Consider the following 54,811-nt stretch of genomic DNA (forward strand, 5'->3'; position numbering starts at 1 on the left):
GTCCGGTCGACGAACTTCGCCCCGTCCGGCGTGGTGACCACGCAGACCTGCCAGCCGTCCTGCTGGGCGAGGTCGACCAGCCGGCCGACGTGACGAGCCAGCGGCGAACCGCAGGCGATGACGTAGAGCACCGGACGGTGCCCGTTGCTGGTGTGCGGACCGGTCATCCGACCGGCGCCGTGCTCATACTCCGACTCCCATGTGCTCAGCCAACTCCGCGATCGGCGAAGGCGGCGCACCCCGTGTGCGACGGAGCACGTCCGACATCACCTCGTGGGCGATGGGCCGGCAACGGATCTCGGAGGGCGCGAGCCGGTCGCCGCGGAGGAGCATGTCTCCCGCGTTCGCGACGTCGCCGATCTGGGCGAAGCCGCGGGCGATGTCCAACAGGTGGTGCGCGCGCCGCTCGGGCAGCAGCGCGTTGAACGCGGGCTCGGCGAGGCGGTGGTGGGTCTCCACCGCCCGGCCGCCGTCGCCCAGCTCGACGGCCGCGGCCGCCCGGTGCAGCTCCAGGTTGGTCGGGCCGAACGAGGTCCAGTAGTGGTTGTGGTCCCCGCCGAGCAGGGTGGCCGCCTCGGCGGCCCCGGTGAGCAGGTCGTCCACGGTCGCCGAGTCGCCGATCCGGGCAGCGGCCATCGCGCCCTGGAGCAGCAGCATGCCGTAGACGGAGAGGCGTTCCGGCCGGACGTCGTTCTCGCCGCCGGGGGCGAGCCGGTTGGCGATCCGCACGTTGAGTTCGAGCGCCGGGCGGGGGCGGCCCATCGCGACGAGGGCGTTGCAGACCCGGGTGGTGGCGATGCCGGCGAGCAGGGGGTCGTCGGCCCGCTGGGCGACCGCCATCGAGCGGTCGGCGGCCAGCCAGGACAGGTCGCACTCGCCGAGCTTGCGCAGCACCGAGGACGCGATCTGGTAGACCTGCCCGAGCAGGTGGGCGGCCTCCCGGGCCTGGTCGCCGCGGTAGCCGGCGTCGGCGGCCTGGGCGTCGCGCAGCAGCTTGGGCAGGGCGCGGGTGAGCATGCCGTAGCGGCCGTACTGGTAGGTGAGCCAGGCGTGGTTGACCGCCTTGCGCATGTCGGTCAGCGGCGGGGGGTAGGGCGCCGCGTCGAAGTAGGCGCTCATCGAGTCGTAGCGCTCCAACGCGGCCCGGATCTCCTCGACCTCGACCTGGTCGATGCAGTTGAGGGCGTCGCTGCGCCGCTCCGGGTCCTTGCCGAGGAGCAGTTGCACGTCGACCTGGAGGATGTCGGCGATCTCGTAGAGGACGGAGAACTTGTCCAGCCGCCGGACGCCGCGCTCCACCTTGTCCACCCAGCTCTTGGACTTGCCGAGCCGGTCGGCGAAGACCTGTTGGGACATCTTGCGCCGGCTCCGCCAGTACGCCACCCGCCGGCCTATGGGTAGCTCATCCATCTCCCCATCCCTCCCCCTGCCCGCGTCCGACTGATGTCCCCCGGTCGACCATCGCAACGGTCCGTCGGTTTCAGGTTTTCGCTGGTCGCACAGTCTGTACGTCGGCCGTACAGCCAGTTCTCCTAGTTTTCGTGCAAGTTGCATCAGCCGTTCGTCAGCTCAACGAGCGTGGGTTACGGCAGTGACGGTGTTCGACGTGTGGTGTGTGGACAGTTCGGGCGGGCGAGAGGGGATGACACACATGTGGGGGAATGTCGGACCGCGCGTCGCTCACCTGTCGCCGCTGGAACGGGTCCGGCTGCGCCGGGTCGCCGTCCGGTACGCCGCGCACGGCTGGGAGGTGACCCCCGGCGCCTGCCTGGCCAACAGCCGCTTCGTCTGCGGCCGGGCCGGCTGCCCCACGATCGGCTGCCATCCCGCACTGGAGAACTGGGAGCACGCGGCGAGCGCCGACCCGGCCCGGGTGGCCACCTGGTGGCGCAACCGCCCGCACGGGGTGCTGCTGCCCACCGGACGCGCGTTCGACGTGCTGGAGGTCGCCGCCCACCTGGGCCGGCGCGTGCTGGACACGATCGCCACCCACCCGGCCGGCTTCGGCGTACGCGGCCCGGTGCTGGTCACCCCCACCGGCCGCTGGATGTTCCTGGTCCGCCCCGGCGACCCGCTGCGCCCGGAGCTGGAGCACTGCTTCCACGTGGTCCGGCACGGTCCCGGCTCGTGGATCCCGGCCCCGCCGACCCGGCTGCCCGAGGGGACGGTGCGCTGGGCGGTCGCCCCCGAGCAGGCGCGCTGGCGGCTGCCCGACTCGTACCTGGTGCAGAACGCGCTGATCGAGGCGTTACGGGCCGCCGGGGTCACGCTCGCCTCCGAGCTGCTCCCCGGCCAGCTCCCCCTCCCCCGGCGCGGCTGCTGACCGACGGCCCCCGGACAGCGACCTCACCGGCGTCGCACTCGTTGTGCCTGCTGAGGGCGCACGCGCGCCAGAGCGGGGGTGGAGGATGTCCGGGGACGACGCGGCCCGCCACAGCGGCGGCACCGAGCCACCGCGGCACCGGCGCCGCCCGTACCGCTGGGGGTTCACCCGCCCGTGGGGCACCCGGCCCCGGGGCTCCCGCCCCCGCGGCTCCCGTCCGGCCACCACCCACCGCCCCCTCCGCTGAGCCCCGCCGCTGACGGTCAGTCCGTCACCGGCAGGGTGCGGGAGCCCAGCAGGCGGGCGTCGTCGGTCACCACCGCGTGCCGCCAGGGGTCGGGCAGCCGGTCCAGCCAGGCGATGCCGGGCTCGCCCATGGCGACGGCGGCGGTGGCGTAGGCGTCGGCGACCCCGAGGTCGGGGCCGACCACCGTGACCGAGCGCAGGCCGGCGGCCGGGGCGCCCCGGCGCGGGTCGATGACGTGGTGGCCGCGCTCGTAGACGCCGGAGGTGGCGACCGCCAGGTCGGTGCCGGTCAGCACCAGGCAGGTGGCGGCCGGGTCCCAGGGGTGCCGGACGCCGATCCGCCACGGCCCGCCGGCGGCCGCGTGGCCGCGTACCCGTACGTCACCGCCGGCGTTCAGGCAGTGGTTCGGGGCGCCGGCGGTCACCAGCCGGTCCGAGGCGACCTGCGCCGCCCAGCCCTTGACGTAGCCCGACGGGTCCAGCCGCCCGGTGGCGTACGCGTCGAAGAAGCCGTCGGTCCCGGTCCACAGGTCGGCGCAGCGCTCCAGCACCGCCCGCAGGTCGGCGGAGGCCTCGGCGAGCGGCAGCTCGCCCCGGTCCAGGCGGCACACCTCGCTGTCCGCCCGGTAGGTGCTGAACCGCGCGTCCACCTCGCGCAGCCAGGCGAAGGTCCGCTCGGCCAGCTCGTGCAGGGTGGCGGCGGGCAGGTCGTCGGCCAGGTCGAGGCTGATCGCCGTACCCATGATCTGCTCGACCCGGCGCAGGCCGGGCCGCGCCCCGGCCACCCTCACGCCTTGTCGATCGCGGCCTGCAGCGACCGCTTGTACGCCGTGCTGGTGTAGGTGGCCCCGGAGACGGTGCTCAGGTTGGCGCCCTGCTTGGCGACCACCTCGCCCGAGCTGCCGCTGTAGCGGGCCTGCACGTCGTCGCTGCGCAGCCCGGACTGCCCGTCCAGCGGCATTCCGAGGCCGGTGGCGTCGACGATGCGGCTGCCGCTCAGCGTGATCCGCACCTGGAGCGAGCCGTACTCGTAGGTGACCACCGGCCCGGTGACCGTGCGGGTGGTGGTCCGCGGGGCGGTGGTCCGCGGCGCGGCGGTGGTGGTTCGCGGGGCGGCCCGGGTGGTCCGACTGGCCGGGGCGCGGCTGGCACCGGCCCGAGGGCTCGGCTTCGCCGACGCGCTCGGGCGGGCGGAGGGGGTGCCGCCGCCCGGGGTCGGGCCGGGGGCCGGCGAGCCGGCGGGCACGACGGGGGCCTCGGCGACCGGCCGGTCCTGGGCGGCCTGGCCGGCGCCCGGGGCGCCCTTGAGCACCACCAGCGCGGTGGTGCCGGCGGCCAGGCCGGTGATCGCGAGGAACGCGCGACGCATGGGCGGGGCCTCTCTACAGCTCGAAGGTGGCGCGGTGGATCTGCCGGCGGGGCACCCCGGCTTGGCGCAGCGCCCCGACCGCCTCCTCGACCAGGCCGCCCGGGCCGCACAGGTAGACGTCGCGACGGGTCAGGTCGGGCAGCAGCCGGCGCAGCCCCTCCGGGCTCATCACCTGCCGGGGGCCGGGGTCGTCGCGGGAGCCGATCACGTACCAGACCGAGGTGTGCCGGGCCTGGGCGAGCCAGTCCAGCTCGTTGTGCAGCAGCACGTCGGCCGGGGTGCGGGCGCGGTAGATCAAGGCCGCCCCGGGCGGCAGCTCCTCCAGCATGGCCCGCAGCGGGGCGATGCCGCTGCCCCCGGCGATCAGCAGGGCCCGCTCCCGGGTCCGGTGCGCCGCCGTGAAGGTGCCGGACGGCCCCTCCGCCCAGACCCGGGTGCCCGGGGTGAGATCCCGCAGGTCGGCGGTGTGCCGGCCGACGACCTTCACGGTGAGCCGCAGCCAACGGCCGTTGCCCGCCGCGGAGAGCGAGAACGGGTGCGACTGCCACCAGCAGCCGGGGTTGAGGAAGCGCCAGCGGAAGTACTGCCCGCCGAGCAGGTCGATCTGGTTGAGCCGGTAGCCGGTCAGGTAGATCGAGATGGTGTCCGGGCTCTCCGCCACCACGTCGGCGACGCGCAGCCGGTGCCGCAGGTTGAAGCGCAACGGGGCGATCAGCCGGCCCCACACCAGCGCGGCCACCACCAGCAGGTAGGCGGCGATCCAGCCGGTGCGCACCGGGCCGGGCCCGTAGAGCTGGGCGCCGTTGCTGAACTGGTGCCCGTAGCCGAGCAGCAGGGCCAGGTAGCTGGTGAGGTGCAGGTGGTACCAGAGCTCGTAGGGCAGCTGCCGGCGGACGCCCCGGACCGCCGTGCAGCCGACCGCCACCATGATGCCGGCGGCCACGAAGGCGGAGACCATGTCCTCGTAGTGGGTCAGCAGGGCGCCGACCTGGCCGAGGATCGAGTTCTTCTCCAGCCGGGCGTAGCCGACCACCAGCAGGGCCAGGTGGGCCAGGACCGCCACCAGCAGGGTGGCCCCGACGTCCCGGTGCACCCGGGAGAGCCGCTCGCCGCCCAGCCAGCGCTCCAGCACACCGAGCCGGCTCATCATCAGCACCTGGACCAGCAGCAGGTAGCCGGCGACCAGGCCGGTGATCCGGCCGGCCGCGGTGAGTACGGCGGTGGTGCCGGCCAGCGAGCCCGGCGGGGTGGCGAGCCACCAGGGCAGCACGGCGGCGACCAGGCCGAGCCAGAACGCGGCGGCCAGCGCCCGCCGCCCGCCGGGCCCGCGGCGCGGCCGGCCCGGAGGTACGGGGGCAGCCGGACGGCCGCCGTACGGGGCGGATGCCCTCGTACGGCGGCCGGCGGCGTAAGTGTCCTGATAGGTCACGCGTACAGCTTCACGGGGGTGTACTTCTGCCGGGGGAAGACCTTGTCCACCTGCGCGGTCGTCAGCCCGAACCGGCCCTGCGCGACGGACCCGTAGACGTTGAACATGTTGTTGTACTCGGGTACGTCTCCGCTGTCGAGATCGTTCAACCCGTTCCACGTGCCGAGGAGCGAACCGGCGAGCTTGCGCCCGGACAGGATGGTGACCACGCCGCCGTGCCCGTGGTCGGTGCCGCCCTGGTTCGAGGCGACCCGCCGGCCGAACTCGCTGGACACCATGATCGTCACGTCGGCGGCCCGGTCACCGAGGTCGGTGAAGAACGCCGCCATGGAGCTCGCCAGCTCGTTGAGCCGCCGCCAGAGCTGGCCGCCCTCGCGGGTGCCCTGGTTCTCGTGGGTGTCGTAGCCGCCCATGCCGACCGTCGCCACCCGGACGTTCGCCCCGCCCTTGATGAGCTGGGCGAGCTGCTGGAAGGCGTAGCCGACGCCGTCGTACTTCACCCCGGCGGCGGCCTGGTACGGCTTCGCGGCGAGCTTCTGCGCGGTGGCCAGCGCCCCCATCCCCTCGATCACCGCCTCCTCCACCGGGTGGTTGATCCCGGTGAAGAGCCCGCGGATCGCCTTCTCGGTGGCGGCGCGGTACCGGTCGTCGCCGTTGAGCCGCAGCTCCCCGACGTTGTTGAGGGAGATGGCGCCGTTCACGCCGACCAGCGAGCGGGGCAGGGTGCTGCCGATGCCGACGCTGCGGAACGCGGTGCCCTTGCCGAGGGTGTCGACCAGGCTGTCCAGCCAGCCCCGGCCGCCGGTCTCGCCGGGCAGGCCGCCCAGGTTGCAGGCGTCAGCCGCCTGGAAGTGGCTGCGGGACAGCCGCGGGTCGGAGACCGCCGGCACGAAGCCGAGCTGGCCGGCCTTGAGCCACTGCTCCAGCGGGGCGAACGCGCTGGTCAGCTTGAAGCCGCGGCCGAGGGCCAGCGAGTCGTTGCCGAGCAGCAGGTCGGGGCGGGTCCTGTTGAGCACCGGGTCGTCGGCCGGGGCGACCAGGCTCAGCCCGTCCAGCCCGCCGTAGAGGAAGACGTGGATCAGGGTGCCGGTCTTCGTCGCCGCGAAGGACGCCGAGGTGGTGACGAACTGGGCGGTGGCCAGGGCGGTCGCGGTGGCCGCGGCGCCGGCGACGAAGGTACGCCGGGTGACGCCCCGGCCGTCCTGCTGGGCCTCCTCCAGCTCCTCCAGCCGGCGGTACCGGTCGGCCTCGGCGGCGTTCTCCGCCGCGACGATGTCCGCCTCCGCGCGCAGCAGCGCCTCGGCCGGGTTGTCGGCCAGCCGCCGCAGGTCGGGGCATTCGGGGTGCAGGGGGTACGGGTTCACGGTCATCTCCATCGAATGCCTCACCGGAGGTGGTGCTGGGGGGACGCGAGGATCGTCCGCGCGACCGCGGCGATGGCCCCGTTGAAGGTGGCGTCGACCTTGGCGCCGGCCGACACCCCGGCGACGCCGAGCACGAGGGCCTTCTCCTTGGCGCTCAGCTTCTGGTGCACGAGCCGCTGGGCCAGTGCGTCCACGTACGCCCCGGCGGTCGCCGGCGGCTTTGCCACCAGCTTCTCCGGCTTGACGAAGGTGAACTGCTTGCGCCAGCCGCCGATCAGGTCGCCGGCCTCGTTCCAGCCGTCGACCATGGTGCCGGCGGAGGTCCAGGCCACGTAGACGTCCGCGTAGCCGTCCGGGGTGGGCTTGCCCATCGGGTACTGGCCCAGCTCGCGCAGCTTGTCCTGGATCTGCCGCAGCCCCTGGGCGTACGGGGTGCGCCGCTTGTCGCCCTCGAAACCGGCGGACGCCTCCGGCCCGACGCCAAGCGACCGGTACGTGGCGACCAGGTACTCCATCGGCCGGCGGACCTTCTGGCCGACCGCGGCCCAGAACTCCGACGAGCTGAACAGGGTGGCCAGCACCGGCCGGATCTGACCCTTGTTGGTGGTGTAGGCCTTGGCCAGCCGGTCCACCAGCGACTTCGGCGGGGTGTCGGAGACGAACCGGGTGGCCAGGCTCCGGGCCACGTACTGCGCGGTCGACTGGTGCTGCGCGATGTAGGTGATGTACTGGTCGATCACCTTGTCGGCGGCCTTCGGGTCGGCCGAGTTGTTGGCGTGGCTGAACCCGAGGATCTTGACCTTGCCGAGGTAGTGCCGGTCGGCGTGGAAGACGTACTTGCCGTCGGCCACGCCCCGGCCGGTCTGCAGCAGGGCGGCCTGGCGGACGTCCTTCTCGGTGTAGCCACCGTCCACACCGACCGAGTAGAGCTCCAGGTTCTCCCGGGCCAGGTTCTCGTTGACCGCGTCCTTGCGCGAGTCGGTCTGGTTCAGGTAGATCAGCAGCGCCGGGTGCCTGTTGGCGGCGACCAGCATCTCCGGGTAGCTGCCCAGCGCGTGCTTGCGGATGACGTCCTGGTCGAAGGAGTTGCGGTAGATCTCGCCGCCGTCGAAGTCGGCCGCCACGTGGAGGAAGTCGTTCCAGAAGTCGACCATCACCTCGAAGAGCTGGCGGTCGGACCAGATCTGCCGCGCGATCGTGGCATCCACCGTCTCCCGCTCCGGCTGGGCCCCCCGCTCGTTGAGCTGGTCCCGCTGGTCGCGCAGCTGGGTCGGGGTCAGCTTGAGCGTGGGCAGCTCGGCCAGCTTCAGCTCGGCCTTGGTCGGCGCGATCTTCTCCGGCTGGAGCTGCTGGCGCAGCCAGTCGTCGATGCCGAGCCGCTTGATGTCGGCGAGCACCTTCGGCGTGGCGCCGAAGGTGGCCCGGCTGGCCAGGTGGCGGATCGGGTCCTTGGCGAGCACCGTCTTGACGGTCACCTGCGTGGCCGCCGCGGCCGCCGCCGGGCTGGCGAAGATCCGGCCACCGGACGGGGCGTTGCGCTTGAGCGCCGCGCCGGCCCGGGAGCCCATGTAGCTCTCGTTCTGCTCGGTGTAGGTGCGCACCGTGCTCGGCTGCTGACCGCCGGGACGGGCGGCGGTGCCGTCGGTGACCACCGTGCCGGTCGCGTCGCCGGCCACCGGGTCGTCGGAGAACAGGCCGCGGACCCGCGGGGACAGGGCCAGGGCGGCGCCACCGGCGACCACCGCGGCGCCGCCGAGCGCGGCGAGGGCACGACGCCGGCCGCGGCGCGGCTCGTCGTCGTCGTCCAGGTTGGGCAGTCCCGGGCCGGGCGGCGGGGCGTACCCGCCGGACGGCTGGGCATAGCCGCCGGACGGCTGCGCGTAGCCGCCGCCGGCGAAGCCGTCGGGCCCGACCCACTGTGGGCCAGGCCCCGGAGGCGCCGGGGTGGCGTAGCCGGCGGGCCCGGCGTAGGGCATGGCGTTGTCCAGGTCGCGGTACCCGTCCGGGTGGGGGTGCTGGAATCCGTCCCAGCCGCGGTCGTCGCGGGGTCGACGCGGTGGCACGTTCAGGTCGGCCATGTAGCTGTCCCGTTTTCTTCGAGCGCCGGCTCGCCTGCCACCCAGGGGTGGGCGGAGGGGCGGCGACGGTTGCCGGAGGAGTTGCTACGGGAAAGTAGCCAGGCGCTCCCAGCCGCTCAAGGCACGCCGATGGGGCCGGTGAGGGCACTTAAGACGGTGCTCAGGCCGGTCCTCCGGCGGCCGGTGGAACCCGTCCGGGCCGGCGGCCTCCGGAGCAGGGCCGAGCCGGACGGTGACCACCCGGACGTGACGTTTTCGACCGCCGCGACGCTGTTGGGGGCGTTCAATCACTGAGGGAAACTTAAGGCACGGATAAGCCCGTGCTGAGGTCTGCGACCGGTGCGTCCAGGCCCGTCCCGCTCGCCGAAACCAGCGGCAGCGGCGGCGCGTGACCCGCCTCCGTTGCGGGTATGCCGCCGAACCGCTGAAGCCGTGAGGGGAAGGCACCGCCATGCTCAGCAAAGAGGATCAGCGCAGGTTCGAACAGATCACCCGCCAACTGCGGGAGAGTGACCCGCAGTTCTTCGCCCGGCTCGACCACCGGGCCCGGGGCCGCCGAGGCCGGTACCTGATGCTGTTGACGATCGTGCTGTGGGCCTCGCTGCCGGCGATGACCGTGCTGGCCGGGCGGCTGGCCGGCGCGATCTGCGCCGTGGTGCTGCTCGCCAACGCCGGCCTCATGTGGCGGTTCCGCCGACGCTGGCTATGACCGCGGCGCCGGTGGCGGGTCGTCCGACCCCGCCGCCGCATCGCGGCGACCGAAATCCCGGGGCGCCGCTTCGCGACCAAACTCCCTGGGCGCCGCTTCGCGACCGAACTCCCGGTATGCCCGGCGGAGCCGCTCGACGAGGCCCGGGCCGCCGATCGCGGCCCCGGGCGGGCCGAGCTGGCGCAGCAACAGTTCCGGCCCGGTGGCCAGGGTGGGCGGCCGGTCCGGCAACGCCACCGGGGACAGCCAGAACCGGTCGAGCTCGTCGTCCGGCGGGACCGCCGGCAGACCGCCCAGCACCCGTCCCGCGCCGGCCACGGGCTGCGCCGCCGGCCGGGCGTCCGCGTCCGCCGGCACGGCCGGTACGTCCAGGGCCGCCGCCGGGCCGGCCGGTGCGCCGCCGGGGGTGGCGGCGCCGCGCAGCGTACGGAGCCGGTCGAGCAGCTCGCCCCGAGCCCGCCCGCGCCAATGCAGGAGCTGGAACGGGTCGGCGTCGAACGCCTCGGCGAGCAGGTAGAACGTGGCCGCGAGGTGCTTGCACGGCACCGCGAAGTCGGGGCAGCCGCAGTGCTGGCCCAGCTCGCCGACGGCGGCCGGGAAGAGCGGCGCGCCCGCCGCGGTGAACAGCTCCTCCAGCTCGGCCGGCAGGTCACCGGCGAGCAGCCGGGCGCTGAAGAACGCCTGCCCGGCCAGCTCCGCCTCGATCCGCTCCCACACCTCGTCCGGGTACGCGGCCAGCCCGATCCGCACCGGGTAGGGATCCGGCCGGGACCCCTGCACGGCGGCGGTGACCAGCCCGGGTGTGACGTCCAGCCGCAGCACCTGGCCCCGGCGCGCGTACGCCCGGCCCCGGGTGAGCCGGGTGCCGAGCGCGAAGGACTCCAGCACCTCCAGGAAGCGCCGGGACCACCACGAGCGCCCGATGGCGCCGCGGGTGCTGCGGGCCTTCAGCCCGCCCTCGACCCGCCGGGGCGGCCCGAACTCGGCGAACCGCGACCCTCCGTCCGGTGTGGTCACTCGACCACCGCCCCGGACTCCAGCGCGAACAGTTCGCGCAGGGTGTCGGTGGAGAGTTCGGTGACCCACTGCTCGCCGCTGCCCACCACCCGCTGGGCCAGGCTCCGCTTGTCGGCGATCATCGCGGCCACCTTCTCCTCGACCGTGCCGGCGCAGACGAACTTGCGGACCTGCACCCGGCGGCGCTGGCCGATGCGGAACGCGCGGTCGGTGGCCTGGTCCTCGACGGCCGGATTCCACCAGCGGTCCACGTGCACCACGTGGTTCGCCGCCGTGAGGGTGAGCCCGGTGCCGCCGGCCTTGAGCGAGAGCACGAAGAGCGGCGGGCCCTCCGGGGACTGGAAGCGGGTCACCAGGGCGTCCCGTTCGGCCTTGCCCACCCCGCCGTGCAGGAACAGCACCTCCCGGCCGGTACGCGCCGACAGGTGGCCGCGCAGCATGCCGCCGAACTCGGCGTACTGGGTGAAGAGCAGGGCCTTCTCGCCGGCCGCGAGCACCTCGTCGACGATCTCCTCCAGCCGTTCCAGCTTGCCGGAGCGGCCGGGCAGGGCGGAGCCGTCGTGCAGCAGCTGGGCCGGGTGGTTGCAGACCTGCTTGAGCCGGGTCATGGTGGCCAGCACCAGGCCGCGGCGTTCGATGCCGTCGCTGGACTCGATCTTCGCCATCATATCGTCGACCACCGCCCGGTAGAGCGCGGCCTGCTCAGCCGTGAGGTTGCAGAGCACCTCCATCTCCAGCTTCTCCGGCAGGTCGGTGATGATCGAGGAATCGGTCTTGAGCCGGCGCAGCACGAACGGCCCGGTGATCCGGCGCAGCCGCTCGGCCACCTCGGCGTCGCCGTGCCGTTCGATCGGCTCGGCGAACTTCTTCTTGAAGGTGGCGGCCGGTCCGAGCAGGCCCGGGTTGGCGAACTGCATGATGGACCAGAGGTCGGCGAGCCGGTTCTCCACCGGCGTGCCGGTGACCGCGACCCGGTGCCGCGCGGGCAGCGACCGCACCGCCTCGGCCTGCCGGGTGGAGGCGTTCTTGATCGCCTGCGCCTCGTCCACCACCACCCGGTGCCAGTCGATCCCGGCCAGCTCGTAGGCGTCCCGGGCGGCCACCCAGTAGGTGGTCAGCACCAGGTCCGCGGCGTGCACGGCGGCGGCGAACGCTTCGCCCCGGGCCCGTTCGGCACCGTGGTGCACGTGGACCCGCAGCTCCGGCGCGAACTTCGCCGCCTCACGCTGCCAGTTGCCGACCAGCGACATCGGACAGACCAGCAGCGTGGGCCCGGCCGCCGGCGGGTCCCCGGCGAGCAGCGCGAGCAGCTGCACGGTCTTGCCCAGCCCCATGTCGTCGGCGAGGATCCCGCCCAGCCCGAGGGACTGGAGGAAGGCCAGCCAGGCCAGCCCCCGCCGCTGGTACGGCCGCAGCGTCCCGGCGAACCCGGCCGGCGGGTCGGCCGGGGTGAGCCGCCGCTCCGCCTCCCCGGCCAGCAGCTCGCCCAGCGCGCCGTCGGCGGCCACCTCCAGCACCGGCAGCTCGCCGGGGCCCTCGGCCCCGGCCAGGCCCATCCGCAGCAGGTCGGCCACGGTCAGCTCGCCGGAGGAGCGGAGCAGCCGCAGCCCGGCTTCGAGCCGCTGCGGATCCAGCTCGACCCAGCGGCCGCGCAGCCGGACCAGCGGCGACTTCAGCTCGGCCAGCGAGGCCAGCTCCTCGGCGGTCACCGGCTGGTCGCCGAGGGCCACCTCCCAGCGGTAGTCGACCAGGGCGTCCAGCCCGAGCCCGCCGGAGGCCACGGCCACCGTGCCGGGCGCGGTCCGGCTGCGCGCCCGCAGCCGCGCCCCGAGCCGGGACGAGGAGCGCCGCCACCAGGAGGGCAGCAGCACCCCGAAGCCCGCCGCGTGCAGCACCGGCGCGCCCTCCCGCAGGAACCGGTGCGCGCCGTCGGCGTCCAGCTCCATGCCGTCCGGCGCGGCGGTGCGCAGCGCGGCGTCCAGCTCGGGCCAGAGCCGGCTGGCCCGGCCCAGCTCGGCCAGCAGGGTCTCCTGCGGGTCGACGCCGCGCGCGGCGAGCGCGGGCGCGGGCCGCTGCCAGATGTGCGCCGCGTCGACCACCAGCCCCGGCTCGTCGGTCGGGTGCAGGCCGAACTCGACCCGCCAGGCGCCGCCCTCGACCAGCTCGGCCACCGGATCGACGGGCGGCTCGACCAGGCGGAACGCCGCCCGCACCGGGCCGCCGGCGGCGTCACGCTGCCAGGCGTACAGCTCGGCCCGGAGGGTGTCCAGGGCGGCCGGCTCGGCGGCGAAGACCCGCTCCGGGCCGGTGAGGGCCGCAAGCCAGGCCGGCACCGGCCCGCCCGGGCGCATGCCCCGCGGCAGCCGGGTGTCGGCGAGAGCGGCCCGGGCGGCGGCGTCGACCAGCGCGTCCAGCGCCTCGGCCACCAGCTCCCCGGGCTCAGCGCCCGGCGCTGGCGGGGACGAACCGTCGGCTGCTGTGGGCGCATCCGTGGTCGCCCGAGCGACAACAGACGCACCCGGATCGCCGGCAGCCGGGTGCCATTCGCGGGCGGCGCGGGCGGCCGGGGGCAGGGCGAGGGCCAACGAGCGGGCCCAGGCGGCGTCCGTGCCGGTGAGCAGCGGGCGCCAGAGGGCCGACGCGGTCACCACGTCCGAGTCGTCGACCACACGCAGGCGCGCCGCCGGGCCCGGCGGGTCAGCCGGGTTGGCTGGTGCCGCCGGGTAAGCCGATGCCACCGGGCCTGCTTTTGCGGCCGTTCCAGACCTGGTCGAGACGGGGCCCGTGTCGGGATCGGCGAGTCCCGGCAGCACCCGGCCGCGGCTGACCAGGTCGGTGGCGAAGTCGGCCAGCTCGGCCAGGTGGCGCAGGCTCGCGCCGGGCACCGCCGCCCCCGCTGCCAGCGCCCGGAGCAGGGCGAACGCGGCGTCCGGGGCGTACGCCAGGGCGGGGACCCGCCAGCCGGCGCGGGTGACCGGCCCGCGGACCGGGTCCCCGACGGTGGTCCGGACCAGCTCGGGTGAGTCCAGCGGCGAGCCGGCCCGGGTGGGCAGGTCGAGCAGCACGGAGGCCGGCTCGCCCGCCGGGTCGCCGAGCGCGGCGGCGAGGGTGGCGTGGTCGGCGGCGAAGGGATGCGGCCGCTCGCGCGGGGCACGGCCCGGCCGGCGGGGCGCCCGGGCCGGCAGCGTGCTGTCCTCGGCCCAGACGGCGAGCCCGCGGCCGGACAGCCACAGCCCGTGGATGACCAGCACGCACTCCCCCTCAACGACGCCCGGGGCCAGGATAGGCGGCCGGCGCGGACTACTGTCGGCGCCATGGTCGATCTGCTCGTGATCGGCGGGTTGGGCGTGGACATCCGCGCCCAGGTGCCCGCCCTGCCCCTGCCGGCGGCCGACTCGCTGGCCGTGCCACCGATCGAGTTGCGTATCGGCAACACCGGGGCCGGGGTGGCACTGGCCGCGCACGCCCTCGGCCTGCGGGTGGCGCTGGTCGACGTGCTCGGGGCCGACCCGGCCGGCGACGTGGTCCGGGCGGCGCTGGCCCGCACCTCGGTACGCGCCGTGCTGGCCGACGCGCCGGCTGGCACCCGCCGCTCGGTGAACATGATCGACCCGGCCGGCCGGCGGATGTCGCTCTACGACCCGCGTCCCTGGTCCGGCCCGGCGCCGTTCGGCGAGGCGGAGCTGGCCGGGCTGGTGCGCGCGGCGGCGCACGTGCACGTCTCGATCATGGACTGGGCCCGGGACGTGCTGCCGACCGTGCGGGCCGCCCTCGGCACCGGGGTGTCCCTCTCCACCGACCTGCACGACTGGGACGGCGAGAACGACTACCACCGGCCCTTCGCCGACGCGGCCGACCTGGTCTTCGTCAGCGACGTCCGGCTGGGCGACCGGGCCGGGAAGGTGGCGGCCGGGCTGGCGCCGCGGACGGTGCTGGTGACCGGCGGGGCGGCCGGCGCCACCCTGCACGGCCCGGACACCCCGCCGGTCCACGTGCCCGCCACCACCCCACCGGCGGCCGTGGTCGACACCAACGGCGCGGGCGACGCGTTCGCCGCCGGCCTGATCGCCGCCCGGCTGCGCGGCGCCACCCCGCTCGGCGCGGCCCGGTACGCCGCCCGGGTGGCCGCCGCCGCCTGCACCCACGACGGCATGGAGTATCCGACCGGCCTGCTGCCCCGGGCCTGAGCCCGGATCAGATCGCCCCGGTCTCGCCGTCGGTCAGCTCGCGCAGGATGTCGGCGTGCCCGGCGTGCCGGGCAGTCTCCTCGATGAGGTGCACCAGCACCCAGCGCAGCGACACCTCGCCGAGCTGCGGGTGCGGCACCACGTGGTCGAGGTCGAACCGGGCGGCGACGGCCCGGGAGCGGGCGCAGGCGGCCCGGTAGGCGGCGGCCAGCCCGTCGACCGTCTCGCCCGGGTCGAGGGTGAAGCTGGCCTCGGCGTCGGCCTCGCTGGTGAGGTAGACGTCGCCCGGCCCGGGGGCGAACAGGCAGGGCAGCCAGTTCCGCTCCACCAGGGCCAGATGCTTGAGCAGGCCGGCGAGCGTGGTGCGGGAGGGCACCAGGCGGCGGGCCGCCTCGGCGTCGGAGAGGCCGCGCGCCTTGCGCAGCACCGTGGCGCGGTGGAAGTCGAGGAACGATTCGAGGATGGCCCGCTCGTCGCCCGTGCGGGCGAGGACCGGACCGAGGGTGGGGTCGATCGCCGGGTCCGCCATTCCCGGACCCTAGTCGCCCGGGCGGCCGGCCCGCTGCCCCGGCATCCCGCTGCGGGCCGGCGCTGCCCGGGGCAGGATGGGCGCATGGCATCCACGGTGCAGATCCCTATGGTGGGCGGCACGGCCGACGGCGAGACCGTCACCGTCGAGCTGGACAGCAACAATCGTCCGCCGCTGACCCACCACCACATCGGGCCGGAGGGACTGGCGCACGCGCAGATCTACGAGCTGGAGTCGGACGACCAGCGCGACCGTGGGTGGGTCTACACCTGGCGGGGACCGGCGGCCTGACGGCCGCTCAGGCCGCGGCCCGGCTCAGCGCCCGCGACCGGATGCTCTCCAGCACACCCCGGGTGACGTGGGAGGTCCCCCGGGCCTGCTCGCATACGGCGGCCACCCGCCGGGCGGTCTCGTCGGCCCGCCCCTCGCGCTCGTCCCACAACCGGTCCACCTCGGCCAGCAGCGGGCCCTCCACCTCACGCTCCACGCCGCGCAGCGCCGGCACCCCGAGCCGCTGGGCCAGGTCGAAGACCTTTCCCGCGTACGGCAGGGGCAGGAACGGCGTGCCCATCATGGCCGCGAAGATCAGGAAGTGCAGGCGCATGCCGACCGCCAGGTCGAAGTGCTTCATCAGGCCGAGCACCTGGCGGGGCGTGTAGTCGTTGTGCAGGATCCGGCCTCGCTCGGCGGCCACCATGTGCGACATCACGCCGTGCGAGTGCCGGATGTCGTCGCGTTCCATCGGCACGAAGAGCACGTACGCGTCGATCCGGTGCACCAGGAAGTCGCTGATCTGGGCGAGCAGCCGGTGGTAGCCGTCGACGTCGAGGCGTTCCGCCGCGCGGCCCGGTTCGCGGACGCTCAGCCCGACCAGCTGCTTGCCGGCCGGCACGCCCTCCTCGCGCAGCCAGCTCTCCGGGAACCCCTCCGGGGTGAGCAGGAACGCCGGGTCGGCGGTGACGGTGATCGGGTTCAGCAGCCCGGCCTCCTCCAGCACCATCCGGGACTCCTGGTCGCGCACGGTCACCTCGGTGGCCTGGCCCAGGGTCTCCCGCACCATCCCGGTGTCCACCCCCTCGCTGAGCGGGCCGACCCCGACCGCGTAGGTGAGCAGCGGCAGGCCGCGCTCCTGGGCGACCCGGACCACCCGCAGGTAGCGCCGGGCCTCCTTGTCGTAGAGGATCCCGCCGCCGCCTAGGACGAGCAGGTCGAGCTCGCCCAGGACCGCCGACGAGTCGACGCGGCTGACCCCCTCCCAGGGCACCGCCTCCACGTCCGGGTGGGCCAGCGCGGTGTGCGCCGGGTTCCGGGAGAAGACGATGATCCGGGCGTGCGGCTCCTGCTGACGCAGGTCGGCCAGGAGGCCGGTGAGGATGGCCTCGTCGCCCAGGTTGCGACCGCCGTACGAGCCGAGCACACCGATGGTCAGTCCGGCGCCATCCGTCATCGTCGCTCCTCCCCAGGTGCGTCCCGGCCAGCGTTCCCGCTGGCTGCGGCGACATACCTGGGCGGAGCGCGGGTCATCCGGTGACGCCGCCGACCAGACGGGAGACCAGGGCGGACACCACCTGATCGACGTCGAACCCGGCGTCGATCGAGGTGGTGAGCAGGTCGAGCAGGAGCCCGTCGACCGCGTAGTGCAGCAGGGCGACCTCGAACGCGCCGCCGGGCAGCCCGGCGGCGACGTGGAAGGCGACGTCGTCGGCGTACCCCCGGCGCAGCACGTCGCCGAGCGCGGCCCGCAGCTCGGGGCGGCGGGAGGCCTCCAGCCGCAGCTCGAACAGGGCGCGGGTGAGGTCGGGCTTGCGGGTGGTGCGCTCGACGATGTAGCGCAGGTAGTCGGTGACCAGCGCGAGGGAGGGCTCCCGCCGGCCGAGCTCGGCCAGCACCGCCGGGTCGGGCGCCATCCGGGCGAAGATCCGTTCGGCCAGCCCGGCGAGCAGCGCCGCCCGGGACGGGAAGTAGTTGGAGGCGGTGCCGGTGGGAACGCCCGCCTCGGCGTCCACCGCGCGGTGGGTCAGGCCGCGCGCGCCGGCGGCGGCGAGGACTCGCAACCCGGCGTCGGCGAGCAGGGTGCGGCGTTCCGGATTCCTGGCCATGCCCAGCACCCTAGCAATAACCACGACAGGTGTTGTACATTCTGCGCCGACCACGACAGCCGTCGTGGTTGATCCCGGACATCGGAGTCGGTTTGCGCAAGCTCGTGTACTACGTCGCCAGCACCCTCGACGGCTTCATCGCCGCCCCCGACGGGTCCTACGACTTCCTCCCGCTGGAGCCCGACGTGGCGGCCCACCTGGTCGCCGAGTGGCCCCAGACCCTCCCCACCTTCGCCCACGCCCAGTTCGGCATCGCCTCGCCGCCCACCGGCCGCTTCGACGCCCTGCTCATGGGCCGGGCCACCTACGACCCGGCGCTGAAGCTGGGCATGACCAGCCCCTACGCGCACCTCAAGCAGTACGTCTTCAGCCGCTCGCTGCCCCCGTCCGACGACCCGCAGGTGGAGATCGTCGACACCGACCCGGTGGCCTTCGTCCGCGAGCTGAAGGGACAGCCCGGCGGCGACATCTGGCTCTGCGGCGGCGGGCAGCTCGCCGGCCAGCTCATCGACGAGGTCGACGAGCTGGTGGTCAAGCTCAACCCGGTCGTGATCGGCAGCGGCGTCCCGCTGGTCGCCCGAGGCTTCACGCCGAGCCGATTCACCCTGGTCGACACCCGGCCGTTCGACAGCGGCGTGGTAATGCTGCGCTACACCGCCGGGGCGCGGTAATCGGTTGCCCCGGTGGGGCGGCGTCGCGCACGGTGGGGCGGTGACCAGCCTGACGAAGCGCCGGATCCGCTGGGCCGACCTGCCCGGGCCCGTCCGCGCCGCGGTCGAGGAGATCCTCGGCGACCGGGTGGTGACGGCGGAGTCGCAGCACGGCGGCTTCTCCCCCGGCACCGCCGACCGGGTCCGCACCGCCCGTGGCGGGCGGGCCTTCGTCAAGGCGGTCAGCCCGGCGCAGAACGACCGCAGCCCCACCCTGCACCGGGCGGAGGCGCGGATCGCCGCCGCGCTGCCACCGGCCGCGCCGGCGCCCCGGCTGCTCGGCAGCCATGACGACGGCGACTGGATCGCGCTGGTCTTCACCGACGTGGAGGGCCGGCACCCGGTCACCCCGTGGGACACCGGCGAGCTGACCGCCGTGCTGTCCACCCTGGAGGCGATGGCCGGGCTGCTCACCCCGGCCCCCGCCACGGTCGCCGCCACCGCGACGGAGCAACTCGGACACGACTTCGGCGGCTGGCGGCGGATCGCCGCTGACCCGCCCGCCGACCTCGACCCGTGGGCGCGGGCCCGGCTGCCCGAACTGTGCGCGGCCGCCGACCGAGGGCTGGCCGCGCTGGCCGGCGAGACGCTCTGCCACCTCGACGTCCGGGCCGACAACCTGCTGATCGGCCCGGACGGCACGGTCACCGTGGTCGACTGGCCGTGGGCCTGTCGCGGACCGGCCTGGCTGGACAGCCTGCTCGTTTTGGTCAACGTGCAGGTGCACGGCGGCCACGACCCGGAGGCGCTGCTGGCCGCCCTGCCGCTCGCCGCCGGGCTGGCTCCGGCCGACCTCACCGGGGTGCTGGCCGGGTTCACCGGCTTCTTCCTGGACGGCGCCCGCCAGCCGCCCCCGCCCGGCATCCCCACCGTCCGGGCGTTCCAGCGGTTGCAGGGCGACGCGCTGCTGCCCTGGCTCGCCCGCCGGCTCGGCTGACGGTTCGCCTCAACCATCCGCCGGGTGGGTCGCGTTCGTAGAGGCGAGGGGGTGGGCATGTCGGAGACGTTCCACGAGTTCGTGGTGCAGCGGTCGCCCGCGCTGTCGCGGACCGCGTACCTGCTGACCGGGGACCACCAGCACGCCGAGGACCTGTTGCAGAGCGCGCTGGCCCGGACGTACCGGCACTGGCGGCGGATCCGCGACGGGGACCCGGAGGCGTACGTGCGCCGGGTCATGTACCACCAGCAGGTCTCGTGGTGGCGCCGGCGGCGGGTGGCGGAACGGCTGGAGCCGACGCCGGTCGAGCGGGGCGGCGGCGACCACACCGAGAACACCGCGCTGCGGCTCAGCGTGGTGGCCGCGCTGCGCCGGCTCACCGCCCGGCAGCGGGCCGTGGTGGTGCTCCGCTACTACGAGGACCTGACCGAGGCGCAGGTGGCCGAGGTGCTCGGCTGCTCGGTGGGCACGGTGAAGCGGCACGGGCACGACGCCGTGCGCCGGCTCCGCGACCTCGTCCCCGACCTCATGGAGCCGACGCCGGAGAGGAGCGGGCGATGAGCATACGGCTGCGGGAGGCGCTGCGGGAGGCGGCGGCCGAGGTGCCCGCGTACCCGGTGCACGACCGCGCGGTGCGGACCGCGCGGCGCGCCCGGCGGCGGATGGCGGCGGCGGTCGCGGCGGTCGCGGTGCTGCTGGCGCTGGTGCCGCTGACGGTGAGCGGCGGCGGGCGGCCCGGGATCGCGCCGGCCGGCGCGGACGGCCCGGCGCTGCCCGACCGGATCGGGCTGCCGGGGTTCGGCACGCTGCGCGCCACCGACCGGCCCCGGCTCGGCCCGGCGTCGGTCGTGTTCAGCGGGCAGGCGCGCGGCCTCACCGGACTGATCGACGAGGACGGCACCGTCGGCATCGTCGCCGCCGACGCGGACCGCTACCGGACCTGGAAGGTCGGCCACGAGGCGCCGGCCGGTGAGCAGGTGCTGCTCTCCCCCGACGGGCGGGGGATCGCCGTGCCGGCCGGTTCCAGTGAGCATCCAGGGATCGACCTGGTCGACCTGGTGGATGGCGCGGTACGGCGGCTGCCCAGCCCGAGGGAGGGCAGCACGCTGACCGAGCCGGCCGGCTGGACGCCGGACGGGACGGCGCTGGTGGTTCGGGACACCACACCGGCCAACCCGGAGGGCAGCGCCCACGTCAACACGCTCAGCCTGGTCCGGCTGGACACCGGCCGGGCGGTGCGGCTGCTCGAGACCGAGCAACTGCCGATCTTCGGCACCCCGGTCGCGTTCACCGCGGACGGGTCCCGGCTGGCCTTCCAGGTCGGCGACAAGGTGCTCGTGTCCAGCGCGGACGGGCAGCAGGTCTCCTCGTTCCCGCTGCCGGCGGAGAGCGGGCTGGCCGGCAAGGGGGCCTGGCTGCCGGACGGCACGTTGGCCCTGGTCAGCCACGACCCGGGCAGCGACCGGTGGCGGCTGCGCCGGGTGGACACCGCCGGGAAGGACCTCGGCGCGCCGGCGCTGCCCGCCGTCGCGGGCGTCACCACGATCCGGTTGCTCGGCTGGCAGGCGGACGGGACCGCGGTGGTGGTGGCGTACCGGCCGGAGCCGAACTCCCCGACCTCCTTCGAGGGGGCGCTGCCGATGGACCAGCGGACCGCGTACGGGAACGTGCGGACGGTCCGGGTGCTGGGCCTGGCCCCGGGGGCCGCCGCGCCGACCACCCTGCTCACCGCCCCGGATCAGGTGCTCGCCATCGACGTGGCGGACACGGTGGTGCGCGCCGGGCGGGTCCGCGCGGCCGATCCACCGGCGGGCCCGGGCGGCCGGGTCTGGTGGGCGGCCGGGGCGGCGGCGCTGGTGCTCGGCGGCCTGCTGGCCCGGCGGCTGCTCCGGCGGAGACGCGCGGCCCGGGCGGGCGGGGTCAGCCGGGGGCGCGCACCTCGTGGGTGAGGAAGGGCAGCACCGCCGCCGGCAGGGCGGGTGAGCCGACGATGTCGTAGTGGGTCAGCCCGGGCAGCACGGCCAACCGCGACGCGGGCCGGTCGGTGCCGTCCCAGCCGGCGTCCCGGTGGCCGCCGCCGAGCAGCCCGAAGAACTCGGCCGCGTGGTGCACCGGGATCGAGTCGGCGTCGGCGAAGACCAGCAGCACCGGCATCGGCAGGCCGGCCACCTCGGCCGACCAGTCGTAGTCGCGGCGAAGCAGCTCACCGGTCCTGGCCCAGAGCGCCGGCCAGTCCTGCGGGCGGGGCGCGACCCGCTCGTAGCGCTCGTGCGGCGGGGTGCCGCGCATCTGCTCGGCGACCCGCTCGTCCTGGGCGGCCATCGCGGCGAGCACCTCCGGGTACCAGCCCTGCCGCCGGCACGGCGTGGAGACCAGCACCAGGCGGCGGACCAGGGCGGGGTGCTGGATCGCGGCGCGCAGGGCCACCCCGCCGCCGAGCGAGTAGCCCAGCACGTCGGCCGCCGGCAGGTCGAGGTGGCGCAGCAGCGCGGCGACGTCGTCGGCCATCGACTCGTAGCGCAGCGGCCGGTCCACGTGGGCGGTACGGCCATGGCCCTGGAGGTCGACCGCGACGACCTGCCGGCGCGCGGCGAGTGCGGGCAGGACGGGCGCGAACATCTCCGTCGAGCCGTAGCCGCCGTGCAGCAGGACCAACGGGCGGCCGGCCCCGTGGATCTCGTACCAGAGCCGCACCCCGTTGACGTCCGCGTAGCTCACACCCGTTCAACGACGGCCGGCCCGGCGGCGGGTCGCCCCACCGCCGGGCCGGTCGGTTCGTTACTCGGCGACGACGTACCGGTGCAGCTGCCCCTCGTCACTGTCGACGGTGCCGTCCCGGCGGAGGCCGGCCTTCTCCAGCACCCGCACGGACGGCACGTTGGCCGGGTCGACCGTGGCGTACACCCGGATCACCTCCGGGAGGGTGAGGGCGTGGGCCACCAGGGCGCGGACCGCCTCGGTGATGTAGCCCCGGCACCGCCGGGACGGAACGATGCCGTAGCCGAACTCGACCGCACCGTCGGTCGGCGGCCACTTCAGCCCGATGCCGCCCACGGTGAGGCCGGTCTCCCGCTCGATGATGAGCCGGTGGCCGTGTGGCCGCTCGGGGTGACCGGCGATGATCCCGGCGATCACCCGTTCGCCGTCGGCCGGATAGTCCGCCGCCCAGTGCGGGCGCCGCTCGCCGGCGACGACGGCGGCGGCCTCATCGGCCGGCCAGGGGCGCAACACGAGACGGTCGGTGGTCAGGTCGAAAGAAGACAACGCGATTCTCCAAGGTCGTGGAGTGACCCGGGTCGCGGTCGGTCAGCGCGCGCGACCCGGAAGAGGGCATAGCAGGGCAAACTCATGGCGATCCATGGCCTCATCCCCCTGCGCTCACGACGGTCGCGTGTCCGCGCGTCGGCACTCTAACCCATGATCCGGATACGCCGCGCCCCCGTTGCCTCGGGCCAACGGGCAACGGGGGCGCAGCGGAGGACCGGTCAGCTGACGCCGGTGACGGCCTTGACCAGGTTGATGCCGAAGTAGATCACGAACGCGACGGCCACCGCCCACATCAGCGGGTGGATCTGCCGGGCCTTGCCCTGGGCCACCCGGATCGCCACCCAGCTCACGAAGCCGGCGCCGATGCCGTTGGTGATCGAGTAGGTGAACGGCATGAGGGTCATGGTCAGGAACGCCGGGACGGCGACGCCCACGTCGGTGAAGTCGATGTCCTTGACCTGGCGGATCATCAGCGCGCCGACCACCACCAGCGCCGGGCCGGCGGCCTCGCTCGGCACCAGCGACACCAGCGGGGTGAGCAGCAGCGCACCCAGGAAGAGCACGCCGGTGACCACGCTGGTCAGGCCGGTCCGCCCGCCGTCCGCGATGCCGGAGGAGGACTCGACGTACGTGGTGGCCGAGGAGGCGCTGCCGGCGCCGCCCGCGACCGCGGCGACGCCGTCCACGAAGAGCACCTTGCCCAGTCGCGGCATGTCGGTGCCGTCCTCGGTGGCCAGGTTGGCCTGCCTGGCCAGGCCGACGGTGGTGCCCATGACGTCGAAGAAGTCGGCCAGCACCAGGGTGAAGACCAGCAGCAGCGCGGTCATCACGCCGACGTGCGCGAACGCGCCGAACGACACGTTGCCGACCAGGTGCAGGTCGGGCGTCTGGAACAGCGGGTCCGGCAGGGTCGGCACGTTCAGCCGCCACCCGTCCGGGTTGGGCTTGCCGTCGACGAGAGCCGCGCCGGGCTTGGCGAACACGTTGACGATCACCGCGACGACCGTGGTGGCCACGATGCCGATCAGGACGCCGGCCTTCACCTTGCGGGCCACCAGGATGCCGGTGACCAGCAGGCCGACCAGGAAGACGACCGTGGGCCAGCCGTGCAGCGTGCCGTTGCTGCCCGAGCCGAGCTGCAGCGGCACGCCGGTGCCGGCCCGGACCAGACCGCCGTCGACGAAGCCGATCAGCGCGATGAACAGGCCGATGCCGGCCGCGATGGCCGCCTTCAGCTCGGCCGGGATGGCCCGGAAGACGGCCTTCCGGAAGCCGGTCAGCACCAGCACGGTGATGATCAGACCCTCGATGACGACCAGGCCCATGGCCTCGGCCCAGCTCATCTGGGAGGCGACCGCGTACGCGACGAACGCGTTCAGGCCCAGGCCGGTGGCCACGGCGAACGGCACCCGGCCGACGATGCCCATCATGATCGTCATGACCGCGGCGACCAGGGCGGTGACCCCGGCGACCGCCGGGATGCCCAGCGTCTTGCCGTCGGCGTCCGGCGCGGTGCCGATGATCAGCGGGTTGAGCACGACGATGTAGGCCATCGTCGCGAAGGTGGTGAGCCCGGCGAGCACTTCGCGACGGACCGTCGAGCCCCGGCGGGTGATCTCGAAGAAGCGGTCGAGGCGACTCTGCGCGGCGGGTTCCGCCGCCTCGACCGGGGCGGCAGGATCCTGCGTAGACACGCTCATGGCGCGGTCTTACTCCGTTCCGGGTTGGCCCAGCCGGTCGCGCCGGCCGGGCAGTGGGGGTGCAGCCGTCCCGTTTCGGTTGGCCCGGAGAACGTCGGGACGGCTGGGCTCCACGGGTCCCGTGAAGCACTACGAAGCCGCACCCCGGTCAGGGGAAGCGACTTCGCGAAGCCCACCTTAACCGCCGGGTAACGGCAGATGACCTGCCCCTGCGCGGGGAGCCGGCGCGGTGGTGGGCAAGGTCACGCCCGGGCCCGGTGCCGGGCGATCCATTCGGCGTTGAGCGCGTCGGCCTGCCGCGCGTGCCGGGGCCGGACCGGCACCCCGGCGGAGGGCAGCCCGAGCGCGTCGAGGACGCCCCGGGTCACCCCGTCCGGGTCGGCCGCCAGGTCCTCGTAGCGCAGCCGGTGCGGGGTGATCCCGTACCGGGCGAACCACGCGTCCCATGCCCCCTGGTGCTCCGCGATGGTGCGCAGCAGCTCGTCGATGCCGTCCGGGTCGTAGCGGGGCTCATCGGTGGGCGGGCCGGACGCGTCGACGGCGTCCGGGGCGGTGTCGGTCCACCGGCCGGTCTGCTCGGCGCGCAGCCAGGAGACCGCCTGCGCCAGCACGTCGTCGCGGCGCAGGTGCAGGAAGGCCATCCGGCCGAACGCCCGGCGCAGCAGGGCGTCGTCCGCGCCGGCCAGCTCCGGGTGCTCGGCGGCCAGCCCCTCGACCATCCGGTCCAGGGTGCCCCACATCAGCTTCGCCCCGAACACACCGTTGCCGGTCCGGCAGGCGGCCACGGCCGCCCGGACGTAGTCGCCGTAGCGCCACTCCCCCGCGGGCAGGCCCCAGCGGCGGGCCCAGAGCGGCTCGTCCGGCACCCGGAAGTACGCCTCCGGCCGGCCGGCCACCCCAGTCGAGGCCAGCAGGCCGCAGAGCAGCGAACTGCCGGTACGCGGGGTGGCACAGACGAAGTAGGCGTCAACGCCGGTCACCCGCCAAGCCAATCGGGACGGCCGGGTGCGGGCAACCCGATATCGGCCGCGGAGCTCAGCGACGTTGGAGCACCATCCGGCGGGCCAGCTCGTGCAGCTCGTCGCGCGCCGCCTGTTCCCGGCCGGTCGGGTCGGTCAACCGGAAGCCGTGCAGCCGGACGGCGTCGGCGTCCACGTCGTCCGGACGGCGGTGGCCCTCCAGGATGAAGCCGAAGAACGCACGCAGCGCCGCCTCACCCAGTTCGAGGGGGTGGAACGGGAGCCCGTCCCAGCCCGGCACCGGATGCTCCCCGGCCCAGTACGGCAGCTCGAATGCGAACGGCTCACCGATGTTCTCCCAGACGCCTTTCGGCCCCAGATTCAGCGACCGGACCAGGACCCCGTCCTCCCACACCGCGAATCCCAGCCAGTCGCTGACCGAGTGCATGCCGTGCAGCACGATCCGCCGGCCGGCGCCCGCCTCGACCAGGTGCGCGGGCAGCGCGGACGGCGGGTCGAAGGCCAGCCGCCGGTCGCAGAGCAGGTCCACCCCGGGCAGCGCGAGGGCGTAGGTCAGGTCGTCCGGTGGGTAGACGGCGTCCCACAGGCACTCGTCGGCGGCGGCCTCGACGAGGTGCCCCGGGTGCACCCGCCGGACCAACGCCTCGGCGGCGGCCCGATCCCCGCCGGTGCCGCCGCGCAACGCCGTCGGGATGTCCCTGTCGCAGAACGCCAGCATTGCCGTCTTCGCGCCCACGTCCGCGCCCCCATTCCGTGAGTGTTGCCGCACCCTACAAGATCTTCCGGTCAGCCGGGGTCGGCGTCGCGGGGGCGGGGGCGGGCCCGCAGGTGGGCGCGTTCGCCCTGGGCGCCGAAGAGGCTGAGGAACTCGACCGCCTCACCGTCGGCGGGGCCGAACCAGTGCGGCACCCGGGTGTCGAACTCGGCCGCCTCGCCGGGCGCGAGCACCAGGTCGTGCTCGCCGAGGACCAGCCGCAGCCGCCCGTTGAGCACGTAGACCCACTCGTACCCCTCGTGGGTCTGCGGGTCGGGCTCGGCGGGCCGGGCGCCGGCCGGGATGACCAGCTTGTACGCCTGGATGCCGCCGGCCCGGCGGGTGAGCGGCAGCATGGTCATGCCGTGCCGGTTGACCGGCCGCAGGTGGATGCGCGGGTCGCCGGTGGGCGGGGCGCCGACCAGTTCGTCGAGCGTCACGCCGTGCGCCCGGGCCAGCGGCAGCAGCAGTTCCAGGGTGGCGCGGCGGCTGCCGGACTCCAGCCGGGACAGGGTGCTCACCGAGATGCCGGTGGCGGCCGACAGGTCGGCCAGGGTGGTCTCGCGCTCGCGGCGCAGCGCGCGCAGCCGGGGGCCGACCGCGTCGAGCGCCCGGTCGAGGTCGTCGTCCATCCCCCTAGTTTGCCAGATCGGCAACGAAGTTTGCGGGTGCGGCCATCATCGCCGCATGGTTGCCGCGGGAGGTGGTCAGAATGACCGAGCTGCGGGAAGACGGCTACGAGGTGGTGGTGATCGGCGGCGGCGCCGCCGGGCTGAGCGGGGCGCTGATGCTGGCCCGGGCGCGCCGGTCGGTCCTGGTGATCGACGGGGGCAACCCGCGCAACGCCCCGGCCGAGGGGGTGCACGGGCTGCTGGCCCGCGACGGCATGCCCCCGGCCGAGCTGCTGGCGCGCGGCCGGGACGAGGTCCGCCGGTACGGCGGGCACCTGCTGGCCGGCGAGGTCGGCACGGTGGTCCGCGACGGGGAGGGCTTCGCGGTGGCGCTGGCCGACGGCCGCCGGGTCCGGGCCGGCCGGCTGCTGGTGGCCAGCGGCCTGGTCGACGAGCTGCCGGAGCTGCCCGGGCTGCGCGACCGGTGGGGTCGCGACGTGGTGCACTGCCCGTACTGCCATGGGTGGGAGGTGCGCGACCGGCCGATCGGGGTGCTGGCCACCGGGCCGATGTCGGTGCACCAGGCACTGCTGTTCCGGCAGTGGAGCGACGACGTGGTCTTCCTCCGCCATACCGCGCCGCCGCTCACCGGCGAGCAGGCGGAGCAGCTGGCGGCCCGGGGCGTCACCGTCGTCGAGGGCGAGGTCGCGTCGGTGGAGGTCGTCGAGGACCGGCTGGTCGGGGTACGCCTGCGCGACGGCCGGCTGGTCGCGCGCGAGGTGCTGGCCGTCGCCTCCCGGATGGTGGCGCGGGCCGGGTTCCTGGCGGCGCTCGGGTTGCCGGCGGTGGCGCACCCGGCCGGGGTCGGCGAGCACGTCCCCGCCGACCCGATGGGGCGTACCGAGGTGCCCGGAGTCTGGGTCGCGGGCAATGTCACCGACCCGGCCGCCCAGGTCGGCGCGGCAGCGGCGGCGGGCGCCGTGGCGGCGGCCGCCATCAACGGCGACCTGATCGCCGAGGAGACCCGCCGGGCGGTCGAGGCGCGGCGGCGGGACGCGTTCTCGGCGGAGTCCGAGGCGCGGGTGGCCGAACTGGTGGCGGGCGACCGCCGCCACGGTCTCTGAGCCGGGGCACGGAGTTCGACCGCGACGCGCGACCGGTGGGTGACCCCGGTCGCGCGTCGCGCCCCAATGACCACGCGGAGGGGTGGCATTCACGAATAAGACTTACCCGGACATTATTCCCCTTTAGGTTACTGCGGAGGGGCGTAGTGGAGACCGGGGGGCGACGTGGACGGGTATCGGCCGATCGAGGATCACGGGCTGATCGGTGATCTCCAGACCGCCGCCCTGGTGACCTGCGACGGAACGATCGACTGGTTCTGCGCGCCGCGCTTCGACTCCCCCAGCATTTTCGCCAGCATCCTGGACCAGGAGCGCGGCGGTTTCTTCCGCATCGCCCCGGACCAGACGACCTACGTGACCAAGCAGCTCTACCTGCCCGGCACTCCGATCCTGATCACGCGGTTCATCAGCGCCGACGGGGTCGCCGAGGTCCAGGACTTCATGCCGGTCACCGGCGAGAAGGCCACCGACGTGCACCGCCTGGTGCGCATGGTCACGATGGTCCGGGGCAGCATGCGGTTCCGGCTGGAGTGCCGGCCCCGGTTCGACTACGCGCGCGAGCGGCCCCGCCTGGAGCGGCACCCCAACGGGTACGTCTTCCGCGGCTCGTCCGCGACGATCACCTTCAACCCGGTCCAGCCGGTACGCCGGCTGATCGCCGAGGAGGACATCCACCTGGAGGAAGGGGACCTGATCGGGTTCGGCACCCTCAACCAGGGCGACGTCGGTGGGGTGGTGCTGGAGACCAACTCCGGCCTGGAACCCCGGGTCGTGCCGCTCGAAGAGGTGCAGGGGATGTTCGAGTGGACCCGCGACTACTGGCGACGGTGGGTCGAGCGCTCCCGGTACACCGGACGGTGGCGCGAGATGGTCGAGCGGTCCGCCATCACCTTGAAGCTGATGACCTACGCGCCGACCGGCGCCATGATCGCCGCCCCGACGGCCGCGCTGCCCGAACTGGTCGGCGGCACCCGCAACTGGGACTACCGCTACACCTGGGTCCGGGACACCTCCTTCTCGGTGCACGCGCTGCTCGGCCTCGGTTTCACCGAGGAGGTCAGCCGGTACATGGACTGGCTCGACGAACGGATCCGCGAGGCGGGCGACCACCAGGCCCCGCTGAAGATCATGTACCGGGTCGACGGCTCGTCGGACCTGCACGAGGAGGTGCTCGACCACCTGGAGGGCTACCGCGGCTCAAGCCCCGTCCGGATCGGCAACGGCGCAGCCGACCAGCTCCAGCTCGACATCCACGGCGAGGCGCTGTACGCCATGCACCTCGCCGACGAGCAGGGCATCCGGGTTTCCCACCAGGTGTGGAAGAGCACCGTCCGGCTCGTCGACTGGCTGTGCCACAACTGGGACCAGCCCGACGCCGGCATCTGGGAGAGCCGCCACCACCCCCGGGACTACACCTTCGGCCGGGTGATGTCCTGGGTGGCCCTGGACCGGGCCATCCGGCTCGCCGCCCGGACCGGGCGGCCCGGGGACATCAGCTGCTGGACCGCCCAGCGGAACATGATCTACGACCAGGTCATGGCGCGCGGCTACCACCGGGGCCGCGGGTCCTTCGTCCAGGCGTACGGCGAGAACGTCCTGGACGCCGCGCTGCTCGCCATGCCGGCCGTCGGCTTCGTGACGCCGTCGGATCCGATGTGGTGCCGCACCCTGGAGGCCATCGAACGGGAGCTGGTCTCCGACAGCCTGGTCCACCGGTACGACCCGGTCCACTCCCCCGACGGGCTCCCCGGCCACGAGGGCACCTTCAACATGTGCACCTTCTGGTACGTCGAGGCGCTGGCCCGCTCCGGCCGCCTCGACGACGCCCGGCTCACCTTCGAGAAGATGTTCACCTTCAGCAACCACCTCGGCCTCTACGCCGAGGAGATCGCGGCGACGGGTGAGCAGATCGGCAACTACCCGCAGGCGTTCAGCCACCTCTCGCTGATCAACACGGCCCTGGCCCTCGACAAGCTGCTGGAGATCGAGGCCGAGGGCCGGCGGAGACAATGACTCCTCCGTCACCCGGGCCCAGGGTTAGCCGACGGCAGGAGGGGTAGCCAGTCGCGCTGCGTGTGCAGCCCGGCTGAACCGGCCTTCCTTGCCGACGACCCCTTGCCGAAAGGAACGACGGTGCCCCACGAGTATCGAAAGAACCCGGAGGCAGTTTCCCGGTTGTCGCCCGAGCAGTACCGGGTCACCCAGGAGGGTGGGACCGAGCCCGCCTTCGACAACCCCTACTGGAACAGCAAGGAGCCGGGCATCTACGTCGATGTCGTGTCCGGCGAACCACTGTTCGCCTCCGTCGACAAGTACGACAGCGGCACCGGCTGGCCCTCCTTCACCAAGCCGATCGAGCGGAAGAACGTGGTCGAGGTGCGGGACTCCACCCTCGGCATGGTCCGCACCGAGGTCCGGTCGGCGCACGGCGACAGCCACCTGGGGCACGTCTTCGACGACGGACCGGTGGCGACCGGCGGCCTGCGCTACTGCCTGAACTCCGCCGCGCTCCGGTTCATCCCGTTCGACGACCTGGAACGGGAAGGGTACGGCGAGTACCGCGCACTGTTCGAGCACCCGGACGGGGGGCGAAGCGAATGAGCGACACGACTGAGAAGGCGATCCTGGCCGGCGGCTGCTTCTGGGGCATGCAGGACCTCATCCGGAAACGCCCCGGCGTGGTCAGCACCAGGGTCGGATACACCGGCGGGGACGTGCCGAACGCGACGTACCGGAACCACGAGGGCCACGCCGAGGCGATCGAGATCGTCTACGACCCCGCCAAGCTCTCGTACCGGGACCTCCTCGAGTTCTTCTTCCAGGTCCACGACCCCACCACGAAGAACCGTCAGGGCGGCGATGTCGGGACGAGCTACCGGTCCGCCATCTTCTATGAGAACGACCAGCAGCGGCAGGTCGCCGAGGACACGATCGCCGACGTCGACGCCTCGGGCCTCTGGCCAGGCAAGGTCGTCACCGAGGTCACGCAGGCCGGCCCCTTCTGGGAGGCCGAGCCGGAACACCAGGACTACCTGGAGAAGCATCCCGGCGGTTACACCTGCCACTTCGTCCGGCCCGACTGGAAGCTTCCCCGGCGCGGCGAGAAGGGCTGACCGCACGCCTGCTGACGCCGATCCCGACGAAAAGGAGGCCCACGTGGCCGTCAAGACCCAGACGCTCGCACGCGCCACCGACATCCGGCCGTTCACGGTGGAGATCCCCGAGGCGGACCTCAAGGCGCTGCGCGAGCGCATCGCGGCCACCCGATGGCCCGAGAAGCAGACGGTCAACGACCAGTCGCAGGGCGTGCCGCTCGAGACGAGCCAGGCGCTCGCCCAGTACTGGCAGAAGGAGTACGACTGGCGCAAGGTCGAGGCGAGGTTGAACTCCCTGCCGAACTTCATCACCGAGATCGACGGGCTGGACATCCACTTCATCCACGTCCGGTCCAAGCACGAGGACGCGCTGCCGCTCATCGTCACGCACGGCTGGCCCGGCTCCATCATCGAGCAGCTGAAGATCATCGGGCCGCTGACCGATCCCACGGCACACGGCGGGTCCGCGTCGGACGCCTTCCACCTGGTGATCCCGTCGATGCCCGGCTACGGCTTCTCCGGCAAGCCGACCGAACCCGGCTGGGGGCCGGAGCACGTCGCGACCGCCTGGACCGAGCTGATGAAGCGCCTCGGCTACACCCGGTTCGTCGCCCAGGGCGGCGACTGGGGCGCACTGATCACCAACCTCATGGGTGTGCAGGCGCCGCCGGAACTGGCCGGCATCCACACCAACATGCCGAGCGCGGTTCCGCCCGAGATCGACGCGCTGACCCAGTCGGACATCACCGGAGCGAACAAGGCTCTCGACAAGCTCCCGGCCAACCTCTCCGACGAGGAGAGGCGGGCGTGCGAGCAGCTGGACTTCTTCTGGAAGCACTCCGCCTACGCCCTGATCATGGCCACCCGCCCCGAGACGCTGATCGGCTTCTCCGACTCGCCCATCGCGCTGGCCAGCTTCATGTGCGACCACGACGCGGCCAGCCTGGAACTGGTCTGCCGGGCCTTCGCCGGGAACCCCGGCGGCATCACCCGCGACGACATCCTCGACAACATCACGCTCTTCTGGCTGACCAACACGGGAGTCTCCGCCGCCCGCATCTACTGGGAGAACAAGCTCTCCTTCTTCTCCGCCAAGAACGTCACCGTGCCGGCGGCGGTCAGCGTCTTCCCCGACGAGCTCTACGAGACCCCGCGGAGTTGGGCCGAGCAGGCCTATCCCAACCTCATCCACTACAACAAGCTCGACCGGGGCGGGCACTTCGCGGCCTGGGAGCAGCCGCAACTGCTGTGCGACGAGCTTCGCACCGCCTTCCGGTCGCTGCGCTAGATGGCCGTCTCCGAGCGGCTGCGCCTGCCCGCGCTCGACGGGGCGACCGAGTGGCTCAACTCCGGGCCGCTCGGTCGCGCCGAGCTGCGCGGCCGCCCCGTCCTGGTGAACTTCTGGACGCTCACGTGTATCAACTGGCTGCGCCAGGAGCCGTACGTCCGGGCCTGGGCGCGGGCCTACCGGGACGACGGGTTGGTCGTCATCGGTGTGCACACGCCGGAGTTCTCGTTCGAGCACGACATCGACGGGGTGCGCCAGGCGGTCGGGACGCGCGACATCGACTACCCGGTCGCGGTCGACAACGACTACGAGGTCTGGAACGCCTTCGACAACCACTACTGGCCGGCGCTCTACTTCGTCGACGCGGACGGCGTCATCCGCGACGAGCACTTCGGCGAGCGACGCTACGAGAAGTCGGAACGCGTCATCCAGCGGCTGCTCGGTGTCGAACGCGACCTCGTCCCGGTGGACGGGCTCGGTGTGGAGGCCGACGCCGACTGGGACCACCTGCGTACGCCCGAGACGTATCTCGGCTACGGGCAGTCCGAGCACTTCGCGTCACCGGACGCCGCCACGTACGACGCGCCCGGCGCCTACGAACTCCCCGAGAACCTGCCCGCCGACCACTGGGCGCTCGCCGGCGAGTGGACGATCGGCGCGGAGAAGATCGTGCTCGACCGGGCCGGTGGCACCCTCGCCTTCCGGTTCCTGGCGCGCGACGCGCATCTCGTGCTGTCGCCCGGAGGGCGGGAGCCGATCCCCTTCCGCCTGCTCCTCGACGGGGCGCCGCCGGGCCCGTCACACGGCGTCGACGTCGACGAGGACGGCAACGGCCTGCTCCGGGAGGGCCGTCTGTACCAGCTCGTCCGCCAGCGGGACACGGTCCGCGAACGGACCCTGAAGATCACGTTCCTCGAGCCGGGCGCCGAGGCGTACGTGTTCACCTTCGGGTAGCCGAGGTGCGCGCCTGACCGGCCGGCCCGCCGGGCGCGCACGTCCCCCGGCTCAGCAGCAGCTCGACGCGGCCCCGCTGGTGACCGGCTCCCGATCGGTCGCCGGCGTGCAGCAGGCGGCGCCGGTGGCCTTCTCCAGCTGAGCGGAGTCGGCCTTGACGGTGTAGACCTCCCAGGGCTCGTTGCCGGGGCCGCGTACCCAGACCTTGTCCTGGAGGGCGTAGCAGCACTCGGTGTTGTTCTCCTCGAGCGTGATGAGGCCGGCGTCGGTGAGGCGGCGGGTGGCGGCCGCGACCTCGTCGGTGCTGAACACCTCGACGCCCAGGTGGTCCAGGACGGTGGGCTGGTCGGGCTCGCCTTCGAGCAGCACGAGCTTCAGCGGAGGGTTCTCGACGGCGAAGTTGGCGTAGCCGGGGCGGCGCTTGGCCGGCTCGACGCCGAACAGCTTCGAGTAGAAGGCCACCGAGCCTTCGAGGTCGGACACGCGCAGGGCGAGCTGGACGCGGGACATGATCATTCCTCCTGACGGATTCAGCGGACGTGGTAGGTGAGAGCGGCGGTGCGGCTGCGCTCGTAGCGGGCGTCAGCGCGGCAAGCGGCGGTGCAGACCTGGCCGCGGGGCTCGCAGAACGTGACGGCGTGGCCATGGGCGCTGCGGCGCTGACGGAAGAGCTTGATCATCACTTCGGTCCTTGCCTAGATGTTTTTCGAAGCAGCACCTACGTTGCACCCTGTTTTGAAATCTGTCAAGCTAGAGTTATGTCGAAACAAGAGCTGCCGGTCGTGGACCTCAACGCGGTCGCCTGCTGCTCGCCGATCGCCGTCCGCCCCATGGACGCCGAGCAGGCGGGCGTGGTCGCGCCGATGTTCAAGGCCCTGGGCGACCCGGTCCGGCTGCGGCTGATGTCGATGATCGCGTCGGTGCCGGAGATCTGCGTCTGCGACCTGACCCCGGCGTTCGACCTGTCCGGGCCGACCATCTCCCACCACCTCAAGGTGCTGCGCGAGGCCGGCCTGGTCGACTCCGACCGTCGGGGCACCTGGGTCTGGTACCGGGTGAAGCCGGAGGCGTTCCGGCAGCTCGGCGCGCTGCTGGAGATCTCCGCCGCCCCGGCCACCGGTAGCGCCGCGTGAGCCTCGCCCTGCCTCGGCGGGCGTCGGCGGAGTTCGCCGGCACCGCCCTGCTGGTCGCCGCCGTGGTCGGCTCCGGGATCGCCGCCGCCCGGCTCTCCCCCGGCGACGTCGGGCTCCAGCTCCTGGAGAACGCGATCGCCACCGCCCTGGCCCTCGGGGCGCTGATCCTGACGTTCGGCCCGGTGTCCGGCGCGCACTTCAATCCGGTCGTCTCCGCCGTCGACTGGTGGCTCGGCCGCCGCGCCGGCACCGGCCTGACCGGCCGCGACCTCGCCGCCTACACGCTCGCCCAGGTCGCCGGCGCCATCGCCGGAGCGGTCCTGGCCGACCTGATGTTCGGGCTGCCCGCCGTGACCTGGTCCGGCACGGACCGCACGGGGAGTCACCTGTGGCTCGCCGAGGTCGTCGCCACCGCCGGCCTGATCGTCCTGGTCTTCGCCCTCGCCCGCTCCGGCCGCACCGCCGCCGCCCCGGCCGCCGTGGGCGCCTACATCGGCGCGGCGTACTGGTTCACCTCGTCGACGTCCTTCGCCAATCCCGCCGTCACCATCGGCCGGGCCTTCACCGACACCTTCGCCGGCATCGCCCCCGCCTCGGTGCCCGGCTTCGTCGCCGCCCAGCTCGTCGGCGGCCTGGTCGCCGTCGCCGCCCTCGCCGTCTGGTATCCCGGCGCCGCCGACTCCGCCGACGCCGTGGTCGTGCCGCACCTCGCCGAGGAGAACCGATGACGGGACCAGCCAGCATCCGGACCATCCGCCGCACCCCCACCATCAACTGACAGGAAGATCCGCGATGAGCGACAAGCCGACCGTCCTGTTCGTCTGCGTCCACAACGCCGGCCGCTCCCAGATGGCCGCCGGCTGGCTGCGCCACCTCGCCGGCGACACCGTCGAGGTCCGCTCCGCCGGCAGCGAACCCGCCGACCAGATCAACCCCGTCGCCGTCGAAGCCATGCGAGAGGTCGGCATCGACATGACGGGGCAGACCCCGGCCCGGCTCACCTGGGACACCGCCGAAACCAGCGACGTCATCATCACCATGGGCTGCGGCGACGCCTGCCCCGTCTTCCCCGGCAAGCGCTACGAGGACTGGAAGCTCACCGACCCCGCCGGGCAACCCCTCGACGTCGTACGCCAGGTCCGGGACGACATCCGCGCCCGGGTCGAGCACCTCGTCGACCAGCTCCGCCCACACCTCTGAGCAGCTCCACCGCACCCGGAGCTTGCATCCGACACCTAGGTACAGGCTTACCGTCCTTGATATGAGCGACGAACACATCACGACCGACAGCGCCTGGGTGCCGGATGCCTGCACCTTGCCGACAGCGGAACGACCGCTGCGCCTCGCCGAATTCGATCAATTCTTTCGCGACGCGGTGCGGGGCGTCGATCGGTTGTCGCCGCACCACCTGCGGTTGCACCTTGCCGGTGCTGCGCAGGTTGAGGAGACGGCGCGGGACCTGACGGCCCGTGAGTCGTCCTGCTGCTCGTTCTTCGCTTTCGACCTTTCCCGGTCAGGGCCGGATGCGCTGACGTTGGAGGTGCGGGTACCGGCGGCACACGTCGACGTGCTCGACGGCCTCGCCGAGCGCGCCGCGTCAGCTCGGGACCAGCGATGACCGCAGCAGAGCTGCGCAGCGGCCAGCTCGCCGACGCGGCCGGCGTGAACCTGCAGACCCTGCGCTACTACGAGCGACGCGGCCTGCTCGCCGCTCCGCAGCGGTCCCCGGGCGGGCACCGGCTCTACCCGGCCGAGTCGGTCACCCTGCTGCGAGTGATCAAGACCGCGCAACGCCTCGGTTTCACCCTCAACGAGGTCGCCGACCTGCTCGACACCGGCCGACACCGGCACGGCAGCCGAACAGACACCGGCCTACCGGCACGGGTCAGAGAGAAGCTGGTCGAGGTGGAACAGAAGCTGGCCGACCTGACCGTCATCCGCGACACCCTGCGCACCGCCATCTCCGCCGGCCTCGTCGCCTGCGCCGGCAGTTCCTGCTGCCCCCTGCCGTTCGCCGAACTCGCCGAGGGGAACGACCGTCTCGGGCAGCGCTGACCGGCGGCGCCGCCTGCTCCTGCGGCCAGCGGCCTGGACGTTCTGATCAGGAGGTGGGCGGCGCCCACCAGTCGATCCGCAGATCGTCAATGCGGCCGCTGCGGAACGTGTCGGTGTCGACGGCCCGCGGGCTGGGTGCTCTGGCCGGCCACGAATCGTGCCATCCCCTCACACGGCCCCATCGGGTACGACTCCTGTTGGACCTGCAGGTGCATCCGCCAACGCTCCAGCGCCATGACCGTGGGGTATGGATTCGAGTGTTCAAGCTTCCACGTGGTCGGCCGAGACCGTCCGCGGGGCCGAGATCGCTATCGTGCGACGGTGACCGCTGACTCCGGGCGCCCCTTGCTCTTCCTCGACGTGGATGGACCACTCATTCTAATTGGTGGGGAGCCGCCGAACGACTCCGAAGGGCGTGCAACCAGGGCCGAAGCCACCGGCCACCCTGAGGAGGCGGCCAACCCCCTGCTGTCCAGGCTCGATCCGATGCACGGTGAGCGGCTCAGCACGCTCGGGTGCGAGCTGGTCTGGGCCACCACGTGGATGGCCGATGCCAACGAAGAAGTGGCGCCCAGAATCGGCCTGCCGGAACTACCGGTTGTCGACTGGCCGGAGGGCGACGAGGAGCAGCCGATCCGTCGGCTGCACTGGAAGACCACGACCCTGGTCGCGTGGGCGGCCGGGCGACCCTTCGTGTGGGTCGACGACGAGATCAGCGACGCTGACCGGGCCTGGGTAGCCGCCAACCACCCCGGACACGCACTTCTCCACCGCGTTGACCCACGCGTAGGACTTTCCGACCCGGACTTCGCCGCCATCGGGCGCTGGCTTGCCACGCACGCCCTGCCCGACCAAATCGCGTGAGCAGCTCTCGTAAGACCAGACGCTGTGACGGACCGGCGTCCCTGCCCGGAGGAGGATCTCTACGTGGTTGGCGAGGCATCTCGGTTGATCATGCGTGCCTGATCGGTCACGGCTTCCAGGAGGGTGGTCAGGGCTGGAGCCGGCGGGGTGTCTCGCGTGACCACGACCAGGCGGCGCCGGAGGGCGGCTTCGGCAACGTCGCGGACCGCGAGAGCGGGATCGTCGTCCGGCAGGGTCAAGGCCGGCATCAGCGCGACGGCCGCCGCGACGCGGACGAGCTCCAGTTGTACGTCGGCGTCGCTGGAGCGGTGCCGTAGGTCGGGCTCGTAGCCGCCGAGGGACCGGCAGGTTCCGACCACCATGGCGTGATGGCCGGTGCCCTCGTCGGAGGCCGCCCAGACGTCGGATCGCAGCATGGCGATCGCAACCGGTCCTCCCGTCTCCGCCAGCGGATGTGCTGCCGGCAGCACCACCTTCAGCGGTTCCTCGTGCAGGACGGCGAAGCGAAGCCCTGCGGGCCGGGGCCGGGGGTGGCCGTCGTACTCGTCGCCGATCACCAGGTCGACCGCGCCCAGCCGCAGGCCTGGTAGTGCCTGTTCGAGTTCGAGTTCGAAGATCTCCACGCGTACCTGTGGGTGGTCGGCCATCAGGCGGGCCACGGCGGGCACCAGCAGGCGGCGAGCCGCCGATTGAAGGCCGCCGGCTCGCACGGTGCCCCGGATGTCGCCGCTCAGGGCCGCCAGGTCCGCTTCTGCCGCCTCGGCCGCCGACAGCAGCACGCGCGCGTGCTGGGCCAGTAGTCGCCCGGCGTCGGTGAGCCGCACGCCGCGTCCGGCCTTCTCGAACAACCGGGTACCGGCCTCCCGCTCCAGGAGGGCCAACTGCTGGGAAACCGTCGACGGGCTGTAGCCCAGAGCGGCGGCGACCGCTCCCAGGGTGCCCCGCTCCTCGAACTCCCGGAGGAAGCGGAGGCGGCGAAGATCCCAGGCGACCATACGGAAATCCTAATGAGTCATCTCCACCAATCATCGCTGGACCTGATGAGTCAGGTGATCGATGCTCGACGCATGGGTCCGGCACTGTGTCTTGTCTCCGCGGCGTGCTTCGGCGCAATGGCGATCTTCGGCAAGCTCGCCTACGACGCGGGTGTCTCACCGGCGGCTCTGCTGCTGGTGCGCTTCAGCCTGGCGGCCGCGCTGCTGGGGACGGTCCTGCTCCTGCGGCCGGGCCTACGACGAGCGGAACCGGGTCCACAGCGAGGCGCACCGGCCGGGCTCGGCCGGGTACTGGCCATCGCCATCGCTTTGGGCGCCGTCGGGTACGCGGCTCAGGCGAGCCTGTTCTTCTCGGCCCTGCAACTGATGGACGCCTCGCTGTTGTCCCTGATCCTCTACACCTACCCGGTCCTGGTCACCGTGGCGGCGGTGCTGCTGGGCTGGGACCGGCTGACACCAGGGCGATCCGCCGCGCTGCTGGCCGCGTCGGGCGGGACGCTGCTGGTCCTGCTCGGTGCCGGCGGGCTGAGCTTCCACCCGCTCGGGGCGCTGCTGGCCTTCGGCTCCGCGATCACCTACACCGTCTACATCCTCGTCGCCGACACCGTCGTGCACCGGCTGCCGCCCGTGGTGCTGTCCGCGCTGGTGATGACCGGGGCCGCGGGAACCCTCGGCGCACGCGCCGTGTTCACCGGCGGGGTCGACCTCGGCTTCCGGTCGTCGGGATGGTTCTGGCTGGCCTGCATCGCCTTGGTCTCCACCGTCCTGGCGATGCTCGCCTTCTTCGCCGGCCTGAAACGGACCGGCCCGTCGACCGCCGCCATCATGTCGACCTTCGAACCGGTGGTCACCACCGCACTGGCCGCACTCGCCCTCGGCGAAACCCTGACCCCGGCGCAACTCGTCGGTGGAGTCCTGGTGCTGTCCTCCGTCGCCGTCCTCCAGGTCCGACCGGCCAGGACCGGAAAGCAGGACCAAGGCCGACGGCCCGCCCACCCCGACCGCACCGCGCACGAGGCGCTGGCCCCGGCACGCGACGGACTCGGCGAACCGACGGCAGTGGCGCCGTAGACCGAGGCGTTGGCACGCCGCGGCCGCACACCGCCGCCTGACACTGCTCAACGGGTCGGCCCGCGTACAGACTGGTCCGTCATGATGCGGTGAGCTGCGTAGACACTCGGCGTCGGTGGGTCTTCGCTGGTCGTCACCGGTCCGCGTCTAGCGGCCTGGTGGGCGGCTTGGAGCTGGTCCTCGTCGAGCGGCCGAATCCGGAGGCCGCCAGCAGAGCAGGGCGCCCTCGCTGAAACGCCAGCGAATGCGAGGAATCAGCCATAATCTGCGGCGTGAGGCTGGTGCATGAGGCGTGGAACATCGCTGCGCCACTGGTCGGCCTCGCGGTGGTGATCGGCCTAGCAGTTGATGCTCGCAGGCGTCGGCTGGCGCGAGCCGCTGTGGAAGCATCGGCTTGGCCAGAGGTGCCCAGGGACACAGTGGCGGTCGAGATGCCTCAATTGGGCAAGGGAGTAACGGCCGCAACAGTTGCCCGGATCATGAAGCGCGTGGGCGACCAGGTGCAGGTTGGTGACGTGGCGGCGGAAGTATCGACCGACAAGGTCGATACAGAAATCCCGGCGACCGCCGCTGGCACGGTAGCGGCTGTTTACGTTCGCGAGGGTGATGAGGTTCCGGTCGGATATCCGCTGCTCGCCGTGTGTCCGTCAGCGGTGGCCGAGCAGCAGACCGAGTCCTGAAGCGGTACACCCTCGCGAGGTGGTCCTCGTCGACCAGTAGGGAGCCGGCCGCCCGCCGCCTTGGCCCCTCGCTTGTAAGTACTGGGCGTTTCGTCTGGTGGAGTCCGTCCGCATTCGCGACCTCGGGCGGTTGTCCATGCCGACCCGCTGGCGGCTGTCCTCGTCCCGGCCCGTTGCTGTCGCCGCAGCTGCCGACAACTACCCGTACGCTCCGTCGCCCGCCGTACCGGAACGCCTGATAACCGCTGTAACCGTGGCGGTCTAATGGGGCAGGATCATCGGTCGTGACACTCGTCCTGCCGCCGCGCCTGACGGCCTCGGCTCAGAGCTTGCGCGACGCGGCTCACCGACGCGGTCTACGCAGCGTCCAGCTCCCCACGTTCGAAGTACCCGCCGGGATGCGTGCTGATCACCTTCATGCGGGACCTAGCTTCGCCGATGTCGTCGCCCCGCTGCTCGGGATCGCGCCCCTGGAAGCTGAACCTGGCTGGCTGACCGGGCTTCCCCGTGAACTCACCCGCCGAGAGATCACCCTGGTCCCCATCGGGGAAGCCTACGAACTCCGGCGACCAGCGTTCATCAAGTCGCCCAACGACAAGACCATCCCGGCGATGATCTACACCGATGGATCCCGCCTGCCAGGCCCGGATGCTGTCGACCGCCAGGCTCCAGTGCTCGTCAGCGACATCGTCGACTTCACCGCCGAGTACCGGCTACACCTGCTCGACGGTGCGGTCTACGCAGGCAGCCAGTACGCCGACCATGGCCGATTGCACCTCGGCCCTCCGTCGGTCGACGCGCTAGCCTTCGGCACCGACCTCCTCGCCGGATATGGGCACACGCTGCCCTCCGCCATCGTCGTAGACGTAGGACTGGTCGACGGCTACTGGGCCGTGATCGAGGCAAATGCCGCGTGGGCCAGTGGCGCCTACGTAGCGGACCCAGACCTGGTCCTCGATGTCGTCCTCCGAGCGACCAGCCCAACGGCTTCGGTCAGCACCCGCGACCGACCATTCATCCGGCGGCCTCAGCGACCCGAACTAGCCCCTCAGACCACTTCGGTGTGAAGACGGACATGGGGTGCCAGCGGCTGTCGTTTGTCGCCGTCGCCTGTCCGCTCCTGCAAGACCTTGCCTCCCCAACCACGTCGAATTGTCGGCGGCTGTCATCGCGTTCGCGACCTTTCTGCTGCTTCCTCCTCGTCGCGGCGATGTCATGCACGATCAGCGACGCCCTCGTGCCGAGGTTGCGCCATGTACATCGATGAAAGCAAGCAGACCCCGATGAGAACGTTGGCCAGGTCTTCCGGGATCCAGCCCAGGAGGAAGGCGAAGGTAAAGACCAGGACAGCGGCCGGTTCGACTCTCACTGTCCAGCCCTGTTGCTAATGAGAGTTGCCGGGTCGGTTGCGGCAGACTCGGATCCGGTAGCCGCTGGCGGGTGAGCACTCGCGGTTGCAGGACGCGTTGGCAGTCCTAGTGACAGATCGTGCCCCTGCTGGTGGTCGGGAGACGAGACCGCTGATGGGATGTCGTGCCCGCCCGGTTGGCGTGAGCACTTGTTCATTAGCTCGCGGAATTTCTCCCGGACGCTGCCAGGCAGTTCGCTCGACTGTGGAACTGGCGGGAGGGATGGCGTGCTGTTCGTAGGAGACGACTGGGCTGAGGACCATCATGACGTGGAGGTGCAGGACGAGGCGGGCCGGAGGTTGGGCAGGGCCAGGCTTGAGGAGGGGATCGCCGGGATCGCCCGCCTGCACGGGCTGATCGGAGAGCATCTGGGCGAGGACGATGAGCCGACCCAGGTGGTGATCGGCATAGAAACGGACCGGGGTCCATGGGTGCAGGCGCTGATTGCCGCCGGCTACCAGATCTATGCGATCAACCCGCTGCAGGCGGCCCGCTATCGGGATCGGCACGGGGTGTCGGGGGCCAAGAGCGACGCCGGTGACGCCCACGCCTTGGCCGACATGGTGCGCACCGACCGGCATCAACTGCGCCCGGTCGCCGGCGACACCGCCACGGCAGACGCGGTCAAGGTGGTGACCCGGGCACATCAGACGCTGATCTGGGAACGCACCCGCCACACGTTGCGGCTGCGGCAGACGCTGCGGGAGTTCTTCCCCGCCGCGCTGGCCGCCTTCGACGACCTGGCCGCCGCAGACACCTTGGACCTGCTGGGCAAGGCCCCGCACCCCGCCACGGCGGCTCGGCTGACAACCGCGCAGATCACCGCCGCGCTCAAACGCGCCCGCCGCCGCGATGTGCCTGCCAAGGCTGAGAAGCTGCAGGCCGTGCTACGGGCTAAGCAGCTGGGCCAGCCGCCGGTGGTCACCGCGGCTTACGCCGCCACCGTCCGCGCCCAGGTGGCGATCCTGACCACCCTGCAGACACAGATCAAGGCGATGGAGGAGCAGGTCGAAGCGCATTTTGGGCAGCACCCGGACGCTGAGATCTACCTCAGCCAACCCGGCCTGGGCCGAATCCTCGGCGCCCGGGTGCTAGCCGAATTCGGCGACGACCCCACCCGCTACGCCGACGCCAAAGCCCGCCGCAACTACGCCGGCACCAGCCCCATCACCCGCCAATCCGGGAAGAAGAAGATCGTCCTGGCCCGTTACGTGCACAACGACCGGCTCATCGACGCCCTCGGCCGGCAAGCCTTCGCCGCCCTCATCGCCTCGGCTGGCGCCCGCGCCTACTACGACCAGCAACGCCACCGCGGCATCAGCCACCACGCCGCCCTACGCCAACTCGGCAACCGCCTCGTCGGCATCCTCCACGGCTGCCTCAAAACCGGCACCCTCTACGACGAGACCACCGCCTGGCAACACCGCGAACAGCACGACCAGAAGACCGCTGCTTGACTCCAAAGCTCATGGGATGTCTGTCACCGTTGCTGCGGCCAGTAACAGGGCTGACTGCCGGCTTGTCTCAGTTCAGGCCGGACTACCGAAAGACTCCGTCTCCATCGCGGACGAGACCCCGTTGAGGAACCGCTGTCCTGCGTATGTGGCGAGCACGTGAATCACTTGGTCTTGTGATGCGCGGAGCGAGTCCAGCGGCAGCAGGATGATGGAGGGCCGGCCGTCGACCTTGTTCTGATACTCAGCCACCGTGCCCAAATCGGCGTCCGCCGACGGTACCAACAGCAGCCGCGCCGGGCCGGTACTGTCCAAGTTCCCCTGGTACGGCTCAAGTATCAAAGCGTCAACCGACGCCCACGGTACGGACCGGTCGATGCCTGCCACGCGCAGCCGCAGTCCCGACTCATCCAGCGCAATTGGCGCGGGACGGAAGGTACTGGCAAGACCGGCAAGAGCGCCCAGCACCATGATCAGGCCGACAACAAGCAGAGCTCCCGAGCCTAACGGCACGACTAGGACTCTCAGCTGCCATCCGTTTTGGGCAGCCCCGATGGTGACGAGGCCACCCACGAGGAAGAAGGCCATCCAGAAGAGGTGGGGACGACGGCGGCGAAGCTCCATCGAGACTCCAGAGATCAGGGCAGATACTCCTTGGCCACGGCCGTAGAGCAAGATCACGGTGAAGCTAGCAGTTGCGTTCTTGGATGACAACGGCTCAGGCACATGCGTGCGCCGCCCTACGGCGGGGCCGTCCGCAGACCGGAACCGCCACGAGCAACAGACAGGGAGCACTCGCCATGAACGGGGCCGTCAAGGAGGTACTGCTCTACCGGACGCCGCAGCGGTGGCGCATTTCCGTCCTGGAGACACCCGAAGCCATCGGCTGCGGCGACCTACCGGACACGCCACCCGACGCGCCCATCGAGGTCGCGCAACAGGACCTCATCGACCACCTCCGCCGGCACTGGAACTTCAGCGGCCAGCTGACCTGGCGGGAACAAAGACCGAACTGGTGGGTCGCGACACCCACCACCAACTGAGCCCGAAAATCGTCTGGCCGGACTTGACGCCCAACATCCGATACCAATCCGTCACGGATCAACTGGAGCCCGCCAAGCCCGGCACTGGGCATGCGAGGCCGACCACCGGTCTCACAGCGGAAGGAGATCCTCGGCGAGGGCGTCCGTGATCTGCAGCGCGTCGCTCGAACCGGTCAGGTATGGGAACCCTCCGCGGGGGAAGACCCAGTTGAGGTACTGCACGAACGGCATCGTCGTCTCCGCGACGAACAGCCCGTCGGCATGAGCATCAGGCACCACCATGCCGTACGGACCACCGCCGCTGACGTTGTCCTTGTGGTACCAGTCCGGCGCCAGGTCCAGCTGGAACGGCCCGGGATCGGGATCGTCTGCACTCCGATCGCGCCACTGCTCCCATGCATACTCATAGTGGAAACGCATAGACGAGCGAGAATAGTGCGAGCCCTCGACCTGGATCACCAGCGGATCAGCCGACGCAGACAGCGGCCAGTCCGGGTGTGTACCGACGAGCCAGACATCCCCGACATTACGTACCCACGACAGCAGCGTGAGTGGCACCGGACCGAACCGCTCCTCCAGCCAGGCGGCATACTCGACGGCCGCAGGAGTCGGCGGGATATGCGGTATCCGCGGAGTCTGCTCATCGTCGTTGGCGTGGAACCGATACCCGTCACGAATCAACCGCTCCACGATCACCTCGACGTTATGCCGCGCGCGTCGAGCCATCTCGTCGCAGACGAGCTGCACCTCCTCCAGCGCATCAGGCTCCCGGACCGCATCGCCGAGCTGCGCCAGCTCATCCCACACCTGCCCGCGCTCGCCGGCGCGGTAGCGAACCAGCCAGTCCCCAGCCATGGGCACGATCTTCTCGCATCCCGGCTCCGGACCACGCCCCAGATCGCACCGCCCGCCCAGGCCGCACCACAGCCAGACCTGATCGTCGCCATCGGAGCTACTGGCGCGCCGGAGGCAACCGCGGACCGCCCCGACCACTGAGCAGGGGTGCTTAGCGACCGACAGCACTACCGTCACCGTCACCTAGCAGCCCCTGATCTGGTCGAGGCATGGATCCACGACGAGGACGCGGACGTCGCCAACATCGCAGACGACCTCGCCCGAGAGCCACAAGCTGCCTGTTACGCGTTGGCGCGGATCCTCGACGGCGCCTTGCACCTGTGGGCCCAAGCCGCAAACGTCGAGCGCGAGCGGCATTCGCCTCGCTCCGAGCCAAGGTCGAAGGGCGACCTAGCGGCCGCCCCACACGACGGCTGGTGAAAATCACGATCCAGCTACTTGCGAAAAATAGGAGCGCCAACCTCGCCGGCAGCCGGCTGTAGGGTCTCAGGATCTGCGTGAGGGATCGGTATCAGAACCTGCGTGACACTCCGCCGAGTGCTGGTCGAGATCAGCGTGACGGAACAGCGGTATGGGCTGATCGGCGGTGCAAGCAGTCGACCCACGGCTCAACCGGACGGCGTGACTGAGGACCACACCCCGAACCACTGCTCGGCGCCGTACTTTTCGAACCGCTCCACCTCGGTGAACCCCAGCTTCGTCGCAAGGCGCATCGACCTGTCATTGGCGGTCTGGGTGCAGAGCACCACCGGCTCGCCGGGAAGCGTGCCGGCGAACCAGGCGAGGGCCGCCGCGCATGCCTCGGCGGCGTACCCGCATCCCCATGCCTCCGGCAGGAACAGGTAGCCGAGGTCGACCTTCCCCGACTCCGGACGGACTCGAGCCGGAGGACCTACTTTGCGCCGCTCGAGCGTGACCATGCCGATCATCGCGCCGTCGAGGTCGACCACAAAGAGGCCAGGACGCCGCAACGGCACCTCAGCCGTCTCGCGCTCGAGTTCGTGACGGGGCCGAGCGCCACCGAGATAGGTGCCCACCTCTGGCGAGGCGAACAAGTCGACGAACGCCGCACGGTCCCGGGCCTCGGACTCACGGAGCACGAGCCGCTCGATTCTGATCGGGGCAGGCGGCCAAGCGACGGGTCCCAGGTCTGCCATGCGCGCAGACTAACCGCCTCCTGAGCAGCTTCCCGCCGGACGTGTCACCCGCGTGCCCGAGGCTGACGCATACCGGGTCGTGACCGCGATGGGGTGGAAAACCCCCAGGCGGAGTCGGATGGTTTCCGGCTTCCGACCGCTGACGGCGCTGCCTAGCGTCGATTGTGTGATCGAACTACGTGAGCTGACCAAACGTTATGGCGGCCGGGTCGCCGTCGACGGGCTGAGCGTCCGGGTCCAGCCGGGGGTGGTGACCGGCTTCCTCGGCCCCAACGGATCCGGCAAGTCGACGACGATGCGGATGATCCTCGGCCTGGACACCCCGGACCATGGCCAGGCACTGATCGGCGGCGTCCGGTACCCGGACCTGAACTGGCCGTTGAAGACGGTCGGAGCGCTCCTCGATGCGGGGGCGTTCCATCCCGGCCGCAGCGCCCGTGCGCACCTGGCCGCACTGGCCGCGAGCAACGACATCCCCGGTTCCCGGGTCGAGCAGGTGCTGCGCATCGTCGGTCTGTCCGACGCGGCAACGAGGCGTGCCGGTACGTACTCGCTCGGCATGCGCCAGCGGCTCGGCGTCGCTGTGGCTCTGCTCGGCGACCCGGGCGTCCTCCTGCTCGACGAGCCGGTCAACGGACTGGATCCGGAGGGCATCCGCTGGATCCGGGACCTGCTGCGCGGACTCGCCGCCGAAGGCCGGACGGTGTTCGTGTCCAGCCACCTCATCGCCGAGATGGCGCTGACCGCGGACCGGCTGGTGGTGATCGGCCGTGGCCGGCTGCTGGCCGAGACGACCGTCGCCGAACTCGCCGCCGGTTACGACAACCTGGAGGACGCGTTCTTCCGGCTCACCTCGCAGGCCACCGACTATCGCAGTATGGGAGCGTCATGAACGGCTACGGATTCCGGCACGCGGCCCGGATGGAGCGGATCAAGCTGCGCAGCGTCCGGTCGACGTGGTGGCTGGGGATCGCGGCGGTGGTCTCGATGGCCGGGGCCGGGGCCGGGGTGGGACTCGGCTACCGATCGCACACCCCGGTCGCCACCGCCGCCCAGATCCTGAACAACAGCCTCGGCGGCGCCATTCTGGCCCAGCTGCTCCTCGGAGCGCTCGGCGTCCTGATGGTGACCGGCGAATACGGCACCGCGATGATCCGCTCGACGTTGGCCGCCGTCCCGCGGCGTCGGACCGTCCTGGCCGCGAAGGTCGCCGTGTGCGGCGGCACAGCTCTCACCGTCGGCCTGGTCGCGAGCTTCGCCGGCTATCTGAGCGGGCAGCTCGCGATCCGCGGCACCCCCATCCCGGCCGCCTCCCTCGGGGACCCGGCGATCCTGCGCGCGGTCCTGCTGACCGGCGTATATCTGGGCGCCATCGCGCTGATCGGGGTCGGCATCGGGACGATCGTGCGGCACTCGGGCGCCGCGATCGGCACCCTGTTCGGTCTGATGTTCGTCCCGATGATCGTGGCCGGCCTGTTCGGCGAGAGCGGAATCGCCGTCGGCCGCTTCGTCCCGCTGCTCATGCTGCTCAACTCGATCGCGGTGACCTCGCCCGTACCCGGGCTGTTCGCAGGCTGGATCAGCGTGCTGCTGATGTGCGGATACGCGGCGGTGGCGATTCTGTGCGGCGCAGTGCTGCTCCGCTATCGCGACGCGTGACCGGCGACAATGGGCTGATGACCGCGCTGCGCGCTCCGTTCACCACACTGGCCCTGCGCCGGGCGGTGTTCTGCCTCGCCGGCGTGGTCAGTGCGGCCGCGATCCTGAGCGCACCGGCGATCCCGCTGGCCCTGGGAGCCCTCGTCCTCTGGGCGACCGGAGCCATGTCCCAGGAGCCCGCACCTACCGTCGCGCCGCTGTTCCTGGTCCTGCTTCCGCTCACCGTCGCGCTCCTGGTCGTGCTGGCCGCCCCGATCGGGCGCGCGATGGGAGCCGTGCACCGCTCACTCGCCGACCGTCTGCTCGACGTGCACGTGGACGCCGCGCCGCCCCGGCTCTCGAGGCGGATCAGCGCCGTGGTCTCCGACGCATCAGGCTGGCGCGCCGTCGGGTACGGCCTGCTCAAGGTGCCACTGGCCATCCCCGAGGGCTACGGCGCGTTCTGCTACGTGTTCGGCCTGGTCAACCTCAGCTACCCGGTGTGGTGGCCGCTGTTCCGCAACCACCCGGCCGGAACGAGCCTCGGACCGGTGTGGGCGCTGACGCCGTTCGGCGCCATCGGTGCGCGGACGTTCGCCGGAGCGTTCCTCATCGCCGCGGCCGGCCTCGCCATGCTGCTGGTCGCACCGTGGTTGATGCGAGCCGGTACGGCACTGGACGTTGCCGCGATGCGACGGCTGCTCGGTCCGCGTCGGCTCGCCGAGCGGGTACGCGAACTGCAGGTCACCCGGGCCCAGGCGATCGACGACGCGGCCGCGATGATGCGCAGGCTGGAACGGGACCTGCACGACGGCGCGCAGATCCGGCTGGCCACGCTGGCCATGAACCTCGGCATGGCGACCGAGAAGCTCGGTGCCGACGGTCCGCCACCCGACCTCGCACAGGCCCGCGAACTGGTCGCGCTCGCCCACCGCGGAGCGAAGGACGCCCTCGCCGACCTGCGCGACCTGGTGCGCGGGATCCACCCGCCGGTCCTCGACAACGGTCTCGGCGACGCGCTGGCGACGCTCGCGACGAGCAGCGCCATCCCGGTCGGGGTGCACGTCGAGCTGCCCGACCGCCCGGCGCCCGCGATCGAGACCATCGCCTACTTCTGCGCCTCCGAGCTGCTCGCGAACGCGGCCAAACACAGCCGGGCGACGCGTATCGGGCTCAGCGTCGTCCGATCCGGCGAGCGCCTGACGTTGACCGCCGAGGACGACGGCATCGGCGGGGCGAACCCGGACGGCCCCGGCCTGTCCGGCCTGGCCCGCCGCATCGCCGTCGTGGACGGCCGAATGCGCGTACACAGTCCGACCGGCGGTCCGACCCGGGTCGAGGTCGAGCTGCCCACACACGTGTGAACGGAGGCGACGACATGCGGGTGGTGATCGCGGAGGATGCCGCGATGATGCGCGAAGGGCTGGTCCGGCTGCTCACCGACCGCGGATTCGAGGTGTGCGCAGCGGTAGCCGACGCGGATGCGTTGCGGTCCGCGATTGCCGCCGTCGTACCGGATGTAGCCATCATCGACATCCGGATGCCACCTACGCACACCGACGAGGGACTGCGCGCCGCGATCGACATCCGACGCGACCATCCCGACGTCGGTGTGCTGGTGTTCTCCCAGTACGTGGAGACCCGGTACGCGACCCGCCTGCTCGCCGATCGGCCGACCGGCGTCGGATATCTGCTCAAGGACCGCGTCGCCGACGTCGCCGATTTTGTGGACGCGCTGACCCGGGTGGCATCCGGTGGCACCGCACTGGATCCGGAGGTGGTCGGCCACCTGATGCGGGCCGGGCGGGACACGGCCGGCGTGGCGTCGCTGACCCCCCGGGAGCGTGAGGTGCTTTCGCTGATGGCCGAGGGACGATCCAACGCCGGGATCGCGGCGGCTCTTGTCATCACCCCTGGAGTCGTGGAGAAGCACGTGGCGAACATCTTCGCGAAACTCGGTCTGCCGTCCTCGGACAGCGACAACCGCCGGGTCCTGGCCGTCCTCCGCCACGTCAGCGGCTAACAGCCTTCGATCATGCCGCCCTGCCTTGACGTGTATGTATGGGTCCCCGGCTGCGAGCCGGATGTGTTCAGGGCCTTTGTCGACCGGTACGTCGCCGTCGATGATCCCGGCGACGAGCGGCTGCACCCGTTTCTGCGGACCTACGTCACGGGATCGCCCCACAGTGGGGATGCCGAAGCCCTCCGGGGCCTCAGCCGAAGTGCAAACGCTGGCAGCGGCTTCTCGCTCTACGTCCGAGCTCGCGACCACTACCAGGCCATCATCACGGTCACCAGTGAAGGCGCCACCGTGCTGGGCCTCAGCCTGGACGACCTCGACAACTCCGCCCAGACGCTGGAGCAGGCGGCCGAACTCATCGGCCGTCTCCGGCAGGAGTTCTCGTCCCCTGCCGGTGTCGCGGGTATCGAACTCCCGCCAGCTCAATCCCGAGAGGAGTGGAACGACGACGGCCTGGTGCAACTCCGCATCGGAGATCTGCCCGAGGACGTGGGGTAGGCAGTGCGAAAGACCCCCGTCGGGGGGATGCGGATTCAAACGCTCGGCTGCTGTCAGCCCCTAGCCGCCAGCATCGACAAGCAGGTGCCGGCGGCCGTCGTTTGATGTTCCGGATCGATCCGCATGCGCCATCGCAGGTCACTCACACATGGATGCCACGATGATGATCTACGCACACAATGGGATCTTGCTGTTCAGGTGCGCTGTGCCCCGAGCCCGAGATGCTGCTGTCACCGGCTGCACTCGCTGGTCCCCAATTGCCGGGGTGGCCAACTAAGATCCGGTAACCACACCGGGAGGGGTCAGATGGAGACCTGGCGTGTCGTGGCGGCTGTCGTCATCGGCCCGGCTGTGAGCCTCGTAGGCGTCGCCCTGGCCACCAACTTTCACGGGGTGACGGAGTCGCACGTGCGGCGATCGATGTCCACCGCGAGCGTGCTACGGCGGGCCCCGCCATGGCGCTGGCTACCCGACGTCCCGCACGAGGCGCGTCTAGCGCGCTTCATCCTGCTGGAACGGGTGATGGGCGTAGCTTTCGCAGTCGCCGGCGTCATGATCTTAGTAACTGTCGGCTACAGCGCCTTGACCGGTCAGCCGATGCATAGGGTGAAGTAGGCAGCTCCGTCTCAGCCGCCGACCCGTCCTCCCGGGGTGCGGGCCGCCGCCCGGCCCGCCACGTCAAGCGGGCCTTGACGGCTCATACGGGCGCTGCCGGAGCAGCCTGAGTCGCTCTCGTGTCACGGACCGCGCCCCCGGCGGACACCGCCACGGGTGGCGCAGTTGGCCCAACCTCGCCCGGCACGGACCCGGCTCCCGGGGCCGGAGCCGGCTACCGGCTCGCCGGCTGTCGTACTCCGCTTGATCCGTGACGGGTTGGCGTCACATGATGCGTGACACTCGGCCGAGTGCTGGTGGAGGCGACCGCGGTTTCCTGCTGGAAGCGGAGGAGCGACATGGATTTCGCACTACCGGACAATCGGGTTCTGGGTTGGGCGGAGTACGGCGATTCGGCCGGGGTGCCCGTGGTGTACCTGCATGGCACGCCAGGTTCTCGGCTCAGCCGCCCGGACGACGCGGCGTTGGTGGGCGTTCGCCTGATGACGGTGGACCGGCCTGGATACGGTCGGTCGACACCTGTCCGGCGGCCAACGCTGCTCGGCGTCGCCGATGCGGTCGGTGCGCTGATGGCATCTCTGGGAATCGAGCGTTTCGGAGTGGTCGGATTCTCCGGTGGCGCACCGTACGCTGTGGCCTGTGGTGCCCGGTTCCCGCATCGCCTTACCGGCGTCGTCGCCGCCGGTTTCACCGGCCCGTACCGGGAGTTGCGGACGGTACGGGGCTGGCAGCGGCTTCAAGCGTGGACGGTTTGCAACATCCCGGGACTCGGCCGCCCCTACGTGACTCGCGCTGCCGCCTGGTACGCGGAAGACCCCCTCAAACAGCACCGAGAACTGCTTGCGACTGGCCAGGACACCTGGATGCAGCCAAGTGAGGAGTCCAACCTCGAAGGCGCCCGCCAAGGCGCCGCCGGCCTGGTCAGCGACTGGCTGGCCACAGACATTCGTCCGTGGGGATTCCACCTTCGAGACGTACCCTGCCGCGTCCTCATTTGGGCTGGTCGACACGACCCCGGCAGAGCTGTTGCCGACGCGCCACTAATCGCCGGACGGATGCCCGACGCTAAGGTCCGCATCGGTGAGAACGCCGCTCACACACCGTCTCCTGCCCACTGGCGGGAGATGCTGACGTGGGTCAAGGGTGGCTAGGACCCGGCAGGCAGGGCGTGCGATAGGGCCGGCACCCCGCCAAGCGATGAACGAACTCGCGTCCGGCTACACCGAATCAGGAGCCTGACACCAGCGAGATCGTCGAGCCGGAGCTGTCACGGATCAAGTGGAGCTAGACACGCCGGCTGCCGGCCGGTGTCCTATCACGGGACATGCTTGACACTCACGTCCCACCTGATGGCCGACATGATCCTCAGAGGACGCCGCGGGCGCCTTCACGGTCCGCGACACGGGCGCGCATCGCGGCATGGCCGAACCGTCGGCGATAGGCCGTCACGCCCGTAGCGATCGGATCGCGGCAGATTTGGGCGTCTGGGCGTCCCCTATGGCTGGAGCGAGCTTGTCCTATCCCTCTGCTCTACTCCCGTCATGCATGTCGTCGTCACAGGCGCACTCGTTGAAAACGGCGCGGTCCTGCTAGTACACCGCAGGCCGACCAAACGGGCATACCCAGATGTCTGGGATCTGCCCGGGGGGCAAGTCGAAGCGGGTGAGTCGGAACTACAAGCCCTCGCGCGTGAGATGCACGAGGAGCTCGGTGTTCACATTGTGGCGGAGTCCGTATCACGGTTGGGCGTCTTGCATGCCGGCAGTGGTGAGGACGCCGTGCACGTGGGCGTCTGGCAAATTGGAGACTGGGTTGGCTCTCCGACCAACCGCGCGCCCGACGAGCATGACGACATCGCATGGGTCGGGATCAGCGAGCTGGGCGGCCTTCCCCTCGTGCATGGCGTCCTGGCGGCAATGGTTCGTTCTCTGCCTGAGTTCGAGTGCGCCCGCAGGCACTCAGATGTCACCGACCGTAACCAGGACGACCGAGGAACCAAGGCCGACTGTCGTGGATGTGCTGGGACGGATTCGTCAAGCATCAGGTGGGATTAGACACGCCGGCAGCCGGCCGGCTCGTACGCCTGTTCGACCAGATTGTTGCCGGTGGAGGCGGAATGGCCGAACAGTCGGAGGCCCTGCGGGAGCTGGGTGAGGCGTTCGATCCGAGCAACTGATGTCAGGCTTGGATGTCAGGCACTCCGCCCGCCCCGGCAAGTTGCTCGGGCGCGGGCGGATTCGCCTGTTCACCTGGTGGTGGGCGCGGCAGGTTTCGAACCTGCGACCCCTCGCTTGTAAGGCGAGTGCTCTCCCACTGAGCTACGCGCCCGGAACGCCCGTACGGCGGGCCGGAGGGGCAAGCTTACCTGCCGTCCTCCGACCCGGTCGAACGACGTGCCCGGGTGGATCAGGCGGCGACGGTCTCGGCGAGGGCCTTGCGCCAGCCCTGCTGGTCCCGCGCCTCGCCGGGCATGTTCATCTCGGCGAAGCGGACCACGCCGGCCCGGTCGATGACGAAGGTGCCCCGGTTGGCGATGCCCGCGACGTCGTTGAAGACGCCGTACGCCTGGGCCACCGCGCCGTGCGGCCAGAAGTCGGCGAGCAGCGGGAACTGGTAGCCCTCCCGGTCGGCCCAGATCTTGTGCGCGTAGACCGAGTCGACGCTGACCGTCAGCACCTGGACGTCGTCGTTGACGTACTCGTTGAGGTTGTCCCGCACCTCGCACAGCTCGCCCTGGCAGATGCCGGTGAAGGCGAGCGGGTAGAAGACCAGCAGCACGGTGCGCCGGCCACGGAAGTCGGAGAGCCGGACCTCCTGGTTGTTCTGGTCCTTGAGCACGAAGTCCGGCGCCTCGGCGCCAACCTCGATGGGCATGGGAACTCCTCGGATCGGGTCTGGAGATGATCAGCCTGCCACACCCGGCGGCGCCGGCCGCCGGGCGCGACGCCGCCCTACTTCTTGCCCTTGGATCCGCGCCGGAGCACGAGGCGGGCGCCGCTCCAGTCGCGGCCCGCGTTGATGGTGGAGGTCTGCTGGAGGCCGGCGGTCTGCGCGCTCTCCGCGACCTCGCTCGGCTCGACGTGACCGTCCCGGCCGGCCTTGGGCGTCAGGAGCCAGACCACGCCGTTGTCGGCGAGCGGTCCGAGGGCGTCGACGAGGAGCTCGAAGAGGTCGCCGTCGCCGTCGCGGTACCAGACGAGAACCGCGTCGACCACCTCGTCGGTGTCCTCGTCGACCAGTTCTCCACTGCGGTCGGTCAGGGCGTCCCGGAGATCCTGGTCGACGTCGTCGTCGTAGCCCATCTCCATGACGACCATCCCCGGCTCGATCCCGAACCGGTCCGCCAGGCTGCGTACCCCGTCGGCGGCCTGACCAGCGGTCGCGCTCAATGTCGCGTGCCTCCTCATCTCATCCCTGCTCGTGACGTCGTCCGACGCCGTCGGGCCCAGTCCACACAGTTGTGGCTCCCCGCGCAAGTGGCGCACCGGGTGCAACGGAATTTACCGTGCCAGCAGCGTACGGGCACCCTCGGTAATGGCTTCCTCGGAGACCAGAACCTGACGTGCCGCCGGACCTAATGGTACAAACGAGTCAAGCCCGGCGACTCGGCGCGCCGTGCCGACGTACCCGGCGTCGACCAGCGCGGCGATCACGCCCTCGCCCACCCCACCCGAGCGGCGGGTCTCGTCGACGACCAGCACCCGACCGGTGGCCGAGGCCTCCCGGATGATGTCCGCCACCGGCAGCGGGGCCAGCCAGCGCAGGTCCACCACCCGGCTGCCGATCCCCTCGTCGGCCAGCGTGGCCGCCGCCCGCAGCGACATCCGGACGCCGTTACCGAAAGTGATGATGGTCAGGTCCTCGGCCGAGCCGACCCCGTACACCCGGGCGCGGCCGATCGGCACGTGGCGGGTGGCCCAGGCGCCGGGCTCGGCGTACTCGGCCAGCCACTCGCCGTCGCCCTCGGTGTAGAGGTCGCGGGTGTGGTAGAGCGCGATCGGCTCCAGGAAGACGCTGACCGCGCCGTCCACCGCGGCGGCGGCCAGGCAGGTACGCAGCATCGGCGCGGCGTCGTCCGGCCGGGCCGGCACCGCGATGACCAGCCCCGGCACGTCGCGGAGCACGGCCACCGAGTTGTCGTTGTGGAAGTGCCCGCCGAACCCCTCCTGGTAGGCCAGCCCGGCCACCCGCACCACCATCGGGTTGCGGAACGCCCCCCGCGAGAAGAACCGCATGGTCGCCGCCTCGCCCCGGAGCTGGTCCTCGGCGTTGTGCAGGTACGCCAGGTACTGGATCTCCGGCACCGGCAGCATCCCGGCCACGCCCGCGCCCAGCGCCAGCCCCAGGATCGAGGTCTCGTCGAGCAGGGTGTCGAACACCCGCGCCGCCCCGAATTTGGTCTGCAGCCCCTTGGTCACCCCGTACACGCCGCCCTTGGCGGCCACGTCCTCACCGAAGACGGCCATTCCGGGGTGGTCGAGCATCCCGTCGGCCAGGGCCGCGTTGATGCTCTGCGCCAGGGTCAGCGGCCCGGCCAGTTCCGGCAGCTTGCCG

Annotated in this window: 59 protein-coding genes and 1 tRNA gene (2 of these 60 only partly in view); 32 read left to right on the forward strand and 28 right to left on the reverse strand. The window is 71.9% G+C overall.

The window, feature by feature from the left end:
- On the reverse strand, positions 1 to 167 hold the beginning of the coding sequence (locus AB0F68_RS12325) for a flavoprotein (protein WP_357335753.1). The gene continues 415 nt to the left of window position 1, outside the view; only the first 167 of its 582 coding nucleotides appear in the window; its start codon is at positions 165 to 167; its stop codon lies beyond the left edge, outside the window.
- A gap of 16 nt (positions 168 to 183) precedes the next feature.
- A complete protein-coding gene (locus tag AB0F68_RS12330) occupies positions 184 to 1,410 on the reverse strand; it encodes a helix-turn-helix domain-containing protein (protein ID WP_357335755.1) in 1,227 nt (408 codons plus the stop codon).
- Between the two features lie 241 nt (positions 1,411 to 1,651).
- Here AB0F68_RS12330 and AB0F68_RS12335 point away from each other — a divergent pair, with 241 nt between their 5' ends.
- Positions 1,652 to 2,323 (forward strand): bifunctional DNA primase/polymerase, encoded by a 672-nt coding sequence (locus AB0F68_RS12335; RefSeq protein WP_357335757.1) that lies wholly within the window; start codon positions 1,652 to 1,654, stop codon positions 2,321 to 2,323.
- A gap of 263 nt (positions 2,324 to 2,586) precedes the next feature.
- Here the strand turns inward: AB0F68_RS12335 and AB0F68_RS12340 are convergent, their stop codons facing one another.
- The 5 genes from AB0F68_RS12340 to AB0F68_RS12360 are packed head-to-tail and all read right to left on the reverse strand — an operon-like array spanning position 2,587 to position 8,809.
- Positions 2,587 to 3,312: an FAD:protein FMN transferase gene (locus tag AB0F68_RS12340; protein WP_357335929.1), complete on the reverse strand. Its 726-nt coding sequence runs from the start codon at positions 3,310 to 3,312 to the stop codon at positions 2,587 to 2,589.
- 44 nt (positions 3,313 to 3,356) lie between these two features.
- Positions 3,357 to 3,938 (reverse strand): FMN-binding protein, encoded by a 582-nt coding sequence (locus AB0F68_RS12345; protein WP_357335760.1) that lies wholly within the window; start codon positions 3,936 to 3,938, stop codon positions 3,357 to 3,359.
- Positions 3,939 to 3,951: 13 nt separating this feature from the next.
- A complete protein-coding gene (locus AB0F68_RS12350) occupies positions 3,952 to 5,367 on the reverse strand; it encodes a ferric reductase-like transmembrane domain-containing protein (protein ID WP_357335762.1) in 1,416 nt (471 codons plus the stop codon).
- Positions 5,364 to 6,737 (reverse strand): DUF1501 domain-containing protein, encoded by a 1,374-nt coding sequence (locus AB0F68_RS12355; RefSeq protein WP_357335931.1) that lies wholly within the window; start codon positions 6,735 to 6,737, stop codon positions 5,364 to 5,366. Before AB0F68_RS12355 ends, AB0F68_RS12350 begins: the two co-directional genes overlap by 4 nt.
- A gap of 14 nt (positions 6,738 to 6,751) precedes the next feature.
- Positions 6,752 to 8,809, reverse strand: a complete 2,058-nt coding sequence (locus AB0F68_RS12360; protein WP_357335764.1) for a DUF1800 domain-containing protein — start codon at positions 8,807 to 8,809, stop codon at positions 6,752 to 6,754.
- A gap of 451 nt (positions 8,810 to 9,260) precedes the next feature.
- Here AB0F68_RS12360 and AB0F68_RS12365 point away from each other — a divergent pair, with 451 nt between their 5' ends.
- Positions 9,261 to 9,518 (forward strand): DUF3040 domain-containing protein, encoded by a 258-nt coding sequence (locus AB0F68_RS12365; RefSeq protein WP_355349829.1) that lies wholly within the window; start codon positions 9,261 to 9,263, stop codon positions 9,516 to 9,518.
- Here AB0F68_RS12365 and AB0F68_RS12370 read toward each other — a convergent pair.
- Together AB0F68_RS12370 and AB0F68_RS12375 are read right to left on the reverse strand one after the other, a co-directional pair.
- Positions 9,513 to 10,535 (reverse strand): hypothetical protein, encoded by a 1,023-nt coding sequence (locus AB0F68_RS12370; protein ID WP_357335767.1) that lies wholly within the window; start codon positions 10,533 to 10,535, stop codon positions 9,513 to 9,515. The genes AB0F68_RS12365 and AB0F68_RS12370 overlap by 6 nt on opposite strands.
- Positions 10,532 to 13,786: a DEAD/DEAH box helicase gene (locus AB0F68_RS12375; protein ID WP_357335769.1), complete on the reverse strand. Its 3,255-nt coding sequence runs from the start codon at positions 13,784 to 13,786 to the stop codon at positions 10,532 to 10,534. Before AB0F68_RS12375 ends, AB0F68_RS12370 begins: the two co-directional genes overlap by 4 nt.
- 63 nt (positions 13,787 to 13,849) lie before the next feature.
- Between AB0F68_RS12375 and AB0F68_RS12380 the strand changes: the two genes are divergently transcribed.
- A complete protein-coding gene (locus AB0F68_RS12380; RefSeq protein WP_357335772.1) occupies positions 13,850 to 14,722 on the forward strand; it encodes a carbohydrate kinase family protein in 873 nt (290 codons plus the stop codon).
- A gap of 7 nt (positions 14,723 to 14,729) precedes the next feature.
- Here AB0F68_RS12380 and AB0F68_RS12385 read toward each other — a convergent pair whose 3' ends face one another.
- Positions 14,730 to 15,251 (reverse strand): DinB family protein, encoded by a 522-nt coding sequence (locus tag AB0F68_RS12385; RefSeq protein WP_357335774.1) that lies wholly within the window; start codon positions 15,249 to 15,251, stop codon positions 14,730 to 14,732.
- Positions 15,252 to 15,335: 84 nt separating this feature from the next.
- Here AB0F68_RS12385 and AB0F68_RS12390 point away from each other — a divergent pair, with 84 nt between their 5' ends.
- Positions 15,336 to 15,542, forward strand: a complete 207-nt coding sequence (locus AB0F68_RS12390; protein ID WP_357335776.1) for a hypothetical protein — start codon at positions 15,336 to 15,338, stop codon at positions 15,540 to 15,542.
- A 7-nt stretch (positions 15,543 to 15,549) separates the two neighbouring features.
- On the opposite strand, the gene AB0F68_RS12395 is transcribed toward AB0F68_RS12390, so the two are convergent.
- On the reverse strand, positions 15,550 to 16,698 hold the full coding sequence (locus AB0F68_RS12395; protein ID WP_357335779.1) for a polysaccharide pyruvyl transferase family protein: 1,149 nt from the start codon (positions 16,696 to 16,698) through the stop codon (positions 15,550 to 15,552).
- Between the two features lie 73 nt (positions 16,699 to 16,771).
- Positions 16,772 to 17,350: a TetR family transcriptional regulator gene (locus tag AB0F68_RS12400; protein WP_357335781.1), complete on the reverse strand. Its 579-nt coding sequence runs from the start codon at positions 17,348 to 17,350 to the stop codon at positions 16,772 to 16,774.
- 92 nt (positions 17,351 to 17,442) lie between these two features.
- Here AB0F68_RS12400 and AB0F68_RS12405 point away from each other — a divergent pair, with 92 nt between their 5' ends.
- From AB0F68_RS12405 to AB0F68_RS12420, 4 genes are read left to right on the forward strand one after another with little or no spacing between them, the layout of a single operon-like run.
- The gene (locus AB0F68_RS12405) at positions 17,443 to 18,021 is read left to right on the forward strand and encodes a dihydrofolate reductase family protein (RefSeq protein ID WP_357335783.1); all 579 of its coding nucleotides are present in this window, start codon (positions 17,443 to 17,445) and stop codon (positions 18,019 to 18,021) included.
- 40 nt (positions 18,022 to 18,061) lie between these two features.
- A complete protein-coding gene (locus AB0F68_RS12410; protein WP_357335785.1) occupies positions 18,062 to 18,997 on the forward strand; it encodes a phosphotransferase in 936 nt (311 codons plus the stop codon).
- A gap of 57 nt (positions 18,998 to 19,054) precedes the next feature.
- A complete protein-coding gene (locus tag AB0F68_RS12415; protein WP_357335787.1) occupies positions 19,055 to 19,558 on the forward strand; it encodes a SigE family RNA polymerase sigma factor in 504 nt (167 codons plus the stop codon).
- Entirely contained in the window at positions 19,555 to 20,946 is a 1,392-nt protein-coding gene (locus tag AB0F68_RS12420; protein WP_357335789.1) for a hypothetical protein, read from the forward strand. The genes AB0F68_RS12415 and AB0F68_RS12420 overlap by 4 nt, the downstream gene beginning before the upstream one ends.
- On the opposite strand, the gene AB0F68_RS12425 is transcribed toward AB0F68_RS12420, so the two are convergent.
- The 6 genes from AB0F68_RS12425 to AB0F68_RS12450 all read right to left on the reverse strand — a co-directional run bounded on the left by AB0F68_RS12425 (position 20,918) and on the right by AB0F68_RS12450 (position 26,330).
- Positions 20,918 to 21,715: an alpha/beta fold hydrolase gene (locus AB0F68_RS12425; protein WP_357335792.1), complete on the reverse strand. Its 798-nt coding sequence runs from the start codon at positions 21,713 to 21,715 to the stop codon at positions 20,918 to 20,920. The genes AB0F68_RS12420 and AB0F68_RS12425 overlap by 29 nt on opposite strands.
- A 60-nt stretch (positions 21,716 to 21,775) precedes the next feature.
- Positions 21,776 to 22,261 (reverse strand): GNAT family N-acetyltransferase, encoded by a 486-nt coding sequence (locus AB0F68_RS12430; protein WP_357335794.1) that lies wholly within the window; start codon positions 22,259 to 22,261, stop codon positions 21,776 to 21,778.
- A gap of 221 nt (positions 22,262 to 22,482) precedes the next feature.
- Positions 22,483 to 23,964, reverse strand: coding sequence for an NCS2 family permease (locus tag AB0F68_RS12435; protein ID WP_357335797.1), 1,482 nt, complete (start codon positions 23,962 to 23,964; stop codon positions 22,483 to 22,485).
- A 242-nt stretch (positions 23,965 to 24,206) separates the two neighbouring features.
- Positions 24,207 to 24,944, reverse strand: a complete 738-nt coding sequence (locus AB0F68_RS12440) for a Stf0 family sulfotransferase (protein WP_357335799.1) — start codon at positions 24,942 to 24,944, stop codon at positions 24,207 to 24,209.
- Between the two features lie 55 nt (positions 24,945 to 24,999).
- On the reverse strand, positions 25,000 to 25,680 hold the full coding sequence (locus AB0F68_RS12445) for a hypothetical protein (protein ID WP_357335801.1): 681 nt from the start codon (positions 25,678 to 25,680) through the stop codon (positions 25,000 to 25,002).
- 50 nt (positions 25,681 to 25,730) lie between these two features.
- On the reverse strand, positions 25,731 to 26,330 hold the full coding sequence (locus AB0F68_RS12450; RefSeq protein WP_357335804.1) for an XRE family transcriptional regulator: 600 nt from the start codon (positions 26,328 to 26,330) through the stop codon (positions 25,731 to 25,733).
- A gap of 80 nt (positions 26,331 to 26,410) precedes the next feature.
- On the opposite strand from AB0F68_RS12450, the gene AB0F68_RS12455 reads away from it, so the two are divergent.
- The 6 genes from AB0F68_RS12455 (at position 26,411) to AB0F68_RS12480 (ending at position 32,770) form a co-directional block, all read left to right on the forward strand.
- Positions 26,411 to 27,433 (forward strand): NAD(P)/FAD-dependent oxidoreductase, encoded by a 1,023-nt coding sequence (locus tag AB0F68_RS12455; RefSeq protein WP_357335806.1) that lies wholly within the window; start codon positions 26,411 to 26,413, stop codon positions 27,431 to 27,433.
- Between the two features lie 165 nt (positions 27,434 to 27,598).
- Positions 27,599 to 29,446: a glycoside hydrolase family 15 protein gene (locus AB0F68_RS12460; protein ID WP_357335809.1), complete on the forward strand. Its 1,848-nt coding sequence runs from the start codon at positions 27,599 to 27,601 to the stop codon at positions 29,444 to 29,446.
- Positions 29,447 to 29,566: 120 nt separating this feature from the next.
- Positions 29,567 to 30,034, forward strand: a complete 468-nt coding sequence (gene msrB / locus AB0F68_RS12465; protein WP_357335811.1) for a peptide-methionine (R)-S-oxide reductase MsrB — start codon at positions 29,567 to 29,569, stop codon at positions 30,032 to 30,034.
- Positions 30,031 to 30,546: a peptide-methionine (S)-S-oxide reductase MsrA gene (gene msrA / locus AB0F68_RS12470; RefSeq protein ID WP_357335814.1), complete on the forward strand. Its 516-nt coding sequence runs from the start codon at positions 30,031 to 30,033 to the stop codon at positions 30,544 to 30,546. Before msrB ends, msrA begins: the two co-directional genes overlap by 4 nt.
- Before the next feature lie 43 nt (positions 30,547 to 30,589).
- A complete protein-coding gene (locus tag AB0F68_RS12475; RefSeq protein WP_357335817.1) occupies positions 30,590 to 31,816 on the forward strand; it encodes an epoxide hydrolase in 1,227 nt (408 codons plus the stop codon).
- Entirely contained in the window at positions 31,817 to 32,770 is a 954-nt protein-coding gene (locus AB0F68_RS12480) for a redoxin domain-containing protein (protein ID WP_357335819.1), read from the forward strand.
- 51 nt (positions 32,771 to 32,821) lie between these two features.
- Here the strand turns inward: AB0F68_RS12480 and AB0F68_RS12485 are convergent, their stop codons facing one another.
- Both AB0F68_RS12485 and AB0F68_RS12490 read right to left on the reverse strand, forming a co-directional pair.
- Positions 32,822 to 33,280 (reverse strand): ArsI/CadI family heavy metal resistance metalloenzyme, encoded by a 459-nt coding sequence (locus AB0F68_RS12485; RefSeq protein ID WP_357335821.1) that lies wholly within the window; start codon positions 33,278 to 33,280, stop codon positions 32,822 to 32,824.
- Between the two features lie 20 nt (positions 33,281 to 33,300).
- Positions 33,301 to 33,450: a hypothetical protein gene (locus tag AB0F68_RS12490; RefSeq protein WP_357335824.1), complete on the reverse strand. Its 150-nt coding sequence runs from the start codon at positions 33,448 to 33,450 to the stop codon at positions 33,301 to 33,303.
- 78 nt (positions 33,451 to 33,528) lie between these two features.
- Between AB0F68_RS12490 and AB0F68_RS12495 the strand changes: the two genes are divergently transcribed.
- The 6 genes from AB0F68_RS12495 to AB0F68_RS12520 all read left to right on the forward strand — a co-directional run bounded on the left by AB0F68_RS12495 (position 33,529) and on the right by AB0F68_RS12520 (position 36,822).
- Complete coding sequence (locus AB0F68_RS12495; RefSeq protein ID WP_357335826.1) at positions 33,529 to 33,903, forward strand: metalloregulator ArsR/SmtB family transcription factor; 375 nt, start codon at positions 33,529 to 33,531, stop codon at positions 33,901 to 33,903.
- Positions 33,900 to 34,631 carry an MIP/aquaporin family protein gene (locus tag AB0F68_RS12500; protein ID WP_357335828.1) on the forward strand — a complete coding sequence of 244 codons (732 nt, stop codon included), beginning with the start codon at positions 33,900 to 33,902 and terminating at the stop codon, positions 34,629 to 34,631. Before AB0F68_RS12495 ends, AB0F68_RS12500 begins: the two co-directional genes overlap by 4 nt.
- A gap of 64 nt (positions 34,632 to 34,695) precedes the next feature.
- Positions 34,696 to 35,103: an arsenate reductase ArsC gene (locus AB0F68_RS12505; protein WP_357335830.1), complete on the forward strand. Its 408-nt coding sequence runs from the start codon at positions 34,696 to 34,698 to the stop codon at positions 35,101 to 35,103.
- A 61-nt stretch (positions 35,104 to 35,164) separates the two neighbouring features.
- Positions 35,165 to 35,521, forward strand: coding sequence for a hypothetical protein (locus AB0F68_RS12510; protein WP_357335832.1), 357 nt, complete (start codon positions 35,165 to 35,167; stop codon positions 35,519 to 35,521).
- The gene (locus AB0F68_RS12515; protein ID WP_357335834.1) at positions 35,518 to 35,958 is read left to right on the forward strand and encodes a MerR family transcriptional regulator; all 441 of its coding nucleotides are present in this window, start codon (positions 35,518 to 35,520) and stop codon (positions 35,956 to 35,958) included. The genes AB0F68_RS12510 and AB0F68_RS12515 overlap by 4 nt, the downstream gene beginning before the upstream one ends.
- A 321-nt stretch (positions 35,959 to 36,279) precedes the next feature.
- Positions 36,280 to 36,822, forward strand: a complete 543-nt coding sequence (locus tag AB0F68_RS12520; protein ID WP_357335836.1) for an HAD domain-containing protein — start codon at positions 36,280 to 36,282, stop codon at positions 36,820 to 36,822.
- 59 nt (positions 36,823 to 36,881) lie between these two features.
- On the opposite strand, the gene AB0F68_RS12525 is transcribed toward AB0F68_RS12520, so the two are convergent.
- Positions 36,882 to 37,817 carry a LysR family transcriptional regulator gene (locus AB0F68_RS12525; protein ID WP_357335839.1) on the reverse strand — a complete coding sequence of 312 codons (936 nt, stop codon included), beginning with the start codon at positions 37,815 to 37,817 and terminating at the stop codon, positions 36,882 to 36,884.
- 72 nt (positions 37,818 to 37,889) lie between these two features.
- Here AB0F68_RS12525 and AB0F68_RS12530 point away from each other — a divergent pair, with 72 nt between their 5' ends.
- The 4 genes from AB0F68_RS12530 (at position 37,890) to AB0F68_RS12545 (ending at position 42,434) form a co-directional block, all read left to right on the forward strand.
- Complete coding sequence (locus AB0F68_RS12530) at positions 37,890 to 38,888, forward strand: DMT family transporter (protein ID WP_357335842.1); 999 nt, start codon at positions 37,890 to 37,892, stop codon at positions 38,886 to 38,888.
- A 272-nt stretch (positions 38,889 to 39,160) separates the two neighbouring features.
- A complete protein-coding gene (locus AB0F68_RS12535) occupies positions 39,161 to 39,568 on the forward strand; it encodes a biotin/lipoyl-containing protein (RefSeq protein WP_357335846.1) in 408 nt (135 codons plus the stop codon).
- Between the two features lie 284 nt (positions 39,569 to 39,852).
- Positions 39,853 to 40,635, forward strand: coding sequence for an ATP-grasp domain-containing protein (locus AB0F68_RS12540; protein ID WP_357335848.1), 783 nt, complete (start codon positions 39,853 to 39,855; stop codon positions 40,633 to 40,635).
- 569 nt (positions 40,636 to 41,204) lie between these two features.
- On the forward strand, positions 41,205 to 42,434 hold the full coding sequence (locus AB0F68_RS12545; RefSeq protein WP_357335851.1) for an IS110 family transposase: 1,230 nt from the start codon (positions 41,205 to 41,207) through the stop codon (positions 42,432 to 42,434).
- A gap of 72 nt (positions 42,435 to 42,506) precedes the next feature.
- On the opposite strand, the gene AB0F68_RS12550 is transcribed toward AB0F68_RS12545, so the two are convergent.
- Positions 42,507 to 43,019: a hypothetical protein gene (locus tag AB0F68_RS12550; protein ID WP_357335853.1), complete on the reverse strand. Its 513-nt coding sequence runs from the start codon at positions 43,017 to 43,019 to the stop codon at positions 42,507 to 42,509.
- A 212-nt stretch (positions 43,020 to 43,231) separates the two neighbouring features.
- On the opposite strand from AB0F68_RS12550, the gene AB0F68_RS12555 reads away from it, so the two are divergent.
- Positions 43,232 to 43,474: a hypothetical protein gene (locus AB0F68_RS12555; RefSeq protein ID WP_357335856.1), complete on the forward strand. Its 243-nt coding sequence runs from the start codon at positions 43,232 to 43,234 to the stop codon at positions 43,472 to 43,474.
- A 111-nt stretch (positions 43,475 to 43,585) separates the two neighbouring features.
- Here the strand turns inward: AB0F68_RS12555 and AB0F68_RS12560 are convergent, their stop codons facing one another.
- Both AB0F68_RS12560 and AB0F68_RS12565 read right to left on the reverse strand, forming a co-directional pair.
- On the reverse strand, positions 43,586 to 44,512 hold the full coding sequence (locus AB0F68_RS12560) for a hypothetical protein (RefSeq protein WP_357335859.1): 927 nt from the start codon (positions 44,510 to 44,512) through the stop codon (positions 43,586 to 43,588).
- Between the two features lie 425 nt (positions 44,513 to 44,937).
- Positions 44,938 to 45,486, reverse strand: a complete 549-nt coding sequence (locus tag AB0F68_RS12565; protein ID WP_357335861.1) for a GNAT family N-acetyltransferase — start codon at positions 45,484 to 45,486, stop codon at positions 44,938 to 44,940.
- 166 nt (positions 45,487 to 45,652) lie between these two features.
- Between AB0F68_RS12565 and AB0F68_RS12570 the strand changes: the two genes are divergently transcribed.
- The 7 genes from AB0F68_RS12570 to AB0F68_RS12600 all read left to right on the forward strand — a co-directional run bounded on the left by AB0F68_RS12570 (position 45,653) and on the right by AB0F68_RS12600 (position 52,311).
- Positions 45,653 to 46,378, forward strand: a complete 726-nt coding sequence (locus AB0F68_RS12570) for an ATP-binding cassette domain-containing protein (protein WP_357335863.1) — start codon at positions 45,653 to 45,655, stop codon at positions 46,376 to 46,378.
- Entirely contained in the window at positions 46,375 to 47,145 is a 771-nt protein-coding gene (locus tag AB0F68_RS12575; RefSeq protein WP_357335866.1) for an ABC transporter permease, read from the forward strand. The genes AB0F68_RS12570 and AB0F68_RS12575 overlap by 4 nt, the downstream gene beginning before the upstream one ends.
- 17 nt (positions 47,146 to 47,162) lie before the next feature.
- Positions 47,163 to 48,488: a sensor domain-containing protein gene (locus AB0F68_RS12580; protein ID WP_357335868.1), complete on the forward strand. Its 1,326-nt coding sequence runs from the start codon at positions 47,163 to 47,165 to the stop codon at positions 48,486 to 48,488.
- Between the two features lie 14 nt (positions 48,489 to 48,502).
- Positions 48,503 to 49,147: a response regulator transcription factor gene (locus AB0F68_RS12585; protein WP_357335870.1), complete on the forward strand. Its 645-nt coding sequence runs from the start codon at positions 48,503 to 48,505 to the stop codon at positions 49,145 to 49,147.
- A 12-nt stretch (positions 49,148 to 49,159) separates the two neighbouring features.
- Positions 49,160 to 49,642: a hypothetical protein gene (locus AB0F68_RS12590; protein WP_357335872.1), complete on the forward strand. Its 483-nt coding sequence runs from the start codon at positions 49,160 to 49,162 to the stop codon at positions 49,640 to 49,642.
- A gap of 905 nt (positions 49,643 to 50,547) precedes the next feature.
- Complete coding sequence (locus AB0F68_RS12595; protein ID WP_357335874.1) at positions 50,548 to 51,408, forward strand: alpha/beta hydrolase; 861 nt, start codon at positions 50,548 to 50,550, stop codon at positions 51,406 to 51,408.
- 390 nt (positions 51,409 to 51,798) lie between these two features.
- Complete coding sequence (locus AB0F68_RS12600; RefSeq protein WP_357335876.1) at positions 51,799 to 52,311, forward strand: NUDIX domain-containing protein; 513 nt, start codon at positions 51,799 to 51,801, stop codon at positions 52,309 to 52,311.
- Positions 52,312 to 52,510: 199 nt separating this feature from the next.
- On the opposite strand, the gene AB0F68_RS12605 is transcribed toward AB0F68_RS12600, so the two are convergent.
- From AB0F68_RS12605 to AB0F68_RS12620, 4 genes are all read right to left on the reverse strand, one after another.
- Positions 52,511 to 52,585, reverse strand: a tRNA-Val gene (locus AB0F68_RS12605).
- Positions 52,586 to 52,663: 78 nt separating this feature from the next.
- Positions 52,664 to 53,131, reverse strand: coding sequence for a peroxiredoxin (locus AB0F68_RS12610; protein ID WP_357335878.1), 468 nt, complete (start codon positions 53,129 to 53,131; stop codon positions 52,664 to 52,666).
- Positions 53,132 to 53,208: 77 nt separating this feature from the next.
- Positions 53,209 to 53,646, reverse strand: a complete 438-nt coding sequence (locus AB0F68_RS12615; RefSeq protein WP_357335880.1) for a DUF3052 domain-containing protein — start codon at positions 53,644 to 53,646, stop codon at positions 53,209 to 53,211.
- Positions 53,647 to 53,757: 111 nt separating this feature from the next.
- Positions 53,758 to 54,811, reverse strand: the 3' end of a protein-coding gene (locus AB0F68_RS12620; RefSeq protein ID WP_357335882.1) for a thiamine pyrophosphate-dependent enzyme. 1,766 nt of this gene lie beyond the right edge of the window; only the last 1,054 of its 2,820 coding nucleotides appear in the window; the start codon falls outside the window, past its right edge; it ends in the stop codon at positions 53,758 to 53,760.

Source organism: Micromonospora sp. NPDC023966 (assembly GCF_040639095.1).
Classification (GTDB): Bacteria; Actinomycetota; Actinomycetes; order Mycobacteriales; family Micromonosporaceae; genus Micromonospora.

What these genes read in the sequence shown, in the direction of transcription:
- AB0F68_RS12330 (WP_357335755.1), bottom strand. Translation starts at nt 1,410, where the DNA reads ATGGATGAGCTACCCATAGGCCGGCGGGTGGCGTACTGGCGGAGCCGG.
- AB0F68_RS12335 (WP_357335757.1), top strand. Translation starts at nt 1,652, where the DNA reads ATGTGGGGGAATGTCGGACCGCGCGTCGCTCACCTGTCGCCGCTGGAA.
- AB0F68_RS12340 (WP_357335929.1), bottom strand. Translation starts at nt 3,312, where the DNA reads ATGGGTACGGCGATCAGCCTCGACCTGGCCGACGACCTGCCCGCCGCC.
- AB0F68_RS12345 (WP_357335760.1), bottom strand. Translation starts at nt 3,938, where the DNA reads ATGCGTCGCGCGTTCCTCGCGATCACCGGCCTGGCCGCCGGCACCACC.
- AB0F68_RS12355 (WP_357335931.1), bottom strand. Translation starts at nt 6,737, where the DNA reads ATGACCGTGAACCCGTACCCCCTGCACCCCGAATGCCCCGACCTGCGG.
- AB0F68_RS12360 (WP_357335764.1), bottom strand. Translation starts at nt 8,809, where the DNA reads ATGGCCGACCTGAACGTGCCACCGCGTCGACCCCGCGACGACCGCGGC.
- AB0F68_RS12365 (WP_355349829.1), top strand. Translation starts at nt 9,261, where the DNA reads ATGCTCAGCAAAGAGGATCAGCGCAGGTTCGAACAGATCACCCGCCAA.
- AB0F68_RS12380 (WP_357335772.1), top strand. Translation starts at nt 13,850, where the DNA reads ATGGTCGATCTGCTCGTGATCGGCGGGTTGGGCGTGGACATCCGCGCC.
- AB0F68_RS12385 (WP_357335774.1), bottom strand. Translation starts at nt 15,251, where the DNA reads ATGGCGGACCCGGCGATCGACCCCACCCTCGGTCCGGTCCTCGCCCGC.
- AB0F68_RS12390 (WP_357335776.1), top strand. Translation starts at nt 15,336, where the DNA reads ATGGCATCCACGGTGCAGATCCCTATGGTGGGCGGCACGGCCGACGGC.
- AB0F68_RS12395 (WP_357335779.1), bottom strand. Translation starts at nt 16,698, where the DNA reads ATGACGGATGGCGCCGGACTGACCATCGGTGTGCTCGGCTCGTACGGC.
- AB0F68_RS12400 (WP_357335781.1), bottom strand. Translation starts at nt 17,350, where the DNA reads ATGGCCAGGAATCCGGAACGCCGCACCCTGCTCGCCGACGCCGGGTTG.
- AB0F68_RS12415 (WP_357335787.1), top strand. Translation starts at nt 19,055, where the DNA reads ATGTCGGAGACGTTCCACGAGTTCGTGGTGCAGCGGTCGCCCGCGCTG.
- AB0F68_RS12420 (WP_357335789.1), top strand. Translation starts at nt 19,555, where the DNA reads ATGAGCATACGGCTGCGGGAGGCGCTGCGGGAGGCGGCGGCCGAGGTG.
- AB0F68_RS12435 (WP_357335797.1), bottom strand. Translation starts at nt 23,964, where the DNA reads ATGAGCGTGTCTACGCAGGATCCTGCCGCCCCGGTCGAGGCGGCGGAA.
- AB0F68_RS12450 (WP_357335804.1), bottom strand. Translation starts at nt 26,330, where the DNA reads ATGGACGACGACCTCGACCGGGCGCTCGACGCGGTCGGCCCCCGGCTG.
- AB0F68_RS12455 (WP_357335806.1), top strand. Translation starts at nt 26,411, where the DNA reads ATGACCGAGCTGCGGGAAGACGGCTACGAGGTGGTGGTGATCGGCGGC.
- msrA (WP_357335814.1), top strand. Translation starts at nt 30,031, where the DNA reads ATGAGCGACACGACTGAGAAGGCGATCCTGGCCGGCGGCTGCTTCTGG.
- AB0F68_RS12480 (WP_357335819.1), top strand. Translation starts at nt 31,817, where the DNA reads ATGGCCGTCTCCGAGCGGCTGCGCCTGCCCGCGCTCGACGGGGCGACC.
- AB0F68_RS12485 (WP_357335821.1), bottom strand. Translation starts at nt 33,280, where the DNA reads ATGTCCCGCGTCCAGCTCGCCCTGCGCGTGTCCGACCTCGAAGGCTCG.
- AB0F68_RS12490 (WP_357335824.1), bottom strand. Translation starts at nt 33,450, where the DNA reads ATGATCAAGCTCTTCCGTCAGCGCCGCAGCGCCCATGGCCACGCCGTC.
- AB0F68_RS12495 (WP_357335826.1), top strand. Translation starts at nt 33,529, where the DNA reads ATGTCGAAACAAGAGCTGCCGGTCGTGGACCTCAACGCGGTCGCCTGC.
- AB0F68_RS12505 (WP_357335830.1), top strand. Translation starts at nt 34,696, where the DNA reads ATGAGCGACAAGCCGACCGTCCTGTTCGTCTGCGTCCACAACGCCGGC.
- AB0F68_RS12510 (WP_357335832.1), top strand. Translation starts at nt 35,165, where the DNA reads ATGAGCGACGAACACATCACGACCGACAGCGCCTGGGTGCCGGATGCC.
- AB0F68_RS12515 (WP_357335834.1), top strand. Translation starts at nt 35,518, where the DNA reads ATGACCGCAGCAGAGCTGCGCAGCGGCCAGCTCGCCGACGCGGCCGGC.
- AB0F68_RS12525 (WP_357335839.1), bottom strand. Translation starts at nt 37,817, where the DNA reads ATGGTCGCCTGGGATCTTCGCCGCCTCCGCTTCCTCCGGGAGTTCGAG.
- AB0F68_RS12530 (WP_357335842.1), top strand. Translation starts at nt 37,890, where the DNA reads ATGGGTCCGGCACTGTGTCTTGTCTCCGCGGCGTGCTTCGGCGCAATG.
- AB0F68_RS12550 (WP_357335853.1), bottom strand. Translation starts at nt 43,019, where the DNA reads ATGGCCTTCTTCCTCGTGGGTGGCCTCGTCACCATCGGGGCTGCCCAA.
- AB0F68_RS12555 (WP_357335856.1), top strand. Translation starts at nt 43,232, where the DNA reads ATGAACGGGGCCGTCAAGGAGGTACTGCTCTACCGGACGCCGCAGCGG.
- AB0F68_RS12565 (WP_357335861.1), bottom strand. Translation starts at nt 45,486, where the DNA reads ATGGCAGACCTGGGACCCGTCGCTTGGCCGCCTGCCCCGATCAGAATC.
- AB0F68_RS12575 (WP_357335866.1), top strand. Translation starts at nt 46,375, where the DNA reads ATGAACGGCTACGGATTCCGGCACGCGGCCCGGATGGAGCGGATCAAG.
- AB0F68_RS12580 (WP_357335868.1), top strand. Translation starts at nt 47,163, where the DNA reads ATGACCGCGCTGCGCGCTCCGTTCACCACACTGGCCCTGCGCCGGGCG.
- AB0F68_RS12585 (WP_357335870.1), top strand. Translation starts at nt 48,503, where the DNA reads ATGCGGGTGGTGATCGCGGAGGATGCCGCGATGATGCGCGAAGGGCTG.
- AB0F68_RS12590 (WP_357335872.1), top strand. Translation starts at nt 49,160, where the DNA reads ATGCCGCCCTGCCTTGACGTGTATGTATGGGTCCCCGGCTGCGAGCCG.
- AB0F68_RS12600 (WP_357335876.1), top strand. Translation starts at nt 51,799, where the DNA reads ATGCATGTCGTCGTCACAGGCGCACTCGTTGAAAACGGCGCGGTCCTG.
- AB0F68_RS12610 (WP_357335878.1), bottom strand. Translation starts at nt 53,131, where the DNA reads ATGCCCATCGAGGTTGGCGCCGAGGCGCCGGACTTCGTGCTCAAGGAC.